Below are 55240 nucleotides of genomic sequence, written 5' to 3'. Positions count from 1 at the left end.
CCATTATAATGAAGGGTGTATTTTTTAAATCGTTTTATTTCATGTTGTTTTAAGAATTCATCTCGGCCAATTTTTTTATATTCTTCGATGGCTTTTAAAACGAATTCTTTTGAAGATAACGCCTCTATTGCAGTTGCCAAAACCACTCCCTCACATTGCCGAGTTGGCTCTGGGCAATGTGCTTGCTGACGAGAGCAGTATGCATCAATACCCAGCAGTTAACTCATCGATTTACCGAATGCGTTAACTATGCCAGGTAGGGGAGGAAATGCCTACCTTGATGAATGTTTTTGTTGTGATATGTCAGTCAGATCTATTGGAAAAGCGTGGTTGGGAAGGGCGATGGGCATCGCCCTGATTACCATTTACGTTAGTCGCAGGCTTCCATCTCCTGCAGTGCCCGCCCATAAAGATTACACAACACAGGAACCAGATGCGCCGTTGCGTTGAGATAGTGATTCAGCTGCTCCCAGCCTTCAGCGTCCAGCTGTGGGTGCTTTTGCAGCAAGTGGCCGAACAGCATCAGCCCATGGCAAAGGTCTTCCGCCTGCTCGGCAGAGAGTGCGGCGAGGTCTAAGAGTTCTGAGGGATTGTAAACGCTGAGATCGAGGTGGTTAAACAGTTGGCGATAAAGGGTAAGGGTGTTGGGGATGGTTTCAGAAGCGTTGGGTAAGTAAGTGTTTTCCATATCGGCTATTTCCATTGGGAGATAAATACCGCTACCAGAAGAGACGCTAAACTCGGGTGGTAGCTCGAACGGCGTTAGCGTACCGGCCCCAACGGATACCGGCCTTCCCGGAGGAAGCACCGCCCGAGCCACCATTGTTTTGGTGCGCACCGGCATGTTCGAATTTATACCATATTCGAACAGGGTTGGGGGATTCGGAACGCTAACTCCGGCTGCGGATTTTGCCGCAGCGGAAAAACTATAGCGTTATCAGTAAAAGGAAAAAATAAGCTGTATAGAATTACAGTTTATTTGCTTTTAGGATTGGAATTCAGCTCGCAGTTATTTATGGTGGCCTTTTATATTTGTAATGTCGCCTATATATAGCGAATATAATTCATATCATTCCATTCCCTAAATGAATGTTATTCACAGTAATCCTAAATTTGCGCTGCGAAGCGTTAACCGTTCCAGTATTTATCCTTTCTAGAGCTTATGTTAATCATACGGCTTTGCTCATTCACGGATGAACGAACATGGCGAATGAAGATGAGTTGCGCATTGCCCTGTCGCCGGTGCAACTTGCGGCGGTGCTTTCTGATGAAAGCGTCACTGAAGGTGAAACGCTCAGTAACCGTCTGCTTGGCGGTTTGGGGCTTGCCGGTGGAGTCGTTGAACTGATGGGGGCTGGAGTGTTGTGCTATGCGCCAGATCCGACGTTTATCACCAAAGTTGGGTGTGTGGTGGTGGGAACGCATAGCCTGGACAGCATCAAAGCCGCTTCCAATCAGATGATTACCGGGCACCCAACAACGACCGATACTTATCAGTCTGCCGTTTTATTGGCGCAAGCATTGGGTGCCGATAGGGAAACGGCCTATAACGTCGGTTTAACGGTCGATATTGCTGTGCCTTTTGTCTTTGCCGGAGCGGTTGGCGCTGCCAGAGTCGCATCCGTGCGTATGGGGCGGGTAAAGCTGATTGAGCATGAGTCCGTTAGCGGTAAATATCCGGGCGGGCACACATTGGCTCGGCATATCAACATAGCTCCGGAAGCGCTTATTGCCAGGCTAGCCAGGCGTCCGAAACTGATCGCGGCAAGTACCTTCAGATCGGTAAAAGAGGCCGAGAAATATGTTTCTGTCACGGTAAAAGCGAACCGCGCAGATATTGTGAATTGGATGAAGTACGCGTCTCCCGGCAGCCGTTTGAGTGTGTATCACAATTTCACAGAATCAGTGGGTTATGGGGTATTACGCGGCAGTACTGACGTCTATCAATGTCATCGGGTTGGCGTCGTGATTGAGTTTACCCGCTATAATGGCAAACCTTACTTTATCCTTAGCGCCTTCCCTGCGAGATAAGCCGATGAAAACCAGCGAACTTGATAACCTGATCGTCGTTTATTTTGGTCAAGATTATGACCTGATAAATGCAGAAGGCGATATTACTGCGCTGATCGCAGAGTACATTCGTCTGGCGACTCATCAGCAGCGCGAGGCTTTGGTCAATGAGATCGATGAGCTACTGGCGCAGGATAATGTGGAGTCCTTATTCAACCAACGTTTCGGCTTTACCTTCAGCCCGGAGCTATGGGGAACCACAGTTCCTGCATTCCTGCAACAGGCCAGAAGCGCTGCGGTGAAAGCGCTTTGAGCACCATCATGATTCGCAATCACTTTAGCGAGCTCAGTAGCTTATTCAGTATTTACTTCGGTCAGGATTATGATCTGTTTACTGATGCCGAAACGGCCGAGGGGGTGATTGACGGCTTCCTTGAGCAAAACGGTAGCCAGGTCATCCGCGATATCCTCGAGGAAGCCAAAAAATTTCAGGCCACCTATGCGGGGCGTATAAACGAGGGCATGGCGGAGCATTTTTCAGATGAGTTTGTGCCGGAGAGCTGGGGCACTACAGCGGTAGGGGTCTTTGCCATATTGCAACGAAAAACAGAGCAAAAGCTGGAGCAGCTTAAACGAATTTAAGCCCCCCAACCCCACCGCCCAAACCTACCCCAAATCCCCCCCATTGCTGGCGATCACTTTCTTATACCACCAGAACGATTTCTTGCGGGTGCGGGCGAGGGTGCCGTTGCCCTGGTCGTCGCGGTCGACGTAGACAAAGCCGTAGCGCTTGCTCATTTCGCCGGTTGAGGCGGCCACCAGGTCGATGCAACCCCAGGTGGTGTAACCCAGCACCGGCACGCCGTCAGCGATGGCGTCGGCCATGGCGCGGATGTGTTCGCGCAGGTAGCTGATGCGGTAGCCGTCTTCAATCTCGCCGTTGGCGGTGATCTCGTCTTGTGCGCCCAGGCCGTTTTCCACCAGGAACAGCGGCTTTTGGTAGCGGTCATACATCATGTTCATGGTGATGCGCAGCCCCAGCCGTGCGGGTTCGCCAGCGATTTCACCTCGTTGGCGGCGCTGTTGTTGCTGTCGTTCATGTCGGCGTCTTTCGGCTTGCTGGACCACGGGTAGGCGTTGCCGTCGGCCAGCATGCAGCCCACCTGGTTGGCGGGGGTTACTTCGTGGGCAGTAGCATCGCCCTGATTGCCATTTACGTTAGCCGCAGGCTTCCAGCCCCCGCAGCGCACGTTCATAAAGGTTACACAACGCAGGAACCCGATGTGCCGTGAGGGAGTGATTCATATGCTCCCAGCCTTCGGCATCCGGCTGCGGGTGCTTGTGCAGCAAATGGCCAAACAGCATCAGCCCGTGGCATAGCCTTTCCGACTGTTCGGCAGAGAGTGCGGCCAGGTCTATGAGTTTTGAGGAGTTAAAATCGCTGAGATCGAGGTGGTTAAAACAGCCGGCCATTCAGTTATTTTATACAGAATTTTAATGATGGCTATCAGTTTTGCTATATAGCCGACAAGAGTAACTCGTCGTAGTCTCTGGAATGTCATCCCGAATACCGAATGCGAGGTATAACTCATGAAAGGTAAAATTGCATTAGAAGAACATGTCTCTACCCAGGAAAATAATCGTTTGTGGGATTCAAAAAGCGAAGCATTGCGAAATGGCCGTAATTATATGGATAATGTTGAAAAACGCCTTTTGGAAACCGAACTGCGCTTAAAGGATATGGATGCTTGTGGCATCCGTCATGCTATTTTGTCACTGACATCGCCGGGGGCGCAGTCGATTCTTGATGTTGCTGCAGCAACTCATTTCGTAACCTGCACCAACGACTATATTGCCGAATATTTTGTTCAGCCTCATCCCGATCGTTTCAGTGCTTTTGCAACAGTGGCGCTACAAAATCCTCAGGCGGCAGCGGATGAACTGGAAAGGGCGGTGAAAAAGCTGGGTATGAAGGGGGCATTGATCAACGGTTATACCAATATGAGCGGCACCGAGGAAGGGCGCTATTTGGATGATCCTGCGGTAGAAGTATTTTGGCAGAAAGTGAGTGAACTGAATGTGCCTGTCTATCTGCACCCCAGAGAGCCACTCCCTGCCGCCTGTGGAATTTATCGCGGCTATGAAAGCTTGGTAGGTTCAGCCTGGGGTTTTGCAACGGAAACCGCAGTACACGCTATTCGTCTGATGATGAGTGGGTTATTCGACCGCTATCCGAATATTACCATTATCCTTGGGCATCTTGGGGAGGGGCTGACATTTATGTTACCGCGCACTGCCCATCGTCTGGAAAAACAGTTTGAGGGCATCGGTCTGGGGGGCAACCAGCAGCCCTTAACGGATTACCTGACGAATAATTTCTACGTCACGACGAGTGGTCACTTCACAACCAGTGCCCTCCATAATGCCATTGAAGTGATGGGAAAGGATCGGGTCATGTTTTCTGTTGATTACCCTTATGAGGATATGTGCCAGGCGGCTGATTGGTTCGATCCATTAGTCCTGGACGCCGACGTTAAACAAAGTATTGCGTACGGTAATGCTCGTCGAGTCTTCAGCCTGCCTGAGTGAGTTGAGCTAATTGTTGGCGTAGCCAGATCAGACCCGGGTCGTGATGATATCTCTGGTGCCATACCTGGCGAATAGTGAAAGAGGGGCAGGGCATGGGTAATGGCCAGGCAACACATGGAAATGCGGCCGCACACCAGGCGGCAACTTGTCCGGGAACCGTGGCCAGCAACTCAGTACTGGCTACAATGTTCCCTACGCCCAAGAAGCTAGGGAGCAACATTTTGGTTCGCAGTTGAATACCGCTGCGTGCCAGGTAGCGTTCCATCTCTGCATGCCCGGTACCGTCCCACTGCACCATGACCTGTTGTTCTTTAAGCCATGATGCCAGTGTTGGTGCTTGTCTGATACGCGGATGCGTCGTGCTGCTTAGACAAACATAGTGTTCATCAAACAGCCTCTGTTGATAAAAACTTTCCGGAATATCGGTTAGATAACCGATTACAAGGTTTACGTCGCCGGACTCTAGCGCAGAGTAAATTTTGTCATCAATATGCCTGATGGCAAACTTAATTTGGGTGGCTCCCTGGCGTTTACATATATCAAGCAGGCGGGGAACCAGAGCAATTTGGCTTATATCAGCCATTGCGATAGTAAAGCTTCGCTGACTGGTGCGGGGATCGAAAGACAATGAGCTAACGAGCTGATTATCCAGCAGATCTAAAATCGTTGATATGGTGGTAAATGCTTGCTGCGCGCACGGTGTGGGGGCCATCTTTTGTCCGACCCTGACAAACAGCGTGTCGTTAAACTCTTCCCGCAAGCGCTTAAGCAGCAGGCTACCCGAAGGTTGGCTCAGATCTAACTGATCGGCAGCCAAAGAGACATTGCCGTTCAGATAGAGAGCACGAAAGAAATAGAGCATTTTTAAATCCAGTTCTTTACGCATGGTTTATTTATTCACCTTATTTATTCGTGAAAATAACGGCATGTTGTCTCAAGCGGTAGTTGCCAAAAAATTATTTATTAATTGAAATGGGTGGTCTGTGTTTGCTGGGTGTATTAGCGTAATGCGTCACTATCGCCGCCGTTTTCTTTCACTTTTTAAGTAATGGGATAATGTTATTTTCTGAGCCTTATAAGAGCTTTCCTTATTTCAGGATATACGGTCGGATTTCGTTCTATTACACCTGATTTTTATTTTAGCATCTTAAGAAGCAAAGTATGACTTGCATAGGGGGGGACTACTGGTTGCGTGAAGAATAGGATGATGTAGCATCATTTCAAAATTATTATCTATTTTAAAATAGATAATGACTGGTATCGGCGCGTTCTTCAGTACTATTAGCTATCAGGCGAATAAATAATCACCGAAGGGGGCGGAAATTTTTATACGTGGTGCTTGTCGTGGCCAGCTAAAACTGGCCACCGCTTTAGTGTTTTTTGCTATGTGGCAACGAAAGCAGAGCAAAAGCGGGAACGGCTCAAACGTAGGCAAGTCGTTGGAGCCCACCCACAGGCTCCCATATCCAAACCCCGCTTACCCCAACCCCCCAATCCTTCCACGAATCTCCTCCTCCGGCAGATCCACACCAATAAATACCAAAGTGCTCCGACATTCCTCACCAGGCAGCCACTCCCGATCCCAGTCGGCGTTATACAGCCGCTGCACGCCCTGGAACAGCAGGCGGCGCGGCTCGTCTTCGATAGACAGAATGCCTTTGTAGCGCAGCAGGTTGTCGGCGTATTCCAGCAGCAGGCCTTCCATCACGTCGGAGATTTGCATCAGCGGCAGCGGCCGCTCCAGCGTCACCACGATCGAGCGGATGTCGCTCTGCGGCTGCGGGATGCGGCGGAACAGCGGGGCGGATGGCGTCAGGTTGAGCTTGTCGTTCAGCGTAAAGCCTTCGATGTCGAACAGCAGGCTCAGATCGATATCGCCGTGCGTCACCTTGTAGACCGGCGCGCGGGCGTTCATCCGCTGCAGCCGCTGGATCAGCGCCTCGCAGTCCGGCGCCACGTCGGTTTTGGTCAGCAGGAGGCGGTCGGCGTAGCCCACCTGCGCCTGGGCGATGCTGAACTGGCTCAGCTGCTGCTCGGCGTGCGCCGCGTCCACCAGGGTGATGATGCCGTCCAGCAGGAAGCGCTCGCACAGGATCTCGTGCGAGAAAAAGGTCTGGGTAATCGGGCCGGGATCGGCCATGCCGGTGCATTCGATGATCAGCCGATCGAACGCCAGCTGGCCGCTGTCGACGCCGTCCAACAGATCCAGCAGTGCGTCTGCCAGTTCGTTGGACTTGCTGCAGCAGATGCAGCCGTTGCTCAACGTGGTGATGCGGCTGGCGCGATCGCCGATCAGCGCGTCGTCGATCGGCACTTCGCCGAACTCGTTCTCGATGACCGCGATTTTATAGCCGTGTTCGGCGTTCAGGATGTGGCGCAGCAGGGTGGTTTTGCCGGCGCCCAAAAAGCCGGTCAGGATGGTGACTGCGATGGGTTTCATACGGGTCCTTGTGACTGCGGGTTAACAGCAGCGCATGCCGCCTTTGCCGTCGCCGCCGTAGCGCGCTTGCTGGCGCTCGCGGAAAAATTCTTTATAGGTCATCACCGGCTTGTCCGGGTGGTTGTCTTTCATGTGCTGGACGTAAGTATCGTAGTCAGGCACGCCCACCAACATGCGCGCCGCCTGCCCGAGATATTTCCCCGCCTGGCCGAGATTTCCGAACATAAGCCTTCTCCAACTTTACCCTGCATCACTACAGCGCTTGCTTAAGCCTGATATTAGGGGAAGCCGGGGGATGGGGTTCCCGCAGGGATGCCCCACCTCCGGGTCGCCCCGGGTATCTCGATTGCATCGCGCCGCACGCCTGGCATCTTGCGATACGCAGGCCGTGCGGCTTTGGGTACTACTTACGTTATTATGCAGGGTATCCGTTAAATCACATCAATGCTGGGTCGAAACTTTGACCTCCCCCTCAGTTACGCCGTCGGCGGGCGCGGCCTGCGGCACCGGCACGTAAGGCGTTTCCTGGTCGGTGCGTTTCGGGTTCTTGTGCGCCGCCATCGCGGTTTTCACCCCGTAGAAGATGATGCTGTACACCACCAGTAGGAACAGAATACTCAGCCCGGCGTTGGTGTAGTTGTTCACCACGATGTGGTTCATGTTGGCGATCTGCTGGGCGCTCAGCTCGGCGCCGCCTTCGGCGATCTTGCGCTTGTACTCGCCGGCCAGGAAGAAGAAGCCTTCCAACTGCGGGTTGTCGCTGAACAGCTTCAGCCCCAGCGCGTAGGTGGTGCAGATCAGCAGCCACACCGCCGGCAGCACGGTCACCCAGATGTATTGGGTGCGCTTCATCTTAATCAGCACCACGGTGCCCAGCACCAGCGCCACGGCAGCCAGCATCTGGTTGGAGATGCCGAACAGCGGCCACAGGCTCTTCACGCCGCCGAGCGGATCCACCACGCCCTGATACAGCAGGTAGCCCCACAGCCCGACGCAGCCGGCGGTGCCGACGATGCCGGCCACCAGCGAGTCGGTTTTCTTCAGGAACGGCACGAAGTTGCCCAGCAGATCCTGCAGCATAAAGCGCCCGGAGCGGGTGCCGGCGTCCAGCGCGGTCAGGATGAACAGCGCCTCGAACAGAATGCCGAAGTGGTACCAGAAGCCCATGTTGGCGCCCGGAATGATCTGATGGAACACGTGGGCGATGCCCACCGCCAGCGTTGGCGCGCCGCCGGCGCGGTTCAGCACTGAAGGTTCGCCGATGTCGGTGGCGGTCTGCAGGATCTGTTCCGGGCTGATGACGAAGCCCCAGGAACTGACCGCCGCCGCCGCGTGCACGGTGACGTCCTTCAGCGAAGCCATGATCATCGGCGCGTCTTCGGTGCCTAAGCGGTGCAGATCCGGCATGGTGATGCCCAGCGCCGCCGGCGGGGTGTTCATGGCGAAGTACAGGCCCGGCTCGATGATAGAAGCCGCCACCAGCGCCATGATGGCGACGAAGGACTCCATCAGCATCGCGCCGTAGCCGATAAAGCGCGCGTCGGTCTCATTGGCCAACAGCTTCGGCGTGGTGCCGGAGGCGATCAACGCATGGAAGCCGGAGACCGCGCCGCAGGCGATGGTGATGAACAGGAACGGGAACAGGGTACCTTTCCACACCGGGCCGGTGCCGTCGACGAACTGGGTGACCGCCGGCATTTTCAGCTCAGGGTTGAGGATCACGATGCCGATCGCCAGCCCGACGATCACGCCGATTTTCAGGAAGGTGGCCAGGTAGTCGCGCGGCGCCAGGATCAGCCACACCGGCAGCAGGGCGGAGACAAAGGCGTAGCCTATCAGCGTGAAGGTGATGGTGGTGTCTTTAAAGGTCAACGCCGGGCCCCAGTACGGGTCGTGCGCCACCACGCCGCCGAACCAGATGGCGGCCACCAGCAGCACAATGCCGATGATTGACACTTCACCCACGCGGCCGGGGCGCAGATAGCGCATATAGATGCCCATAAACAGCGCGATCGGCACGGTGGAGCAGACGGTGAATACCCCCCACGGGCTCTCCGCCAGCGCTTTCACCACGATCAGCGCCAGCACCGCCAGGATGATGATCATGATCAGGAAGCAGCCGAACAGCGCGATGGTGCCCGGTATCGGCCCCATCTCTTTTTTGATGATCTCACCGAGCGAGGCGCCGTTGCGGCGCGAGGAGATGAACAGCACCATAAAGTCCTGCACCGCCCCCGCCAGCACCACGCCGCCCAGCAGCCACAGCGTGCCGGGCAGGTAGCCGACCTGCGCGGCCAGCACCGGCCCCACCAGCGGCCCGGCGCCGGCGATGGCGGCGAAGTGGTGGCCGAACAGCACGTTCTTGTTGGTCGGCACGTAGTTCAGGCCGTCGTTGTTGACCACCGCCGGGGTGGCGCGGCCGGCGTCCAGCTTCATCACCTTGGTGGCGATGTACAGGCTGTAGTAGCGGTAGGCCACCAGATACACCGCCACCGAAGCGACGACGATCCACAGCGCGCTGATGTGTTCGCCGCGGCGCAGCGCCACCACGCCGAGGCAGGCTGCGCCGAGTATCCCCAGCAGCATCCACGGAATGTGCTTTAAAATCCCCTCTCGTTTCATGAGGTATCCTTAATTCCAGTCTGCAAAATATGAATGAACTCATCCGCTTGTATGAGATGTCAGAGTGGCGCGGCGAGCCGTAGCGTCTTTCCCGAGGTAAGGCGGGTTTAGGAACAGCTCATCATCGCCGGGGGTAAGGGGGGAAGACAGGCGTATTTCGGTCAGCGGTCAGATCCGCCGGGTGAACGGTTGGATTGGCGGGGTAAGCGGTTGGCGGCCTGGAGAAGAGATTCGGCCGCCGGCGGGCGACGGCCTGTCTCCTCAAGCCGTCTGCATGGCCTGCAGCAGGTGGATAAACGCGGCGCTGAGCGGCGGCGTCGCCGGCTCATGGCGGGTAAAGACGTAAAAGCGCGCGCTGATGTCGATCGCCTGCGTCGGGATTTTCTGCAGGTGCAGCTGCGGGGCGTAGTGCGCGACCACCCGATCGCTCAGCAGCGCGATATAGCCCTGCTGCCTGACCAGGCACCAGGTCGCCAGAAAGGAGTCGGTCTCGACGATCTGGCCGTGCGGCGTGTAGCGTTCGGCGATCTCGCGGATGGCGGCATGCCCCACCGAGCAGGAGCGCGGCACCACCCATTTGGCCTCGGCCGGCGGTTGCCCGGCTGCGGTTAGATCGCCTCCCTGATAGAGCGAGAAGCGCTCGCTTTTCAGCGCCTGCATGGCCAGATCGGCGCCGCCCGCCGCGCCGTTCAGGCTGCTGACCGCCAAATCCAGCTCGCAGTTTCGCAGCCGGGCCAGCAGGCCTTCCGGGCCGTCCTCCACCACCGTCACCCGGGTATGCGGGTAGCGGCGGTTGAAGCCTTCGAGCACCTGAGGCAGATAGCAAAGCAGCGGATCGACGCTCATCCCCACCCGCAGTCGCTTCTCGCCGTCAGCGCTCAGGCCGCGCAGTTCGTCAAACGCGTTGAGCAACTGATTGGTGGCGGCGTCTATTCGCCGGTAAAACAGCTCACCGACCGCCGTCAGGCGCACGCCGCGGTTGCTGCGCTCCAGCAGCCGCGCGCCGATGGTCATTTCCAGCTCTTTCAGCACCCGGCTGAGCGTCGGCTGCGAGATGGCCAGCTTTTTCGCGGCCTCGTGCAAGCTTCCACAGTGGACAATGTCCTTGAACATCGTCAGATGAGCCAGCTTTGGCATGGTTTTCATGGTTGATCTCCCTGGAAGTGAAAGGCATCAGCCGGAGCCGGCGATGCGGCTGTAATAGGCCTGTTTCATCATGCTGTCGTTCAGCAATTTATTGATGGTCTGGTCGAGCACCGGCGTGGTGACGGAGGCCGGCATCAGCGTGGCGGTGATCTCCACGTCGTCGTCGCCGAAGGGTTCGATATCCAGATGCGAGATAAAGCAGTTTTCCCCTTGCAGCACCTGTTTGAATTTGGCCAGCGCCTCACGCTGCTCATGCTCGAAGGCAATGACGCAAATCTGGTAGGTAGACTCGCCGTTAACGTCATTGAAGGGCTGCTTGTTGACCATATTGACCAGCGGGCGCAACAGGGTGTTGGCGGCGAGCACGAACAGCGTGGCGGCCAGCGCATCGCCGTACAGGCCGCAGCCGGCGCAGGCGCCGACCGCCGCGGAGCCCCAGAGCGTGGCGGCGGTGTTCAGGCCGCGGATGTTCATCCCTTCTTTCATGATGGCCCCGGCGCCGAGAAAGCCGACGCCGGAGACCACGTAGGAAATGACGCGCACCGCGCCGCCGCTGCCGTCGATGGTCATGGCCAGATGGACGAAGATCGCCGCGCTGGTGGCCACCAGCGTGTTGGTGCGCAGCCCGGCGGTGCGCTGGCGGAACTGTCTTTCGTAGCCGATGGTGGCGCCCAGGACGGACGCGGTCAGCAGCGTCAGCAGTGTATGAATGAAATGCATGATAATAACTCGATGTATTATCCGCTTATCATGAGCCACCCGTGGCGGGGTAACTCTTGATAAACAGGTAGTTAAGTTGGCGGGGTTCCGTCCCGCCAGGCCAGGGCGGCGCTCAGTGCGCGGCGGCGATCTGCCGGCTGAGCGTCTCGCTGATTTTGTCCGTCAGCGGCTGCATCCCCTCGCGGGTGCGCGCCTCGCGGCGCTGCGTGATGTGATAGCAGCTGTCGAGGGTGCCGGCGCCCAGCAGGAGGACGCGGTCAGACATCATCACCGCCTCCTCTACGCTGTGGGTGACCAGCACGATGGAGCGGGTTTTGATCTGGCGCGTGCTCCAGATACGCAGCAGATCGCTGCGCAGGTGTTCGCCGGTATAGACGTCCAGCGCGGAAAACGGCTCGTCCAGCAACAGCAGCATCGGTTCTACCGCCAGCGCGCGCGCGAAGCCGACCCGCTGGCGCATGCCGCCGGAAAGCTCGCGCGGGTAGGCGTCGCGGTAGGGCGTGAGCCCGACCAGATCGAGCATTTTCAGCGTCTGGGCTTCGACCACCTGCGGCGGCAGATCCTGCGCCTGCAGCCCGAAGGCGATATTTTGGTAGACGTTCAGCCACGGGAAAATGGCGAAGGTCTGGAACACCATGTTGATCTGCGGATTCGGCCCCGAGACTTTTTTATCCCCCAGCATCACGGTGCCCAGATCCGGCGCGATCAGGCCGGAAAGCATGCGCAGCAGGGTGGATTTACCCGAGCCGGACTGCCCCAAAATGCTGACGACCTCGTTGTCGTAAAGGCGCAAATTGATTTCATTCAGCAACAGACGTTTTTCTTTACCGGTAGGCTGAACGCTTTTGCTGACGTTATTGACCGTCAGCAGCGTGGTTTTTTTTACCAACATGATCTGTCTCCACCCAATTAAAAACATGAGCATGGAAAAAGGGCCGATATTTATCGCCGGACAGGCGTAAAATAAATGCGGGTGCAAATAAGCCTGACCGTTATCGGACTGTTAATACGCTTATGCTGGAGGGGTTAGCCCATCGGGCGTGCCGGTGCGGCATGCGCGCAGGCCAGAGGCTGAAGGGTAAAGCGAAGGGATGCTATAACTGACTCATATCCTGACACTTTCAGGATGCAATGGGATGACTATTGCTCCTGTGACCTCAGCGATTCCAACAATAAAATAAACAACCAACTGTCGCCGTCCATATCATTCTCCCGTTATTTTTCGTGTGGCCATAATACGCGTGCCATAGCCTGTTATTCAATGTGGTTACGCCGAATTATGGCGGCAAAATGTAATTTAATATGAATGCGGGAAAGATTTTCTTTATTCATTAAACGGGGCGTAAACGGAAGGCGCGAGAATGAATATAGGCATCATTTTATGGAAATATAAACCTGAATTAAACGAGAGAATAAGAGGCCAGCGGAAAGTCACATAATAAACCGGCCGGAGAGCGCCCTCCGGCCGGGATGAGGATCAGAACTGATACATGATGCCGGTTTCGACGATGTCGTCGGCGCCGGCGCCGACGGCGTTCTGCCGTTGCAGCAGGTTGAGTTTGTACTCTACGTAGGTCGACATGTTGGCGTTGAAGCTGTAATTCAGCGCCAGATCCAGGTATTTGACCAGATCGGCGTTGCCAATGCCGGGCAGGTTGCGGCCGCGCGTTTGCAGGTAGGCCACCGAGGGCGTGACGCCGGAATCGAAGTGATACTGCGCGACCGCCTCAATAGCGTCCGCGCGGGGGGCGAAGCCGGCGTAGCGATCGCCGTCGACGTAGGTCATGTTCTCGGTGCGCGCGTAGCTTGCCGCCAGGTAGAGGTTGTCCTGGTCGTATTTCAGCCCCAGCGTCCAGGCCCGGGCGCGATCGCCGTCAGCCAGGCCGAAGCGCTGTTGCGCCAGCGTGCGCGCAGAGTTGGCGTAGGCGGCGCCAACGTTGAGCCCCACGCCGGTGTCGTAGGTGGCGGAAAAGGCGTAGCCATCGCCGTTTTGCGTCTGGATATCCTTCGCCCGTTGAGCGTCGTCTCCCCGATTCTTCCCCTGATATTGCAGGCCGAGATCCAGGCCGTCGACCAGACCACCCAGGCTGCGGCTGTGGTAGGTCAGCAGGCCGTTGGCGCGGCCGGTCATAAAGTTGTCGGCCGCTTCGTAGCTGTCGTTGCCGAATTCAGGCAGCACGTCCGTCCAGCCGGCCACGTCATACAGCAGGCCGTAGTTGCGGCCGTAATCCAGGCTGCCCCAGTGGCCGAACGTCAATCCGGCAAAGCCCAGGCGGGTATAGCTGTCGCCCGGCCCGGCGCTCTCCGGCTGATCGAGCCCTGCCTGATATTCCCATTGGCCATACCCCGTCAGCGCGTCGCCGATCTGCGTCTCGCCTTTGAAGCCGAAGCGGGTATAGGAGCGGTCGCCGTTATTGTCGGCGTCGCTGCTGAAGTAATGCACGCCGTTCAGTTGGCCGTACAGATCCAGTTTATTGCCGCCTTTATTGACGATTTCCGCGCCGGTGGCGGCCGCCGGCAGCAGGATGACCAGCGTCATCAGCACGCTTTTATGGTTCATTTCAGTTCCCCAAGTGAATGAAAACAGGGCCGTTAACCGGCCGATTGCGCTTGCGCGATTTTTTTGTACAGGCAGCTGCGGATCCGATCGGTGAGGTGCCGCAGGCTGTCCCGGTTGCGCGCCGCACGCGGGATATTGACGCTGAATTCGTCGTCGATCCGTTTGCTGGTCGCGTCCAGGATCAGCACCCGATCGGACATCAGCACCGCTTCTTCGACGTCGTGCGTCACCATCACCATGGCGCGCGTGCGCAGCCGGTTGTCTCCCCACAGCGCCAGCAGGTCGCCCCGCAGTTTTTGCGCGGTAAAGATATCGAGGGCGGAGAAGGGTTCATCCAGCAGCAAGAGGTCGGGCTCTACCGCCAACGCCCGGGCGAAGCCCACCCGTTGACGCATGCCGCCCGAGAGCTCGCGCGGCCAGGCGTGCTCATAGCCGGTCAGGCCCACCAGGCGCAGCAGCGCTCCCAGCCGCTCGGCGATCGTCTGCGGCGGCAGCCGTTGCGCCAGCAGGCCGAAGGCGATGTTGTCGTACACCGTCAGCCAGGGATAGAGCGCGTAGGACTGAAACACCATGCCGACGTTGGCGCTCGGGCCGTCGACCGGTTTGCCCGCCAGCGTGAGCGTGCCGCTGTCCGGTGGGATCAGCCCGGCCAGCATGCGCAGCAGCGTGGACTTGCCCGAGCCGGATTGCCCCAGAATGGTGACGAACTCGCCGGCGTGCGCGGTCAGCGTCACGTCGCGCAGCACGGGTTTGGGGCGCTTGTTTTCGCCGATAAACGTCTTGTTCAGCCGGCTGGCGCTGATAATTACCTCTTGAGTCACCATGTTGTTCCCCCTTGATCAGTCATATTTGAATTTGGTTTCCGCGATGCGATACAGCGGTTGCCAGACGAAGATGATGCACAGCGCCACCAGCGCGCACATGGCGGCGCAGCCCAGCGCGGACTCCGGGTTCTTGCCGGCGTCGGTGACCACGGAAATGAACGCGCCCAGCCCGGTGGCGCTGAGGGTGGTGCTGCCCCACTGGATCACCTCGGCGGCGATGGCGCTGTTCCAGGCGCCACCGGCGGCGGAGATGATGCCCGTCACGATGTAGGGGAAAATCGCCGGCAGCATGTAGTAGCGCCACCAGCGGAAGCGGCGCAGCCCGAAGGTTTCGCTGACCTCGGTGATCTGCGTTGGAATGGCGGATACGCCGGCGATCACGTTAAACAACACGTACCACTGGGTGCCCAGCATGATCATCGGGATGGCCCACCAGCCGAGATCCTGATGATAAATGGCGATGAAGGCGGCGATCAGCGGGTAGAAAATGTTGGGCGGAATGGCCGCCAGGATCTGGATGATCGGCTGGAAGATCTTCACCAGCCGCGGATTCATGCCGATCCACACCCCCAGCGGCGTGAAGATCGCCACGCTGAGCAGCATGGCTGCGGCCACGCGCGCGGTGGTGAGCAGCATCCATTCCGGCAGCATGGCGAAGTACTGTTTGGGGAAGTATTCCCACAGCCGGTAACCGAACCAGACGCAGGCCAGCACCACGCCGAGATACCACAGGCTGCGCCACAGCCAGTTTCCCTTGGCGGCGAGCCTGAACAGGCGGTGCAGGCCGAGGGCGTACCACAGCCGCGGCAGCTTGAACAGCCACAGGTCAGCCAGCGCGCGCAGCGTGTGGCCCAGTGCCGCACCGACGTGCGAAAAGGCCAGACTGTTGTAGAACCACGGATTGCCGAGCGGCCGGCTGGCGGTGACGTCTTCGTATTTGAAGCGCGCGGTGTAGCGCACCAGCGGGCGGAAAACCAGCTGATCGAGCAGCACGATGTTGGCGGCCAGCGCGACGATCGCATACAGGATCGCCGGCACGTTCTGCTGCGCCAGCGCTTCGGCGATATAGGAGCCGACGCCGGGCAGTTCGACCGAGCGATCGCCGACCGGAATGGCCTCGGAGGCCACCAGGGCGAACCAGGCGGCGGATTGCGACACCATGGCGTTCCACAGCAGGCCCGGCACCGAATAGATGAACTCCAGCCGCCAGAAGCGTTGCCACGGGTTGTAATTGAAGCTGCGGGCGGCTTCATCCAGCTCCTTGGGCACGATGCGCAGCGTCTGATACAGCGTCAGCATCATGTTCCAGGCCTGGCCGGTAAACACCGCGAAGATGGCGGTGCACTCCAGCCCCATCACGCTGTGCGGGTAGAGGTTGAGAAAATACACGGTCGTGAAGGTCAGGAACCCCACCAGCGGCACCGACTCCATAAAGTTGACGAAGGGCAGGATCACCCGGCGCAGTGGCGTATAGCGTGCGGCCAGCACGGCGAATACCACAGAAAACAGCAGCGACCAGGCCATGCCGAGGAGAAAGCGCATGCTGGTTCTGAGCGAATAATAAAGCAGGTTCCAGGCATCAAGACTAATGGCAGAGACGTTTTGTTCATTGAAGTCACCGTGCATGTCACCCCAGGCACGAATAAAAAAGGCAATGAAAAAAACACCGATGGCGATAACGATAAAGTCATTTAAATAAGACTTTCTGAAAACAGATGTACCCCGGTTATTTTGCATAACGCAATACCTTATTTTTCCCATAAGAAATCCGTCGGCGCTCGGGGAATATGCCCGGCGACACCAGATAAATACCGCCGTAGCGGCTGAGACAGACGTTGTTTTCGCAGCGAGGCGATGGGTGGGCCGGCAGAGTGGGAAAGGCCGTCAGAAGGGGAACGGTTGCCGCATTCCGTGTCTTTCAGAATGCAACGCGGATGGCATTACTGAAAGACGCCCAATAGCATTAGCGTAAAACTAAAACTTTCATCGCCCATGGGGCCCTCCTCGGTTTAAATATGGCAGGGAAAGGGTAATGTTTTTCGCCAATAAAAAGCAATTGGCGCCGCGCGGTTTTTACGGTTGATGTGTAACAGGATAAATATTCATTTTTTAATCGCTATATCCGGAAAATAAAATAACGCATTGTGGTGGCGATAAAGACGGGAAAAATAAATCGCGGCGAAATAAAACGGCGCGCCTGAAGGGTGCGCGCCGCCGTAAATCAATAAACCTGCCTGCCGTTGATGCCGGCGGGGAAAATGCCGGTGGCGAAAATATGCCCGTTGGCCTGGATCTGGTCGTCGGGCAGCATCTCCAGCGGGAACTCGGCGGCCAGGCAGCTGAGAAAGGCATTGCGATCGTCGGTGGTGGTAAAGCCAATCAGATCGTAGAACAGCAGCGACGCGATCAGCTGGCGATGTTCCGGGATGCGCCGCAGCAGCGCCGCCGACGGGAACGGCAGGTGGAAGAAGAACGCGCAGGCGTTCAGCAGCCCTTGCTCCTTCAGCGCCTGGGCGCAGGGCAGCAGCTGGTAGTCATCGATGCAGACGGTGTCGCCGGGGCACAGGTGCTCGCCGGCGATATCGGCAAACCGGCGGTTCAGCTGCCGGTAGGCGCGGTAGTTTTCCGGCGTGAAGTGCGCTTTCTCCGGCTGGTTGTGGAACACCGGCCACAGGCCATCGTGGTAATAGCCCTGATAGTGGCGGCGAAACTCCTCGATCGACAGCGGAAAGGTCACCTGATCGTAACCGGCGCGTTGGCGGCAGCTGATCGGGCGCTGCGCGAAATTCTGCACGTCGCCGTTCCAGCCGAGCCACAGCCCCGGTTCGGCGTCGGCCGCCAACGTCTGGCCGGCGCAGGCCAGATCCTTACCGTCGCACTGCTTGTTGGAAATCAGCACCAAACGAGACATGGGGGTCTCCTCATCAGTGAAGGGCGCGCAGGGCGTGTGCCGAACCATCGGCGCGCCAGGGTGCTTGCAGGGCGGGCAGCGTGACGCGCAGGCCGCGCAAGGCCGGATGCGCCAGGCAGCAGCGCGTCAGCCAGCTTCCCAACCCGACGCCGCGGTATTCGGCGCTGACGAACAGTTCGCTCACCAAGGCGAAGGTGGCGTAATCGGTCACCATGCGGGCGAAGCCGAGCAGGTGGCGCTTGCGGTACAGGCCAAAGCACAGGCCGTGGTGCACCAGGCGCTCGGCCGCCGCCCGATCCGGCAAGCTGAGAAAAAGTTGGATCGCATCGATATCCAACAACTGCCGATCGGTGCTGATATGAAAAACGCCTTTGCGCCAGCAGAGCAGCGGCTGCACGGGCGCCCGTTGCGGTTGCATATTCATGATTATCCTCAGGTTAATGAACCGGGGGTTACAGCATCCAGCCGAGTTCGGCGGCGGTGACCTGTTCCTCGAAGCGGCGCAGTTCGGCGCTTTTGCAGGTGTGCCACAGGGTGCAGAACGCCGGGCCGAGCAGCTCACGCAGCGGATCGCTGTGGCGGAACAGCGCCAGCGCCTCCTGCTGGCCGAGCGGCAAGGGCGCGGCGTTGTCGCTCTCGCAGCCGTTGGCGGCGGGCGGCAGCGGCAGCGGGTGTTCCAGCCCGTGCAGCAGGCCGCCGAGCATCACCGCCAGCGCCAGATAAGGGTTGGCGTCGGCGCCGGCCAGGCGGTATTCGATGCGCTGGTTGGCGCTGTCGGCGCAGGGCAGGCGCAGCGCCACCGTGCGGTTGTTGTGGCCCCAGGAGGCGCGCAGCGGCACGTGCATGCCGGGGCGGAAGCGGCGAAACGCGTTGATGTTGGGCGCCAGGATCGCCATCGACGCCGGCATCAGCGCCAGCATGCCCGCCATCGCCTGCTGCATGTTGTCGCTCAGTTCGCCCGGCGCGCCGGTCAGCAGGTTCTCGCCGTGCTCGTTCTGCAAACTGATGTGGAAATGCAGCCCGCTGCCGGCGGCGTGGGCGCAGGGCTTGGCCATAAAGCAGGCGTGCTGGTGATGTTGCTCGGCAATTTGCCGCGTCAGGCGTTTCAGCGCCATGATCTGGTCGCAGGCTTCCAGCACGCGCCGGCTGTGATGCAGGTTCAGCTCGTATTGGCCGGAGGCGGCTTCGGCCACCACGCCGGTCAACGGCAGGTTTTGCAGGCGGGCGTGCCGTTCGATGTCGCTCAGCAGTGCATGGTGGCGCTCCGGCGCATCCACCGCGAAGCTCTGCGTCGGGCAGGTTTCCGCCGCGGCGGGGTGCTGCGGATCCTGCAGGTAGAACTCCAGTTCGGCCGCCACCACCGGGAAGCAGTTGCGCTCGTGCAGGCGCTTCAGCACCCGTTGCAGCACCACGCGCGGCTCCAGCTCGCAGGCGCCGCCGTCGGCGTTTTGCATCGTCAGCAGCAGCTGGGCGTGGCGTTCGGGATCGCGCGCGCAGGGGCGCAGCGTGCCGGGCACCGGCAGGCACAGACGGTCCGGCTCGCCCGCCCGTTGCCCCAGCCCGCTTTCTTCAATCACCCGGCCGTGCAGATCCAGGGCGTAGATCGACAGCGGGAAGTAGCAGCCTTTCTCCAGCCCAAAGGCTTCGGCGATCGGCAGCCGCTTGCCGCGCAGCTGGCCGTTCAGATCGTGCAGATAAATATCCAGCTGTTCGGTCTGCGGATAGCGCTGCAGGTAGTGTTCCAGCTCTTTGTGGAAGGCGCGCGTTGGCGAAACGGGCAGCTCCGCCAGCAGCGGATTGAAGCCGATGATATTAGCATGCATGGCGTGCTCCAGAACGGCGACCGGTCACGGCCAGAGGCAGGGATAAACGCATGGGACAACTCTCTTGTGGGGCCATAGTGGCGATGTGAAAAGGGTATCTGCGGCGGCAAAAACTGTCTGTAAAAACGCCGTAACGTTAACGGGGCGCGGAATAAAAATGCCGTAAAGAGCGCGGCGGCGTTGGCGGGTTGGCCGCGCCGGCACGGTCTATACTGGCGAGACGGGCCGTTGAAGGAGAGATAACGATGAAGAAAATAGGGCTGCTTATCGCCGCGCTGGCCGCGTTCAACGCCACCGCGTCTTCCCCACAGGCGTGGGCTAAGAGCGAAAGGGCGATGCGCGTCGCCTGCCTGAAAGCCAGCGGGCTAAAAAACGCCAGGGTGGAAGGGGCGATCGTTCACTACGGTGATGACGTCGGCTATTCGGCGCTGTTTATCGGCGGGCGCTACCCGCAGCCGTTTATGAAAAACAAGCCGGGCAGGGAGCTGTGCTTATATCAGCGCGCCACGCAGAAGGCGGCGGTGCAGGCGGTGGAGGGGAGCAACGCTTCTGCTCAACCTTGATGCTTGATGAGGTAAATAAAAATACAGCCCACGGTGGTAATAATGGCCTCTACGAGTAAAAGTATAAAATCCATCGCCAGCCATTTCTGTAGCTCAGGAGAGGCGGTTTTTTGCACGAAATCATAGGTTTTCGCATCGAGCCAAACCTGACCCCTAATCTTGATTTTTTTCCTCTTCAGGATCCAAAGAAACCACTGTGCTTTCAATGAGGTTCCAAGCATGCCGAGGCTATCGGCAAAGGCGACGTAGGGCGGAATAAAATGTCCGCTGCCGGCGTAACGTTGATAGAAAGCATCAAACTCTTTTTTATAGCGACGGTAACCAATGAATTGGATGCAGGCGCTTAAAACCAGCAGCGTTAAGCATAATATGACAAGGGTTTTCATTGAGCAGCCTGAATCACGACATTCTCGCTATTATCATAAAGATCAATGCCATGATGAAGAGCACGCCTTCCAGCGCCAAAAGCGTGCCGTTATTTTTCATCCAGGTCTGCAAGCGTTCAGATGATGAAAGACGAACAAATTCATAGGTCTTGGCGGGAAGATATTGGTTTTTCTTTACCTTGATTTTCTTCCCGCAAAGGATCCATCTGAACCATTGGGCTTTGATGGAAGTACCTAAAGAGCCAAGGCCATCGGCAATCGCGACGTGAGCAGGGACAAAGTGGCCCTGTTGGGTATAGCGTTGATAAAAAACATCGAACTCGCGTTTATAGCGACGAGAGTAAATATATTGAACAAGCCAACAAAGTAAGAGCAGCGCGGCTGCAATAAGTGATGCTGTTTTCATAAGCCACCGGCTAAGGTTCAAGGGGCGTTATGCCTTGCTCAAAAAAGCAAAGATACACATCAACGCCAAACGCCCCATTTTCAGCACGCTTAAGATGAAGTCTTTTCGAAGCCAGTTTTTGAGACGTTGAGATGTGTTTTCATTCACGAATTCGTAGGTTTTTGGGCTCAGAAAAGCGTTTTTCCCTATCTTTATTTTTCTGCCATTCAATATCCAACGGAACCATTGCGCTTTGATAGACACACCGAGCAAACCAAGGTTATCCGCGAAGATGACAAATGGAGGCAAGGGATGGGCGCTTTGTACATAACGTTGATAGAATTCAGAAAATTCTTTTTTATAGCGCCGATAGTAAAGGTACTGAACCAGGGCGCTAATCAATGTCAGAGTGAAGAACAGGACGATAGCGATTTTCATTATTCACCAAAAATGAAACCAGTAATGCTGTCGGCGGCTACACCGCCACCCCAACTGCCAGCTGCGCCACCCAGAGCAGCGCCTGCTATACCGCAAGCTAAAATACCGGTACCAAACGTGGAGGCGCCTAAGACGATACTACAAGCTGTCATTGCTAACATCGCACCACCTTCACCCCCCAAAATCCCCGCCGCAGTACTTGCCGCAAAATGACGGTATCCCTTCACCGCGATCTTGGCGCACTCCTGGTCGCGGCCGAAGTATCATCTGAAAATACAAGATGGGTTGCTTAATGATCGCTATGTAATTGCGTCTTTCCATTACGTTCGATGCTTAAAGTAAAGGTTCTCATGTACTTACGCCTTTCCGTATCGTTATTCATCGAGACGCCGAGCAAGACTGAGTATTCTCCCGCAGCCCAGTTTACTTGCGGATAAGTGACACATTGCCCTGGTTTCAGGTCAGGCAACGAAGTGACTTCAGGTGAGGTCCAGACGATATGCCATTGTTGTTGTTCCTGCCGTGAGACAATCACCCCCCGGTTTTGCAGGCTGTCGCCGCTACGAACGCTGTTGATAGGCACGGCAAAGCAAGGTTGGTTGTCTTTGAGCGAGACATCCAACGGATGGTACCAGGGCTGAGTGGATTGACAGCCGTTCAGTAGCAGTACGCACAGCAAAGAGAGATAAAGTCTTGTCATAACAAGGTGTTCCGATTCTTTGGATTTTTCAAGAAAGCTCGCAATACCCATTCATAGCGTTTTTTGATGTCTGGCCCAATAATGCCGCTGTAGTTGGTGATTATTTGAAAGCCATTGCGTCCGAATTTAGTTAGGTAAAAATAGTCTGCAATGATACTTGCCTGCGCCTCCATTCCATAATCGGATAGAAGATGATAATTGGGCAAGGAATACTGATAGGAAACTGCCCAACTAGCCAACCCGCGCAGGCGTACGTTCATGCCTAATTGATATTGCCAGACATGCGCCATTTCATGGATAAACCAATGCTGATCGTAGGCGTTTGCCGTGGCAAAGTCTTCTTTGAAGTGTTTGGGCATAAAATAGAGCGTGCCATTTGGTGTTACGGCCGTATCTTCATGCTGTAAGCCGAAGGGGAAATAGCTGCCGTTATGGACGCGAACACGGGTGTAATCGACAGCATCTTTGTAGAGCAGTCTGGCCAATGTGATTTCACCGGCCGTAAGTTTCCGTGAATTTCCGTGAGTTGTGGCCATGGTTTTAATCCGTTAAAACATGAAAAAAACACCATAGCGAAAGTTCAGACACCATTAACCCACTTTGTCACAATCTTTTGCGTTCGCTCACAAGACGGAAAGGTAAAAGAGTTTCGGATGCAATCCATTGATTGATATAGAGAATGATTTTGTTGTTTTTATATTCATTCATTAATAAAAAGCCGGGTTACGTGCTTTATTACCTCGCCAAATCCGCATGTTTTCTTCTCTGTCCGATGCTGATGTCGCTGCTCACGTATCTCGTTGCATCCCATGTTCAAGTCGCAAGACGATAACCACCTTCTTTTGCCAGCTGCCAGGCAAAAACGCCAACGGCGGTGTGGAGAAAATTATATATTCCAGTCTATCGTCTTGCCATAGATTGTACTCTATAATCAGGAGATGCCATGTGGACGGTAATGACAACGAAAGAGTTTAAAAGGAGTAACCCATGAGCACCTTAAAGCAACTGCTGGCCTCCCGCACCCCGGAGAGCCGCCGGCGCATCGAGGAAATGGCCGAAGAGATGCTGTTTGAAGCGCACCTGCACCAGCTGCGGGAAGCGCTGAATATTTCCCAACAGGAACTGGCGAAAACGCTGGGCATTTCCCAGCCTTCGGTCGCGGCCATCGAAGGGCGCGGCAACGAGCTGAAGATTTCGACCCTGAAACGCTACGTGGAAGCGATGGGCGGCACGCTGCGCCTGGACGTTGAGCTGCCGGGCGGCAAGCACGTCGGGTTTACGGTCTAAGCGCGGGCTGCGCGCCACTCCCCGCCATTTCCCGTTCGATCACGGTCGCCAGCGCCTGCGCGGCGGAAGAGAGTTGGTGCTGCGCCAGGCGGATCAGGCCCACGCGCCGTTCGATGATCGGGCCGATCAGCGGCACGCAGACCGCCCCCAGCTCATCCATCTGTTGCTCGCACAGCGCCGGCACCGCGCTGGCGCCGAGGCCGTTGGCCACCATGCGCCCGACCGTCACCAGCTGGTGGCTTTCAAACGCCACCTCCAGCGTTCGCCCGCTGCGGGCCAGTTCCTGCTCCAGCAGCAGCCGCACCGCCGATGGCCGCTGCAGGGTGATGAAATCCAGCGTCAGCAGCTCCTTCCAGCTTACCTGCGCCTTGCGCGCCAGCGCCGAATCCTTCGGCACCACCGCCAGAAAGCGATCGCGGCACAGCGGGGTGAAGTGCAGGGTGTCGCTCGGCTCCGGCTCGAAGGCGATGCCCATCTCCACCCGCCCTTCGCGGATCATTTCAAATACCTGCTCGTTGATGACGTCGTGCACCGCCACGTTGATGCCGGCGTAACGATCGCGAAACGCCTTGAGGATCGGCGGCAGCGGGTTGCCGGCGAACGACGGCATGGCGGCGATCGCCACCTTGCCCATCTGCAGGGTGAAGCGCTGGCGCATTGCCTCTTCTGCGTTGTCCCAGTCCGCCAGCAGCTGGCGCGCCATCGGAAAGAAGGTTTCCCCCTCCGGCGTCAGCGTCACCCGGCGGGTGGTGCGCAGCAGCAGCGGCCCGCCCAGCGCGTCTTCCAGCCCACGGATCGCTAGGCTGAGCGCCGGCTGAGAAATATTCAGCCGCTCGCTGGCCTGGGCGAAGTTCAGAGTGTGAGCTACCGCTAAAAACGCGCGTAACTGTTTGATGCTCATTTTCATTTTGGTTGGCGTTAACTCTTTGTTAATTGTCGGTTAACGTGTGATTAATAAAAATTCTAAATGAATGTGGCATAAAAACAAAATTAACAAATCATTTTTGTGACCTGAAGATGCCCTCACGCAAGCCAGGGCATTTCGCCCTGCGCCGCAACATGCAGGGGCAACGATATGGCAGGGCTCGACAAACGCGTCGGCAGCTACCAGGAAGCGCTGGCAGGCCTGACGGACAACATGACGGTGCTGGCGGGCGGCTTTGGCCTGTGCGGCATCCCGGAAAATCTGATCGAAGAGATCCGCCGGCGCGGCGTGCGCGGATTGACGGTGGTCTCCAACAACTGCGGCGTCGATGGGTTCGGCCTCGGGCGGCTGCTGGAAACCCATCAGATCCGCAAGGTGGTGGGATCTTACGTCGGCGAAAACGCGCTGTTCGAGCAGCAGGCGCTCAGCGGCGAGCTGGAGGTGGATCTCACGCCGCAGGGCACGCTGGCGGAGAAGATCCGCGCCGGCGGCGCCGGTATCCCGGCGTTCTTCACCGCCACCGGTTACGGCACGCCGATCGCCGAAGGCAAAGAGGTGCGCGAGTTCAACGGCCGCCCTTACATCATGGAAACCGCCATCACCGGCGATTTCGCCATCGTTAAAGGCTGGAAGGCCGATTACTTCGGCAACGTCATCTACCGCCACACCGCACAGAACTTCAATCCGCTGATGGCGACCGCCGGGCGTATCACGGTGGTGGAAGTGGAAGAGATCGTGGCGCCGGGCGAGCTGGATCCGGCGGCGATCCACACCCCCGGCATCTACGTCGATCGGCTGATCCAGGGCACCTTCGAGAAGCGTATCGAACAACGCACCCTGCGGGCATAAGGAGAATTCGCATGCTTACCCGTGAACAAATGGCGCAGCGCGTGGCGCAAGAGCTGAGGGACGGTTACTACGTCAACCTGGGCATCGGCATCCCGACGCTGGTGGCCAACTACGTGCCGGCGGGCATGGACGTGATGCTGCAGTCGGAAAACGGCCTGCTGGGGATGGGCGAATTCCCGACCGAGCAGCAGCTGGACGCCGACATGATCAACGCCGGCAAACAGACGGTCACCGCGCGCCTCGGCGCGTCGATCTTCGATTCGGCGCAGTCGTTCGCCATGATCCGCGGCGGCCACGTCGATCTGACCGTGCTGGGGGCGTTTGAAGTGGACGTCGAGGGCAGCATCGCCTCGTGGATGATCCCCGGCAAGATGGTCAAGGGCATGGGCGGCGCGATGGATCTGGTGGCGGGGGCGGAGAACATCATCGTGGTGATGACCCACGCCTCGAAGGGCGGCGAGTCCAAGCTGCTGCCGCGCTGCACGCTGCCGCTGACCGGCGCCCGCTGCATCCGCAAGGTATTGACCGATCTGGCCTACCTGGAAATTGAAGACGGCGCCTTCGTGCTGCGCGAACGCGCGCCCGGCGTCAGCGTGGCGGAGATTGTCGCCAAAACCGCCGGCCGGCTGATCGTGCCGGATCAAGTGCCGGAAATGCGTTTCTGAGACGGAGGTGAATGTGCAACAACGTGAAGTGGTGATCGTGGCGGCGACGCGCACGCCGGTCGGCAGTTTTCACGGCGCGCTGGCGCCGTTGACGGCGGTGGAACTGGGCACGGCGGCGGTGCAAGGGCTGCTGGCGCAAAGCGGGGTGGCGCCGCAGCAAATTGATGAAGTGATCCTCGGCCAGGTGCTGACCGCCGGCTGCGGGCAGAATCCGGCGCGCCAGACCGCGCTGAATGCCGGGCTGCCCGTTACGACGCCGGCGCTGACCATCAATAAGGTGTGCGGCTCTGGTTTGAAGGCGGTGCATCTGGCGGTGCAGGCGATCCGCAGCGGCGACGCCGACGCGGTGATCGCCGGCGGCCAGGAGAGCATGAGCCAGTCGCCTTACCTGATGGCCGGCGCGCGCGCCGGTCTGCGCCTCGGCCACGCGCAGATGGTGGACAGCGTGATCCACGATGGCCTGTGGGACGCGTTCAACGACTACCACATGGGCATCACCGCCGAGAACCTGGCGGAGAAATACGCCATCAGCCGCGCCGAGCAGGATAGCTTTGCGCTGCGCTCGCAGCAGAAGGCGCAGGCGGCGCAGCAGGCCGGGCGTTTCGCGCAGGAGATCACGCCGGTGACGGTGCCGAAGCCAAAGGGCGAGGCGCTGCTTGTTAAGCACGACGAGCAGCCGCGCGACACTAGCCTGGAGGCGCTGACGCGGCTGCGCCCGGCGTTTCGCAAGGAGGGCACGGTGACCGCCGGCAACGCCTCTTCGCTCAACGACGGCGCCGCCGTGGTGTTGCTGATGAGCGCGGAAAAAGCCGCTGAATTGCGTTTGCCGGTGCTGGCGCGCATCGCCGGTTACGCCTCGTCGGGCGTCGATCCGGCGATCATGGGCATCGGCCCGGCGCCGGCCGCGCGCTGCTGCCTGGAGAAAGCCGGCTGGCGGCTGGAGGAGGTCGATCTGATCGAAGCCAACGAAGCCTTCGCCGCGCAGGCGCTGGCGGTGGGCAAAGAACTGGGCTGGGAGGCGGAGCGGGTCAACGTCAACGGCGGGGCGATCGCGCTGGGGCATCCGATCGGCGCGTCCGGCTGCCGCATTTTGGTGTCGCTGCTGTACGAAATGCAGCGCCGCGGGGTGAACAAGGGGCTGGCGATGCTGTGCATCGGCGGCGGGCAGGGCGTGGCGCTGGCGGTAGAGCGCCCGTAAACAACCGAGGAGGGCACGATGCAGTCATCTGACTATGCGGTACTGGGCGCCGGATTGATGGGGGTGGGCATCGCCACCCACTTTATTCGCCACGGCCATGAGGTGCTGCTGTATGACCCGGATCCGCAGCGCCTGGCGGAAGCGACGGCGGTGGCGAGCGGCATTCTGGCCGAGCTGAGCGACGTCGGGCAGTTTGATAACGATGAGCGCGACGCGGCGCTGGCGCGGCTGCGCGTGACCGGCGATCTGAACGACGTGGCGCGCGCCCGGCTGCTTATCGAGGCGATCCCGGAACGGCTCGAGCTGAAACACGCGCTGTATGAGCAGTTGGAAGGGCTGATCGCCGACGACGCGGTGATTGCCAGCAACACCAGCGGCCTGCCGCCGGACGAGCTGGCGGCGCGCATGACCCACCCGCAGCGCCTGCTGATCGCCCACTTCTGGCACCCGCCGCACCTGATCCCGCTGGTGGAGATCGTACCCGGCCGCGCCACCGATCCGCGCCATCTGGCGGCGGTGCAGGTGCTGCTCGTCGGGATGGCGCTGGAGGCGGTGCTGCTGGAGCGCGCCGCGCCGGGGTTTGTCGGCAACCGGCTGCAGTTTGCGGTGCTGCGCGAGGCGCTGCACATCGTCCACAGCGGCATCGCCAGCGCCGAGGTGGTGGATCAGGTGATGCGCGCCTCGCTGGGGCGGCGCTACGCCATGGTCGGCCCGCTGGAGGCCGCCGACATGACCGGGCTGCCGACGGTGGCGGACATCGCCCGCCACCTGTTCCCGGAGCTGGCGACCGGCGACGAGATGATGGCGCTGGTGGAACAGCGGCTGCAGCGCGGCGATACCGGCCAGCGCAGCGGTCGGGGATTTTATCTTTGGGATGACGCACGCAGGGAACGCATTCAACGGCGACGGGCGCATCAGCTGCGCTTTGCGCTGAAACCGTAATTTCGCACTCCGTACCTGACAATAACAACGATACTGAGGTGACCGATGAGCGTTTTGATTGCCCTGGCAGCACTGGGATTACTGATGCTGGCCGCCTACCGCGGCTACAGCGTGATTTTGTTCGCCCCGATCGCCGCGCTGGGCGCGGTGCTGTTGACCGATCCCGGCGCGGTGGCGCCGACCTTCACCGGGCTGTTTATGGAGAAGATGGTCGGCTTCGTGAAGCTCTACTTCCCGGTGTTCCTGCTGGGGGCGGTGTTCGGCAAGCTGATCGAGCTGTCCGGCTTCTCCCGTTCGATCGTCGCGGCGGCGATCCGCATTCTCGGCCGGCGTCACGCCATTCCGGTGATCGTGCTGGTGTGCGCGCTGCTGACCTACGGCGGGGTGTCGCTGTTCGTGGTGGCGTTCGCGGTCTATCCGTTCGCCGCCGAGCTGTTCCGCCAGAGCGGTATCCCCAAGCGGCTGATCCCGGCCACCGTGGCGCTCGGCGCTTTCTCCTTCACCATGGACGCCCTGCCGGGCACGCCGCAGATCCAAAACATCATCCCGACCAGCTTCTTCGGCACCAATGCCTGGGCCGCGCCCTGGCTGGGGCTGATCGGCTCGCTGTTCATCATCGCGGTCGGTCTGCTGTATCTTGAACGCCAGCGGCGCAAGGCGCAGCTGAAGGGAGAAGGGTACGGCACCGATCTGCTGAACGAGCCGGAAACCCCGGACGACATCAACCTGCCGAACCCGCTGATCGCCATCCTGCCGCTGATTTTGGTCGGGGTATTCAACCTTGGCTTCACCCATTGGATCCCGCAGTGGTACGGCGCCAGCCACGAGCTGACGCTGCCGGGGCTGGCCAAGCCGATCGCCACCGACGTGGCGAAGATCACCGCCATCTGGGCGGTGGAAGCGGCGCTGGTGTCGGGTATTCTGCTGGTGGTGGTGTTCGGTTTTCGCAATATTCGTGGCCGGCTGGCGGAAGGCAGCAAGACGGCGGTCGGCGGGGCGATTCTGGCGGCGATGAACACCGCCTCCGAATACGGCTTCGGCGCGGTGATCGCCGCGCTGCCGGGCTTTTTGGTGCTGTCGCAGGCGCTGTCGGCGATCCCCAATCCGCTGCTGAACGAAGCGATCAGCGTCACCCTGCTGGCCGGCATCACCGGATCGGCCTCCGGCGGCATGAGCATCGCGCTGGCGGCGATGGCCGATAATTTCGTGGCCGCCGCCCACGCCGCGCATATCCCGCTGGAAGTGCTGCACCGCGTGGCCTCGATGGCCAGCGGCGGCATGGACACCTTGCCGCACAACGGCGCGGTGATCACCCTACTGGCGATCACCGGCCTCAGCCACCGGCAGGCCTATGGCGGCATCTTCGCCATCACCCTGATCAAGAGCGCCGCGGTGCTGTTCGTGATCGGCGTGTTCTACCTGACCGGCATTGTTTAAAGGAGCGATACCATGAGTGTACAAGGCAAAACCGCGCTGGTGACCGGCTCGACCAGCGGCATCGGCCTCGGGATAGCGTCCGTGTTGGCCGCCGCCGGCGCGCGCGTGATCCTCAACGGCTTCGGCGACGTGGCGCAGGCGCAAGCGCAGGTCGCGCAGCTGGGCGCCGCGCCGGGCTATCACGGCGCCGATCTCGGCGATGCGGCCCAGATAGCGGACATGATGCAGTATGCCGAAAGCGAGTTCGGCGGCGTGGACATTCTGGTGAACAACGCCGGCATTCAGCACGTGGCGCCGCTGGATCAGTTCCCGGTGGAGAAATGGAACGCCATCCTCGCCATCAACCTGTCGGCGGTGTTCCACACCTGCCGATTGGCGCTGCCGGGGATGCGCGAGCGCAACTGGGGGCGCATCATCAACGTGGCGTCGGTGCACGGGCTGGTGGCGTCGAAAGACAAGTCGGCCTATGTGGCGGCCAAGCACGGCGTGGTGGGGCTGACCAAGACGCTGGCGCTGGAGACCGCGCGCACGCCCGTCACCTGCAACGCCATTTGCCCCGGCTGGGTGCTGACGCCGCTGGTGCAACAGCAGATCGACAAGCGCATTGCCGCCGGCACCGATCCACAGCGGGCGCGCGATGAGCTGTTGGCGGAGAAGCAGCCGTCGCAAGAGTTCGTCACGCCAGAGCAGCTCGGCGAGCTGGCGCTGTTCCTGTGCAGCGATGCGGCGGCGCAGGTGCGCGGCGCCGCCTGGAACATGGACGGCGGCTGGCTGGCGCAGTAGTGAATTCTCTTTCCCGGAGCGCGCAACGCGCTCCGTCGTTATTTCCCACCTTCAGTTAATTCCCCTGCGTGATGGTTTACCTGCGGCAATAATATTTATTTGTTATTTGCTATCTTTATTCCCAGATAATCACGCAGGTTTATTTTGGGTGAAACGTGCGGATTGGTTTATTTCGTGCTGCAGTTATTACATTATTTTTCTCTGCGTTACAGATGAACACGTTTTTGCTGAAATTAAATCCAACCTGAAATAATGGCAGGTTATGGCGTGAATTTTTATATCTTGCGTGCGCTGTTCACATCGGGTAATTATTTCCGCGTGGCTTAAGACCACCGTGTTTATAACAATAATTTTTTTCGGGCAGGGGTAATAATGAGAAAAAATACAACGCCAATATTCATTGGCGGCGTCTTGCTGTCGGCGTTATCCGCCGGCGCACAGGCCGAGATCACCATTCTGGATAAAAACCCGCAGAGCAATGTGTTGCTGGCACCGCTCAGTTTAAAGGTGGGCGGCAGCATTCGCCCCGAGTGGATCTTCAATAACGGCCCGGAGCCGGGCTATGACAAAAACGGCCACGACGGCGGCACGCGTTTTCGCTTCAGCGGCGACTATGCGCTGACGCAGGACACCTCGATCATCGGCTATTACGAGTGGGGCGTCGATCTGGCGCACGCGCTCAGCTGGGACGGGCACTATAACGAAGACGGCAAGCGCGACTATCAGCGCCAGCTGTACGCCGGTTTCAAAGACGATCGTTACGGCACCCTGACCTACGGCCATCAATACGGCATCTATTATTCGGTGGTCGGCATCAAAAGCGACGTCTGGGATAACGATGGCCACGCGGGCGGCACCGGCATAGGTATTTCCGGCGACTACGACGGCGGCAATAAACCGAAAAACAGCATCAAGTACACCAATGATTTCGGGCCGGTAACGCTGTACGCCAACTATTTATTGCCGGAAGACGATCTGCACACCGCGGATAACCTGATTTATCGCCGCAAGGGCGGGGGCGGGCTGGGCTTCGATTACAAGGTGACGAAGGATTTCACCTTCAGCGCGGCCTACAGTTATACCGACGCGAAGATCAAAGACAATCTGTACAACGAAAAGGATTATCACCAGCAGCTGTCCGGCACCGCGTTGACCTGGCAGCCGAACAACTGGTACATCGTCGGCACCGCCAGCTACTACAAAGACTATGTGCCGAGCACCCGCCAGCGCACGCTGTCGCACTTCTTCGCCGGTGACGGCTACGGGTTGGAAGGCTTCGTCGGTTACACCTTCAATATCGACAAGCCGTTCCTCAAATCGATCCAGCCTTACGTGGCGGCGGACTCGTTGCGGCTGAAGGGGGACGAGGCGTATCACGCCAACCACGTTTACCTCGGCGCGGGCACCACCATCGGTTACGGTCTGTCGGTGTATGTGGAGCGCACGCTGGCCAACAGCAGCGACAACGAGCCGGACTCCACCTGGATTACGGTGTTCTACGACTTCTGATTTTCACCTGCTCCAAGCCGGCGCCTGCGCCGGCTTTTTCACATGGTAATTGCGCCGCCCAGGGTTTCTCCAGAGGCGTTGCGCTCCGCCAGGTAGCGCGCCGGCGGTTTGCCTACCGCCTTTCTGAACATGGTGACGAAGCCGCTGGCGCTCTCGTAGCCCAGATCCAGCGCCACCGTCTGTACGCTCTCGCCCTGCGTCAGGCGCTGCAGCGCCAGCATCACGTGCAGTTGGCGCCGCCAGTGGCCGAAGCTCATGCCCATCTGCTGTTGCAAGGTGCGGCTGAGGGAACGCTCGCTCATGCCGATGCGCTGCGCCCACTGCCCTAGCGTGGATTTGTCCGCCGGGCTGCTCAGCATGCCTTCGGTCAACTGCCGAATGCGCGCGTCGTCGGACACCGGCAAGTGCAGATTCTCGATCGGCGCGGCCGCCAGCTGGTCCAGCAGTACCGCCGTCAGGCGCCCCTCGGCGCCCTGTTCATCGTAGAGCGGCTCGAAGGTGCTGGCCTGCAGCAGCAGCTCGCGCAGCAGCGGCGAGACCGACAGCGTGCAGCAGTTTTGCGGCAGACCGGCGGCGGCATGTTGATCGACGAACAGGCAGTAGGCTTCGGTGGAGCCGGCGCCCTGGGCGTTGTGCAACACGTTGCCCGGCATCCACAGCGCGCACTGCGGCGGCACCAGCCACAGCCCGTTTTCCACTTCGCAGCGGATCATGCCGCGCACGGTGTAAATCAGCTGCGCCTTCTGGTGGCGGTGCGGCTCGACTTCCCAATCCTGCTCGAGGGTTGAACCTTGCAGGGCAAACAGCGGGCGCGGCACCTGATCGATATCCAGACAGCGGCGGGGGATCTGTACTTTCATGAGAACAATTCTCAATTTGGCGGAATTGAAAAGTATTATGTCCTGATTGCGCAATGTGGTCTAGCGCCGGTGCCGATAAAGTAAGCGCCAGTCCTAAACCATTTCCTGAGGAAACTGATTATGTCATTGGATACCGCCGATTTTCCGCTGGTATGGATGCGCCAAAGCGGGCGCGATACCCAGGCCGAGCTGGCCGAATTCAGCGCGCTGCTGGCACGCGCCGAACCCTTTGTCCTGATGACCGACCGCAGCGTCGGCGATGAAGAACAAGAACATGACCGCGATGCCCGCACCCAGGTGGCGCTATGGAAACGCGATAACCGCGAGGCGCTGAAGCTGTGGGTGAAAGGCATGATCATGCTGGAGCCGGACGACGCCAAACGCGCGGCGGCGGAAGAGTTCGCCGAATACGGCGCCAAATTTTGGGGCTACCCGGTGCTGGTGGCCGCCGATGAAGCCGCAGGCCGGGTATTGGCGCAGACGTTATTGTTAAAATAAGGGGAATACCATGCACCAGCAACAGGTGATTGAACAGCTGCTGGCCTGGATCGAGCAGAGCCTGGATCAGCCGCTGACGCTGGACGACATTGCCGCCAAGTCCGGCTACTCCAAGTGGCATTTGCAGCGGATGTTCAAGCAGCATACCGGCCATATTCTCGGCACGTACGCGCGCCGCAGAAGGCTGACCGCCGCCGCGCGCGAACTGCGCCTGACCGGCACCAGCGTGGCCTGCATCGCCGACACTTACCAGTTCGATTCGCAGCAGACCTTCACCCGTTGCTTCCGCAAGCAGTTCGGTCTGCCGCCGGCCAGCTATCGCCGCAGCCAGGATTGGTCGAGCTATGGCCTGCAGCCGCCGCTGCGGCTGACCGAAACACCGTTGCCGCAGGCCGATATCGTGACGCTGCCCGCCATGCAGCTGGTGGGCCATACCCAGCGCCGCAGCTTTACGCTGGGGCAGTTGGCGGCCTCCAAGTGCGAGCTGCGCCGCCACGCCTGGCGGCAGCTGCTGCCGCCGCAGGCGCTGCCGGAGGTGGTATACGGCCTCACCAGCCTGGAGGTCGATCGGCAACGCCGGGGTAACCCGCGCATGGCCTACACCGCCGCTTTGCCGGACGAAGGGGCGATGGGGGAGCGGGTGACTATCGAACAGGGTGAGTATGCCCGCTTCACCTATCAAGGGCAGGAGGAAGGGTTACAAAACTTTATCGTCCGATTGTATGACACCGCGATGCCGCAGATGAACGCCATCCGTCGGCCGGGGCAGGATATCGAGCTTTTCTACCCGGCGCAGGAGGGCCGCTGCCCGCTTGGCGGCGCGGCGATCCGCTGCGAATATCTGATCCCGATCCGGCGGGTAGAAGCGTTGGCCGCCGCCGGTTAGGCGGCGGTTCTCGCAAAAAATCGCCTTCGTGGCGCTTCAGGTTACAAAAAATTGCGATATTACATCGGTAATGGTTCACACTTTGATTGATGTGCACATATAATGCGCATCCGGTCAAATCCCCCCCCTGTATTTCAGGCCGCAGCGCTTGGCTGCCGGCTGAAACCCATCGGGGTCAAAGTGGCCGTAGAAACCGATCCTCCTAATCGCCAGTGGCCTTGACCAACACGAAGATGAAAATGAGCATTCGCGCGTTATTAACCCTGTTTACGGCACTGGTTGCATTCAGCCAGGCTGCCTTCGCCGTCGTTTACCCGCTGCCGCCAAAAGACAGCCGTTTGGTGGGCGAAAATATCCAAATCACCGTACCGGAAGACAGCAAACTGCCGCTGGAAAGCTTCGCCGCCCAGTATCAGATGGGGCTGAGCAACATGCTGGAGGCCAACCCGGGCGTGGATCCGTTCCTGCCGAAGGCCGGCAGCACCCTGACCATCCCGCAGCAGCTGATCCTGCCGGACGCGCCGCGTGAAGGCATCATCATCAACAGCGCCGAAATGCGTCTGTACTACTACCCGAAAGGCTCCAACACCGTGGTGGTGCTGCCGATCGGTATCGGCCAGCTGGGTAAAGACACCCCGCTGAACTGGACCACCACCGTGCAGCGCAAGAAAGACGGCCCGACCTGGACGCCGACCGCCAAGATGCGCGCCGAGTACGCGGCCGACGGCGAGATCCTGCCTGCGGTGTTCCCGGCCGGCCCGGACAACCCGATGGGGCTGTATGCGCTGTATGTCGGCCGCCTGTACGCCATCCACGGCACCAACGCCAACTTCGGCATCGGCCTGCGCGTGAGCCACGGCTGCGTGCGTCTGCGCGCCGACGACATCAAGTACCTGTTCGAGAACGTGCCGGTCGGCACCCGCGTGCAGTTCATCAACGAACCGATGAAAGCCACCGTCGAACCGGACGGCTCGCGCTACGTGGAAGTGCACAACCCGCTGTCGGCCAACGAAGAGCAGCTGCAATCCAAAGATCCGGTGCCGCTGACCATCTCCGCGCCGGTCGGCAAAGTGCTGATGGACGCCGGCGTCAACCAGAGCGAAGTGGACGCGGCGATCAAGGCCCGTTCCGGTATGCCGGTGAAAGTGAACTGATCGCCTTCCGGCCTCAGTGAAAATGCCAAGAAGACGCCTACGGGCGTCTTTTTTTATGCCCGTAAAACATGCTGTTGCGTGTGCGTGCGCAATGATGCCCTCAACGTTGCACTGAAAGAAGTCATTATGCGCGTCATCATGCAAATCGGGTTTCTCATGGTGGTCGTCATCAATGTTTAAAGCGATGCTGGCGGGGAGGAATGCACTGGAAAAGTGTCTCACTAAGTGCTACGTTTTTACGGGAAGCCCATCGCAATGCGTACATTTAAAACTTGTTGGTTTAGCAGGAAAGCTCGTGCTCACGGCATCACCGATAAGGCGTTGTGTCGGGCAGTAAAAGACGTGCAACGGGGTTTGGCTGCAGATTTAGGCGGTGGCGTATTTAAAAAACGTCTTAATCATAATCGCGACCGCGCGTTGGTATTAGCGAAAAATGGTCGGCACTGGGTGTTTGTTTTTTTGTTTGCCAAGCAGGCCCAGACCAATATTACAGGGGCAGAATTACACGCTTTTCGCAAGTTAGCCATGCAGTTTGGCGCGTTGAGCGACGACCAGGTCGAGTCCCTGGTTGTGAAAAAAGAATGGATGGAGATTTGCCATGAAGCAGGAAAAAACGTTTCGGAGTCAGGCCTTTGAGGCGATTCACAGCGCCGCTGAAGGATTGCATCGTGCTGGCGCCATTTCTCTGGAAACCCTACGCAGTTTTGATGAGTCTTGCCTTGCGCCGGTCGAGATGTTGCAGCCCCAGGAGATCAAAGCGTTGCGCGAGCAGTTACGTTTAAGCCAACCGGTTTTTGCCCGTTATCTGAATACCAGCGTGTCGACCATACAGAAATGGGAGACGGGGGTGAAACGGCCGGGCGGCGTGTCGCTTAAGCTGCTTTCGATCGTACGCAAGCACGGGCTTGAGGTCTTGTTGTAGTGACCGTCTGGGCTGTCACTATTATCACATTATCCCCTCTGGCTTTGGTTCTCTGAAATGCCCACCTCGCAATTATTCCAATAAAAACTATAGCTAATTAATAAGTTATATCTCTCTCGTTATCCCATGCCATTGAAAAAATTCTCGCAAAAAATCCACACTGTGAAAATAAGATCACACAAGCGTAACAAAAGGTAAACAAACCCCTCCTATATTGGCTGCTTCGCTTTTGGGAGGGAGTGTCATGCGTAACTGGAACGAACCGAAAAAGAACAAAGCGCACATCGAACTGATCCCGATGATCGACGTGATGATGTTTTTATTGGTGTTTTTCGTCTTGATTAGCCTGAACGTCATTCCTGCGCTCGGGCTGAAAACGCAGCTGCCGTCCGCCGGCAGCGCGCAGCAGCTGAAACCGCAGAAGAAAGCGATCATCACGCTGGGGGCCGACGAACAGCTGCAGCTGGATGGCCAGCCGATCGCGCTCGACGCGCTGGTCAACACGCTGAAGCAACAGCAGCAGGCCAACCAGACCACCACCATCATCGTCAACAGCGACAAGGGCGTGGCGGTCGAGCGGCTGGTGGCGGTGATGGACAACCTGCGCCAGGGCGGTTTCTTCTCCGTCTCCATCGCGACACGGAAGCTGTGACATGTATCTGCTCTATCGCTCACGTCATCTTTTCAGCTGGTTGCCGGCGCTGATTGTCGCCGGTTGCCTGCTGTTCGCCAGCCAGCAGGCGGCGCTGAAGATTCAGCCGCGTTACGACGAAACCGCCATCGAACTGGCGCTGGTGGAGCCTGAACCGGCGCCTGAACCTCAACCGGAAACGCCGCCGGAGCCCCAGCCAGAACCGCCGCCGCCCGAGCCGGAGCCGATCCCCGAACCGGTAGTGCCGGCGCCGGAACCGATCGTGGAAGCCAAGCCGGTGCCGAAACCGCAGCCGAAGCCCAAACCCAAACCGGTGAAAGAGAAAGCCAAACCGGTAGAGAAGCCTAAACCGACGCCGGCGCCCGCCGCCCCGCGCGCGCTGGTCAGCAAACCGGCGGCGCAGCCCGCCCCGGCCGCCCCGGCCGCGCCGAAGGTGAACGCGCAGGCGATTGAAAACGGCTATCTGCTGGCCTTGCGCCGCGAGCTGGAACAGCGCAAGCGCTACCCAAGCGGGCGCCAGGCCTCGCTCGAGCGCCCGCAGGGCAACGTCGAAGTGTGGCTGGAGGTCGATCGCAGCGGGCGGGTGCTCTCTTCCGGCATCGCCAACAAAGCCGCCAGCATGCTGCTGAACCGCGCGGCGATGAGCAGCCTGCAAAGCATCAGTTCAGTAAAGCCGTTCCCGAGCGAGGCGTTCGCCGGGCAAACAACCAAAAGATTTACCGCGACGTTCAATTATCAGGCGCCTTAGCGCAAGGGTTAATCGTTTGATTTTTATGGGATGCACACAATGAAATCGTTTAATCGTTCTGGGATCTATCTGGCGGTGATGTCGGCGATGCTGCCGGGCGCCGCGCTGGCGGCCGACGCCACCGATGTCGGCACCATCAGCGTCAAGGGGCAGTCGCTCGGCGGCGGCATGATGGTGCAGGATGACAGCGCCAAGGCGCGCTCCACCGTCACCAAAGAAGCGATGGATAAAATGCCGTCGGCGGCCAACGCCATCGATAAACTGAAATACACGCCGGGCCTGAACGTCAACAGCAACGACGCCAGCGGCCTGAGCGGCGTGGACTACACCATGCGCGGCATGAACTCGGATCAGATCGGCCTGTCGATGGACGGCATCCCGATCAACGACTCCGGCAACTACGCGGTATACCCGAACCTGCTGGGCGATGCGGAGAACCTGGAAGAGGTGTTCGTCACCCAGGGCTCCTCCGAAGCGGACGGCCCGCACATCGGCTCGAGCGGCGGCAACATCGGCCTGGTGACGCGCCGCCCGGCGAAAGACTTCGGCGGTTTCCTCAAACAGACGCTGGGCAGCAATAACCTGAGCAAAACCTTCGCCCGTCTGGAGACCGGCGAATACAACGGTTTCAGCAACTGGATATCTTATTCGCACACCGAGGCGAAGAAGTGGCGCGGCGAAGGGCGCCTGTACTCCGACAAGTTCGAGATGAACTCGCTGTATGAAGACGGCAACGGCAACAGCAGCAATCTGGTGATGAAGTACAACCGCCAGAACAACACCAACTACAACACCCTGAGCAAGGCGCAGTTCCAAAACGATGGGCGTGGTACCGATTACGCCACCACGCCGGAGTACAACAGCAAAGGGCAGTTGAACAAGTATTACAAGATCGAACGCAACCCGTTCGAGAACTTCACGCTATCGTTCACCCAGAAACTGCAGCTGCGCGACGACCTGTCGCTGACCCTGCAGCCGTATTACTACTGGGGCAACGGCGGCAGTTTCAACGGCCAGACGGCCTCGGTATTGTCCAGCACGTCGGACAGAGCCGGGCAGTATGACCTCAGCAACCTGCAGTCCAACACCTATTACCGCCCGTCGTGGACCCAAACCTGGCGGCCGGGCATCACCACCAAGCTGAAGTGGGACATCAACGAGCAGCACAGCCTGGATATCGGCTACTGGTATGAGCGTGCGCGCCAGCTGCAAACCCAGCCGTTCATCAGCATCAAGGACGACGGCAACCCGGCGCAGATTTGGGGAAAACCTGGCGGCTCCGATCAGGTGAAGGACGCCAACGGCAATACGGTGCAGGGGCGCAACCAGTACACCATCACCCCGGCGCAGAAGGTGTGGCTGCAGGATACCTGGTTCGCCACGCCGGACTGGACCTTCGTCGGTGGCCTGGCCTATCAGTATGTGGAGCGCAAAGGGGACAACCGCGGTAGCCTGTACAACGTGCCGGAGAAGCGCAAAGCCACCTATCATGAATTCCTGCCGAACTTCAGCGCCAGCTATAAGGTGAATCAGGAAAACCAAGTGTTCTACAACCTGACGCGCAACATGCGCACGCCGCCCAACTACGTGCTGTACAACGTCGGCGACTCGCTCAGCACCAAGCCTGAGCTAAGCTGGAACCACGAATTGGGCTGGCGTTTCCAACAAGAGGACATGCTGCTGAGCGCCACGCTGTTCTACATGCGCTACAGCGATCGCCAAATCTCCACCACCAACGCGGCCGGCGACTACGAGATGATGAACATCGGTAACGTGGAGAACAAAGGGCTGGAGCTGGAGTGGAGCGGCCAGTTGCCGCATAACTTCAACTACTACACCTCGTATACCTACACCGAATCGAAGCAGAAGAACGACATCGTCAGCAACGGCGGGCTGCCGCTGCCGACTTCCGGCAAAGAGGTGCCGAACGTGCCGAAAAACCTGCTGAACATGACGCTGGGTTATGACGACGGGCTGTATTACGGCAGCGTCAGCGGCAAGTACGTCAGTGCGTTCTACGGCGATCTGACCAACGACGAGAAGATCGGTGGCCGCACGGTGTTCGATCTGGCGGCGGGCGTGCATCTGCCGGTGGACAAGAAAATCGTCAAAAGCGCCGCGCTGCGCTTTGGCATCAGCAACCTGTTTGACAAGGAATACCTGACCTCGGTGCGCACCACCACCTTCAACGCGGCGCCTTACGGCGGCGTGAGGGCCAGCACGCCGTATTACAACGTCGGCGAAGAACGCACCTTCAGCGTCTCGCTGGAAGCCACCTTTTAACTGAATGCCCCGCCGCCTGCCGGGCGGCGGGGAAGAGGAGCCCTGTATGGACGCCAATCTGTTGCACGACATTATTTTCTACGTGATGTACGCCGCGCTGGCGATTGCGCTGGTGATCATCATCGAACGCACGCTGTACTTCGCCTATACCCAGCGCCAGGCGCGCCGGCTGGAGCAGGCGCTAACGCCGGACGTGCGCCGCGCCGCCGATCTGCCGGACGAGCTGACCCAGCGCAACAGCCTGCCGATGACGGTGATCGCGCCGGTATTGGCGCAGAAACACCGCGCCGGCGACCGCGAGGCGATCGGCGATCTGATCGACGCCCAGTACCTGCTGAGCAAGCCGCCGATGGCGCGCGGCCTGTGGCTGCTGGAAACCGTGGTCACCGCCGCGCCGCTGCTGGGGCTGCTGGGCACGGTGATGGGGATCATCGAAACCTTCAAGGCGCTGGCCGCCTCGGGGGTGTCCGAGCCGAGCCTGGTGTCGGCCGGGATGGGCACCGCGCTGTACGCCACTGGCCTCGGCATCGCCATCGCGCTGCTGTGCCTGGTGGCCAACAACTTCCTGCAGAGCCGCATGGAGCGCATCAACGAACTGCTGAAGGTGCTGCTGATCCGCGCCGGCCAACCGGCCAGCCGCCCGGAGAGCGGCAGCAGCGAACAATGGGTTGACAGCGGGGCGCCGCGCTATGCCTAATGGCCATCCAGTACGGCGGCCGCTCGGCCGCCTTTATACGGCATTGTGGGGCGGTTGTTTGTTGATGTTGAGCCAGAGCGCCGCGGCGCGTTTTGCTATTCCCGGCTATGAGCTGGTGTACACCGCACCGGTGGAAACCGCGCTGCAGGCCGACGACCTGCGCAACACCGCCGAGGTGTGGCGCGAGATGTTCGACGCGGCGAAAACCCGCATCGATCTGGGGCAGTTCTACGTGGCGAATCAGGACGGTTCGCTGCTGGACGGCGTGCTGCAGTACCTGAAGGCGGCCGGCGAACGCGGGGTGAAAATCCGCTTTTTGCTGGAAGATAAGGGCATTCGCATTTCTACCGCCGAGACGCTGGAACAGCTGAAGGCGATCCCAAATCTGGAGCTGCGCATCATTCCTTACCAGAAGCTGAGCGGCGGCATTCTGCACGCCAAATATCTGCTGGTGGACGGCGAGCAGGCGTTCGTCGGCAGCCAGAACTTCGACTGGCGTGCGCTGGAACACATTCACGAAACCGGGCTGCGCATCAGCGACGCCAAGGTGGTGGGGCAGATCCAGGCGATCTTCGAACAGGACTGGCAGGCGCAGGCGCTGTTGGCGCAGGATAAGCCGGTGCCGGCGCTGCCCGATTCGCCGCCGACGGCGCAGCCGCAGGGCAACTATCTGGCGGCCAGCCCGCGCGCCTACAACCCGGCGGGGGTGATTGATTCGCAGGCCGAGCTGCCGCGCCTGCTGGCCGGCGCCAAGCGGCGGGTGCGGGTGCAGGTGATGGATTACGCGCCGCTGTCGTTCGGCCCGGAACGCAGCCGCCCCTTCTATGCGGTGATCGACAACGCGCTGCGCAGCGCGGCGGCGCGTGGGGTGCAGATCGAGCTGATGGTGGCCAACTGGAACACCAAAAAGCCGGATATTGCCTGGCTGAAGAGCCTGGCGCTGGTGCCGAATGTGCAGATCAAGGTGGTGACCATTCCGCCGGCCAGCAGCGGCTTCATTCCGTTCGCCCGCGTCATCCACAGCAAGCTGATGACCATCGACGATGAGATTGCCTGGGTGGGCACCAGCAACTGGACCGGCGGCTATCTGGACAACTCGCGCAATCTGGAGCTGGTGATGCACAGCGCGGCGATGAGCGGGCGGTTGGACAAGCTGTACCAACAGCTGTGGAACAGCGTCTACGCCGAACCGTTGCGGCTGGATTACGACTACCCGCCGCCCAAGCCGGGCGGAGAATCCTGATGAGCAGGGCGCGGTTCACCTCCGCGCCCTGTGTTTTTTAGCGCCGCCAGCCGGCCTTCTCCAGCGCCGTCACCAGCTGCTCGGCGCTCAACCCTTCCGCCCGGTGGCCGTTGCCGCTGACGGTATTGGCCGCCAGCAACGCATTCACGATCGCTTCTTCCACCGCTTCCGCCGCGGCGGCGAACAGCGCCGAAATATAGTCGTTGTTCACCATGCGCAGCGGCGTGGTGAAGGCGCCTTTATTGGCGTAGTCGGCGGGCGGCAGGCCGTCGTTGCCGGTGGCGAAGGCGATGAAAATGTCGCCGCTCGAATCCTCGGTGCCGCCGCCGGTGCGGGCGATGCCGATGCTGGCGCGCTGCGCCAGCCGCGCACACTGGTGCGGCAGCAGCGGCGCGTCGGTCGCCAGCGCCACCACGATGGAGCCCATGCCGGGATGCGGCAACTGCGGCGTGAACGGCGAGGGGAGATGTCCCAGATGCCGGCCTACCGGGTAACCGCCGACCAGCAGCGACTCGCGCTTGCCGTGGTTGGCCTGCACGATGGCGCCCACCGTCCAGCCGCCCTGATCGGCGGGCAAGCGGCGCGACGCGGTGCCGCTGCCGCCTTTGAATTCATGGCAGATCATGCCGCTGCCGCCGCCGACCGCGCCCTCCTGCGGCAAGCCGCCCCGGGCCGCCTGCTGCGCCTGGCGCACGTGCTCGGCCTTGACGTGAAAGCCGTTGATGTCGTTGAGCAGGCCGTCGAAGGTTTCCATCACCACCGGCATATTCCAATACACCGCGTTGTCGCCCGCGGGCAGCGTTTCACGCTCCAGCGCGATCAGCGCATCGCGCACCACGCCCACGCTGTGGGTGTTGGTGAAGGCGATCGGGCTGGTCAGCAGGCCCGCTTCGCGCACCCATTCCAGGCCGGTGGCGTCGCCGTTGCCGTTCAGCACGTGCACCCCGGCAAAGCAGGGGGCGTGGCGGGCGGAACCGGGGCGCGGTTCGATCACCGTCACGCCGGTGTGCACGCTGCGTCCGTCCGCCAAATCGGCATGGATGCTGGCATGGCCGACGCGCACGCCGGGCACGTCGGTGATGGCGTTCAGCGGGCCGGGCGTGCCCTGTCCGATGATAATGCCCAGATCCTGAGCGCGCTGCGTCATGGTTATTCTCCTTCTATTGAGGGGGCGGCGAGGGGCGCCGGTTGGCGGCCGCGCAGATGGTTCAGCGCCAGCCCGAAGCCGATGATGCCGGCAATGATAATAAAGTCTTTCAGGCTGCTGGCGATCAAAATCGTCCACAGCACGTACAGGCAGCACAGCAGCGCCACCACCACCGGCAGCGGCCACAGCGGCATCAGGTACGGGTGGTGGAAGTGGCGGCGACGGCGGCTGATCAGCGCCGCCACCGCCATGATGATGTACACCAGCAGCAGCAGGATCACGGTGAACGAGGTCAGCGATTCGAGATCGGAGCAAAACGCCAGCAGCGCCGACGGCACGCCGAACAGCAGGGTGGCGATCCAGGGGGTGCCGAAGCGCGGGTGGATGATTTTCAGCGCCCGGTTAAACGCCGGCAGCCAGAAACCGTCACGCCCGCTGGCAAACATCATGCGGCTGAACTGCGCCACGATGGCGATGATGGCGTTGAACACCGACAGATAAATCGCGCCGCTTACCACCCGCGCCAGCGTCGGGCCGCCGAGCTGGGTGACCACATAGCCGACCGGATCGGCCTGTTTGGCCATCTCCGTCAACGACGGCGAGCCGATCAGCAGGGCGGTGAACGGCACCAGCTCCACCAGCACCACGATGAACAGCGTCAGCATGATCGCGATCGCCATCGGTCTGCCCTGTTCGCGCATGTCTTCCGCCATGTACACCGCCGCGCCGTAGCCGTTGTAGGAGAACAGCGCGACCCCGACCATGGCGACGATCAGCGGCAGCGACACCGGCGCCAGGCTGCCCTGCGCGTCCAGCATCACCGGCGCGGTGAGGATCTCCGTGCTCTGATGCGGGTGGCTGAAGCCGAGCCAGGCGATCAGCGCCAGCACCGCCACTTCCACCACCAGAAAGGCGCCGGTCAGCAGGGCGTTGGCCTTGATGTTGAAAATGGCGCAGATGCCGCCGACCAGCACGGTGAGCATGCCGGCGGTCGAGGCGTCGAACTGGGTGCCCAGCGCGGTGTTCAGGTAGGGCACCGCGCCGGTGGCCAGCACCGCCGGCACGAACAGCGAGGCGCTGAGGATAAACAGATAGGTCTGCAACCCGCACAGGGTGCCGAACAGGCGCTTGATGATGCTGTATTCGCCGCCTGCGCTGGGGTGTGCGGCGCCGAGTTCGGCATAGCACAGCGCGATGGCGGCGGCGACGCAGGCGGCGATCAGAAACGACAGAAAGGCGCCGCTGCCGGCGTTGGCGATCGCCAGCGGGGCGATGACGAAGATCGAACTGGCCGGCGTCACGCCGGACGCGGTGATCATCACCACGTCGAGGACGCTGAGATTGCCTTTGAAGGTGTGTTCAGGGGCGGACTCTTTCATGGGATAACGACTCCATTAACGTGTGAGTGAATTATTGTTTTGCTGCACAGGCTGTACGCAGGAATCAAATGGAGCGCGCGGAAAATCCCCTGCGCCTTTCAAGCCGCAGCGTTGTTGGCCGCAGATCATTCGCACCAGTCACTTACTTAAGTAAGCTCCTAGAGACGAATGACTTTGCCGCCTGGCTGCAACTTGAAATTCGTTGGGGATAAGTTTGTTATTTTTATCCCGACGGGAAGCTGAAGCTGGCTCGCCGGGCATCGCCGGAGGACGGCCAGCGCTGGGTCACGGTCTTGCGTTTGGTGTAGAACCTGACGGCGTCCGGGCCGTAGGCGTGCAGATCGCCGAACAGCGAGCGCTTCCAGCCGCCGAACGAGTGGTAGGCCACCGGCACCGGCAGCGCCACGTTGATCCCCACCATGCCGACCTGAATGCGGCTGGAGAAGTAGCGCGCCGCCTCGCCGTCGCGGGTGAACAGACAGGTGCCGTTGCCGTATTCGTGGGCGTCGATCAAGGCCATCGCCTCCGGCAGCGACGCCGCGCGCACCACGCCGAGCACCGGGCCGAAGATCTCCTCCTGATAGATGCGCATGCCGGGCGTCACGCGATCGAACAGCGTCGGGCCGAGGAAATAGCCCTGGCTGGGGCGGCCGTCGGCGCCGGTCACGCTCAGTTCGCGGCCGTCCACCAGCAGCTCGGCGCCTTCGGCTACGCCCTGATCGATATAGCCTTTCACCTTCTGATAATGCTGTTGGGTCACCAGCGGCCCCATGTCGTTGCGGTTGTCGCTGCCGGGGCCGACGCGCATGGCGGCCATCTGTTGCCGCAGCCCGGCGATCAGCGCTTCGGCGGTGCCGTCGCCCACCGCCACCACCAGCGGGATGGCCATGCAACGCTGGCCGCAGGAGCCGAAGGCCGCGCCCATCAGCGCGCCGACCGCACCGGGGATATCGGCGTCCGGCAGCACCACCGCGTGGTTCTTGGCGCCGCCCAGCGCCTGCACCCGTTTGTTCTGCGCGCAGCCGGTGTGATAGATGTGCTCCGCCACCGGCGTCGAACCGACGAAACTGATCGCCTTCACGCGCCCGTCATGCAGCAGCGTCTCCACCGCTTCGCGATCGCCGTTAACCACGTTGAGCACCCCCGGCGGCAGCCCGGCCTCCGTCGCCAGCCTCGCGATATACAGCGCGGCGGAAGGCACGCGCTCGGAAGGCTTCAGCACGAAGGTGTTGCCGCAGGCGACCGCCATCGGCCACATCCACAGCGGCACCATCGCCGGGAAGTTGAACGGCGTGATGCCCGCCACCACCCCCAGCGGCTGAAACTCGCTCCAGCTGTCGATGCCCGGGCCGGCCTCTTTGCTGTGTTCGCCCTTCAGCAGTTCCGGCACATAGCCGGCGTATTCGATATTCTCGATGCCGCGCTGCAGTTCGCCCAGGGCGTCGCTGAGCACCTTGCCGTGCTGGGCGGTGATCAGTTGGCAGATGGCGTCGGCGTGCTGCTCCAGCAGATCCTTGAGCTTCATCATGATGCGCGCGCGCTTCAGCGGCGGGGTGTCGCGCCAGGCGGGATAGGCCTGTTCGGCGGCGGCGATGGCGCGCTCCACCGTGGCGCGGTCGGCCAGCTGCACCTCCTGCGCCGATTGGCCGGCGGCCGGGTCGTAAACCGGCTGGCTGCGTTCGCCGCCGGCGGCGGGCTCGCCGTTGATCCAATGGGTAATGGTCATGGTTCTCTCCTTATTCGGTGGCGTTGAGGGCGTCGCCGACGGCGTTAATCAGCGCATCGATCTGCGCTTCGCTGCTGATGAACGGCGGCGCCAGCTGCAGGGTGTCGCCGCCGTAGCGCACGTAAAATCCGCTTTCCCAGCAGCGCATCGCCGCCTCGAAGGGGCGCCGCGCCGGTTCGCCCGGCCGTGCCGCCAGCGTAATGCCGGCCGCCAGGCCGATGTTGCGAATGTCGGCGACGTGTTTGGCTCCCTGCAGGCTGTGCACCGCGCGCTCGAAATAGGGCGCCAGCGCCTGTACGCGCTCCACCATCTGTTCGCGCTGCAGGATGTCCAGCGTCGCCAGCGCGACCGCGCAGCTGACTGGGTGGGCGGAGTAGGTGTAGCCGTGCGGGAATTCGAGCTGGTAGTCCGGCTCGCCGCCGTTCATGAAGGTTTGGTAGATCTCCGGCCGCACCACCACTGCGCCCATCGGCTGCGCGCCGTTGGTCACCTGTTTGGCGATGTTCATGATGTCCGGCGTGACGCCGAACGCCTCGGCGCCGGTCATCGCGCCGCAGCGGCCGAAGGCGGTGATCACTTCGTCGAAGATCAACAGGATGTCATGCTGGGTGCAGATTTCGCGCAGGCGCTGCAGGTAGCCGACCGGCGGCACGATCACCCCGGCGGAGCCGGAGAAGGGTTCGACGATCACCGCGGCGATCGTTGAGGCGTCGCGCAGCGCGATGATGCGGTTGAGCTCTTCCGCCAGCTCCGCCCCCTGTTGCGGCATGCCGCGCGAAAAGGCGTTGCTGGCCAGCAGGGTATGCGGCAGGTGGTCCGCCTCGGCGCCGGCGCCGAACGTTTTGCGGTTGCCGGCGATGCCGCCGACCGAGATGCCGCCGAAGTTAACGCCGTGATAGCCCTTTTCCCGGCCGATAAAGCAGGTTTTGCCCGCCTGGCCTTTGGCGCGCCAGTAAGCGCGCGCCATTTTCAGCGAGGTGTCCGCCGCTTCCGAGCCGGAGCCGGTGAAGAACACGTAATCCAGCCCTGCCGGCGTCAGTGCCTTGATCTTGTTGGCCAGTTCGAACGACAGCGGGTGGCCGAACTGAAACGCCGGCGAGTAATCCAGCGTCGCCAGCTGGCGCTGGGCGGCATCGGTGATTTCCTGCCGGCCGTGCCCCAATCCGCAGCACCATAATCCGGACAGGCCGTCGAAAATCTTTCTGCCGTCATGGCTGGTGTAATACGCCCCCGCGGCCTGAGTAATGATGCGCGGCTGCGCTTTAAAATTACGGTTGCCGGTAAAAGGCATCCAATGGGCCTCTAACCCTTCGGCATCGAGACTATTTAGCGGGTGATTTTCAGCGGCCATGTTTTCCTCCGAACAGGAAAATAAGAGCGATTAATGAAATAAACCGAGTTGTTAACGAATTGTTGTGCGAAATTGACTATGTACCGCTTGTTCTCTACTGTGAATAATCATATGTCGAAACTTACTTAAGGTTTTATGCAAGTAAAAAAGCGCGCGCTGTTAGGGCAATTGTCGGATATGGATCTGCGTTTGCTGCGGGTATTCAAGGCCGTGGTCGACTGCGGCGGCATGAGCGCCGCCGAGCTGGAGCTGAACATCAGCCTGTCGACCATCAGCAAGCACATCAAGGATCTGGAGCAGCGGCTGGGCCTGACGCTGTGCCAGCGCGGGCGCGAGGGCTTTGCGGTCACCGACGAGGGGCTGTTGATCTACCAGGAAACGGTCAACCTGCTGGCGGCCACCGAGGCGTTCCGGCGCGGGGTGGACGAGGTACACCAGCGCCTGGGCGGGCAGCTGCACGTGGCGATATTCGACCATACGGTCAGCAATCCGCAGGCGCAGATCGGCCGAGCCATCGCGTTATTCAGCGAGCGCGCGCCGGAGGTTTCTTTGCAAATGTACGTGGAGCCGATTAATACCATTGAACGCGGCGTAATTGACGGGCAATTTCAGGTTGGCGTTATTCCCATGCACCGCAGCGCGGAAAGTTTATCTTATCATTCGTTATTCAGTGAGAGGATGTTCTTATATTGCGGCGCGCAGCATGAATTATTTTCCGCCCCCCATGAAACATTAAATTGGGATCTGCTGCACAATTATGCCTTCGCTGGATTAGGCTACCATTCGCCGAATATGGAACTGAGCCTGCAGCAACATTTGCATCGCAAGGCGACGGGGTTCGCGCAGGAGTCGATCGCCACGCTGATCCTCTCCGGCAAATACGTCGGCTTTTTGCCGGATCACTACGCGGCGTTTTTCGTGGCGCAGAACCTGATGCGGGCGATCAAACCGGCGCTGTTCCGCTATCACTGCGAATACTCCAGCGTGCTGCGCCGCTCGCCGGTGCCGCAGCGGGTGGTGAAGCTGTTCCATGAGTGCCTGCTGGCGGCCCACGGAACAGCGTGACGCTTACTGCTCTTTCTTCTTGCCGAAGATTTTGATCAGCGCGCCGACCAGGATGCCGACCGCGATGCCGGCGAAGATCCAGCCGATGATGCCCATTTCCTTAACTCCTGCTAGTGCGTTGATCTGATTATACCCGTCATACTTGAAACTGCATCTGTGTTGGCTGCGAGTGCGTACGCCAGTCACTGACTTGAGTAAGCTCCTGGCGAGCCGCCTCTTGCCGCCGGGATGCAGCTCCAACTATTTAGAGTAGAAATAGTCATTCGACGCGAAATGCCTCTTCGATCATCCGTTGCCGCTGCGCCGGCGCATAGTCGATCCAGGAATTCTTGCTGTTGGATTTCTCCAGCGCCACCGCCAGTTCCTGGCCGGAAATCGGCAAATCGTCCTGCCAGAACGGCGCGATGGCGTGGCGGGTGATGAAATCGGTCAGGTAGCTCTCCGGGCTGCCCTGCCAGTGCGGGTACAGGCGCGCGGCCAGCTCGGCCATCAGCGCGCGTTGCTGCGGCTGTTCGCTGCTTTCCAACAGGGCAAGGAACGGCAGCAGCAGGCGGCCGCAGACCTGGCCGTGGTGGTAGTCGCGCAGCGCGCCGATCTCGCCGGCGATGCCGTGGATCACCCCCAGCCCGGCGGCGCTCAGCGTCAGCCCCCCAAGGTACGAAGCTTGCATAATCGCTTCGCGCGCCGCGTTGCTGCGGTTGAGCGCCGGCCATGCCGCAAGGAAGTGGCGGATGCCGCTCAGCGACATGTCGCGCGTCATGGTGCCGGCGGTTTTCGACAGATAGGCCTCGAACAGGTGGGTGAAGGCGTCGATGGCGCAGTAGGCCAGCACCTTGTCCGGCGCGCCGGCCAGCAGCTGCGGATCGAGAATGGCGGTGTGCGGCACGAAGTTATTGTGGCGCAGCGAGGCCTTCACTTTGCTGACCTGGGTGTCGGTGATCACCGCGTTCTGCGTCACCTCGCTGCCGGTGCCGGCGGTGGTGGGAATGGCGATCAGCGGCAGGGTGGCGCCGCTGATTTTGCTGTCGCCCACTTTTTCCATATAGCGCAGCGTCGGCAGCGGATGCTCCACCAGCGCGGAGAACGCCTTGGCGGCATCCAGCACGCTGCCGCCGCCGATGGCCACCACGCGCCGCGCCTGGCCGCGCCAGCGCGCCACCCAGGCGTCAATTTCCTGCGGTGACGCCTCGTGGCTGACGATCTCGGTGCCGATGAACAGTGGCGCCAGCGATTCGCGCAGGCCGGCGTACACCGGGCCGTTGAGAAAAGATCGGCAGCTGAACAGCAGCGTTGGCTGCGGATCGGCAAGCAGCAGCGGCGGCAGTTGCCGGATGCTGTCGTGGCCGAACCAGGTCTGGCGGTTGGCGATGATGTAGCTGACGGACATGAGGTCTCCTTGACGGCGTTGCAGGGCGCGATGCCACAGCATAAGCCAGCGGGCGCAGAGCGGCCACCGCTTTCCCCGCTGCGGCAACTTGTGAGTTGTTTAACATGTAAACGATCGCGTTCTTGCATTTCGGCGCGCCTGATGCTTTTTTTAACAGTACCGGCCGTCATGCGGCCAACCCCATCCGAAATCGGTAGATTGTTAATGTATTAATAATGGCGAGGCGGGTATGGATATTCAGGTTGAACGCTTGTCTGCGGTGATCGATGCGGTGGCCAGCCCGCGCTTTTATCCCAGCCTGTTGAACTGGCTGGAAGGGTTTTTCGCCTTCGACAACGCCATTGTCTATGCCTTCGAACGCGGCCGGCCGCCGCGCTGCCTGATCAAAACCGAGCGGGAAAACAGCGATGCGGTCAACCAGCTCTACCAACAGGGCGCCTATCTGCAGGATCCGTTTTACCGCGCGCTGAACGACGGCGGCGCAGGCGAGGTGCTCACGCTGCGCCAGCTGGCGCCCTGCGGGTTTTATCACAGCGACTATTACCGTAATTTTTATCGCAAGACCGGCTGGCACGACGAGGCCGGCGTGCTGCTGCAGCTGACGCCGGAGCGCGGGCTGGGGGTGTTCTTCGGCTCGGCGCGCCGCACGGTGGCGGTGCGCTACCCGCAGCGGGCGGATCTGCGCAGCGCGCTGACGCTGGTGAAAAGCGTGGCGCGGCTGCACGGCGAAGTGGTGGCGGCGCCGGCCGAGGCCGCCACGGGGAACGACGATGGCGCGCAGGCGCGCTATCTGCTGACGCCGCGCGAGCGCGAGATTGTCGATCTGATCCTCGCCGGCTGCGGTTCGCAGCAGATTGCCGACCGGCTGTTCATCAGCCTCGGCACGGTAAAAAATCACCGCAAGAACATCTACGGCAAGCTGAACATCGGCTCGCAGGCCGAACTGTTCAGCCTGCTGCTGACCGCCCCGCAGCGCCGCAGCGCGTGAATGTATCGATCTATCCCCTATAGCTTTCAAGCTACAGCTAGGCGGCCAGGACGAGCGTCCCCAGGAGCTTACTTAGGTAAGTGACTGGGGTGAACGTCAGCAGCCAACAACGCTGTAGTTTGAAAGATGAAGGGGGACGAATGTCCCTAAGGGGACATAGCGGCACGGCTGCCGCCTCCCGATAATCCGATGTCATGGCATAGGCAATCGGGAGTGCGGCAGTGAACAACGAAATCGAGTCCTTAACCTACTACGCGGCGACCAAAAAATACGATCTGCGCTTCCCGACGCTGGAAGAGGATCTGGACGTCGACGTGGTGATCATCGGCGGCGGCTTCTCCGGCATCAACACCGCGCTGGAGCTGGCGGAGAAGGGCATCACCAACATCGCCATTCTCGAAGGCCGCTATCTGGGCTACGGCGGCACCGGGCGCAACGGCGGCCAGGTGATGGCCGGCATCGGCCACGATCTGGAGAAGATCAAGCGCCACGTTGGCCCGGCCGGGCTGGAAACCATCTTCAAAATCAGCAACCTCGGCGCCGGCATTATCCGCGAGCGCATCAAGAAATATGATATCGACGCCGACTTCTGCTTCGGCTACGGCTATCTCGGCAGCAACGCGCGCCAGGAGAAGACCCTGCGCGGCTGGCTGAAGGAGTTCAAGGCGGTAGCGCCGCAGGAGGAGATTGAGCTCTACACCGGGGCGGAGGTGAAGCAGGTGGTGGGCTCCGACGCTTACACCTGCGCGCTGAAACACATGGGCGGCGGCCACGTGCATTCGCTCAACCTGCTGCTGGGCGAGGCCAAGGCGTTGAGCGGCTACGGGGTGAAAATCTTCGAGAACAGCAGCGTGCTCAACGTGGAGTATGGCCCGCGCATCACGGTGCGCACCGCCATGGGCTCGGTGCGCGCCAACAAGATGCTGTGGGCCTGCAACGGCTTCCTCAACGGCATGGAGCCGCAGATCTACCGCAAGACCATCAATACCTACGCCTTCCAGTTGGCCACCGAGCCGCTGTCTGACGATCTGATCCGCCAGATCAGCCCGATCCGCGGCGCCTACAGCGACATCCGCCCGGTGATCGACTATTACCGGGTGACCAACGAAAACCGGCTGCTGTTCGGCAGCGCCACCCGCTTGATCGAATATTTCCCGTCGGATCTCAAGGCCTGGAACCGCAACCTGATGCTGAAGGTGTTCCCGTACCTGAAAGACGTGAAGATCGATCTGGCCTGGGGTGGCCCGCTGTGCTGCAGCGCCAACCTGTTCCCGCAGATCGGCACGCTGCCGGATCGCGACAACGTGTTTTACGTGCAGGGCTACTCCGGCTTCGGCGTGACGCCGAGCCACATCGTGTGCAAGGTGCTGGCGGAGGGCATGAGCGAAGGATCCGATCGTTACGATCTGATGAGCTCGATCCCGCACGTCAACATCTTCGGCAAGGACAAGCTGCGGCGGGTGATGACCACCGCCGGTAAGGTTTGGCACCAGACATCCGGCTACTGGAAAGGCCGCCGTTAACCCTCAGAGGAGAATCTCATGAAACCGTTACTGCTTAAACAACCGCTGCCGGAACTGCTGGAGATCGGCAGCGTCAGCAACCTGGGCGCCACGGTGATCGCCGGCACGCCGACCGTCGGCGTGGCCAGCATCTTCGGCGAACCGACCGACAACCTGAACTGCGGCGTGTTCAGCTGCACCCGCGGCAGCTTCGTGATGGAGTATCCGTTCGCCGAGCACGCCACGGTGTGGGAAGGCAGCGCGACCCTGACCAACGAACGCACCGGCGAATCGGTGCAGTATCAGGCCGGCGATTCCTGGTTCGTCGAGAAGGGCACCCCGGTGCGCTGGGACATCACCTCGGATCGCTTCGTCAAACACTACCTCGCCATCGTCGAGGGCTGACGCCGTCATGCCCCCCTCGGCCCGCTGAGGGGGAGCGCCTTAGCCTAACGCCCGCGCAATAAAATCGGTCACCCGCTTGAGGATCCGATCCTTATTGGTTTCGTTAAAGCTCTCGTGCCGCCCGCCCGCATTGATCATCCGTTCGAAATCGTCGCCGCGCAGACGATCGAGCGCGGTTTGCGTTTCGCTCATCAGCACCAGCCGATCGTCGTCGCCGTGGATCCACAGCGTGGGCAGCGCGCCGAAGCCCGGCCCGGCGTTGATGGCGGCGAGGATCCGCTGCATGGCGCGCAGGGTGGGGCGCTTGAACGGCCCGTGCCACACCAGCGGATCTTCCTGATACGCCGCGCCAACCGCCGGATCGCGCGCCAGGGTAGCGGTATCCAGCGGCGCGTCGGGGATCGTCGGCAGTTCGGCCAGATCGGAGATCGCCGTTCTGTCGCCAAGCAGCGGGCCGGACAGCACCAGCGCACGCACCTCCTCGCCGTAGCGCTGCACGTAGCGGGTGGCGATCATGCCGCCCATCGAGTGGCCGATCACCACCAGCGGCAAGGTGGGGTATTGCTGCCGGAAATGGCTGACCACGCGCTGCACGTCGTCGACCGCGGCGTCATAATCCTCGATCAGCACGCGTTCGCCCTGCGACAGGCCGTGGCCGAGATGGTCGGGGCCGAACACCCGCGCGCCCTGTGCCTGCAGCGTGCGCGCCACGTATTGGTAACGGCCGAGATGCTCGCCGTAGCCGTGTATCAGCAGCGCCAGATAGCGCGGCTGGTCATTTCCCCAATCATGCACGGCGATGTCGCCGTGACGGCCTTTGATAAAGCTGACGGTTTGTTCGGGCATCTTATTGTTCTCATGGTGGTAGGGTTGCCCTTCAGCGTAGCGGCTGGCGGCGAGGTTGTCAGGGGCGCCGGGTGCGGCGCCCGCAGAGAGGGGGTTACAGGCCGAACTGGCGCGCCAGCTCGTCGAGCGCTTCGCGCTGGAAGCGGTTGAAGGCGTCGCGCGGCTGCTGTTGCTGGATAAACGCCAGCAGCGGATCCTGCACTTCAGTGCGCACGCCGCTCAGCTGTTCCATCACCGCCAGCCCGCAGAACGGCACGTAGGATTCGGCATAGCCGCCTTCGTGCACCATCACCAGCTTGCCGCCGCACAGCCGGTCGGCGGCGTCCTGCACCAGCGCGGTCATGGCGCGGAAGCTGTCGCTGTGCAGCTGCATGCGCGCCAGCGGATCGAGGGCGTTGGCATCGTAGCCGCAGGCGACGATGATCAGCTCCGGCTCGAATTTTTCCAGCGCCGGGATGATGATGCGCCGCATGGCGTGCAGGTAGCCGTCGTCGCCGGCGCCGGCCAGCATCGGCACGTTAACATTGCAGCCCGCCCCGTCGCCTTCGCCGCGATCCCGTTCGCCGGAGTAGCCCGCCGGGAAGCAGCCGTCCTGATGCAGCGACAGCGTCAGCACGTCGCCGCGTTGCCAATAGATGTGCTGGGTGCCGTTGCCGTGGTGCACGTCCCAGTCGAGCACCGCCACCTTGCCGAGGCCATGGCGAGCCTTGGCGCGCTCGATGGCGATGGGAATATTGGCCAGGAAGCAGAAGCCCATCGATTGATCCGGCAGGCAGTGGTGGCCCGGCGGGCGCGACAGCGCATAGGCGTTATCCAGCTCGCCCTGCAGCACCGCCTCCACCGCCGCGCAGGCCAGCCCGGCGGAGAGCTTGGCGATTTCATAGCTGCCCGGCCCCAGCGGCGCTTCCTCTCCCAGCAGGCCGCCGCCGCTGTCGCTCACCTGTTTGAAACGCTGCAGGTAGTGGGCGGGGTGAATGCGCAGCAGGTCTTCTTCCGTCGCCGGTTCGGCGCTCAGCAGGGTGAGCTGGCGCGACAGCCCGGACACGTCCATCAGGTTCTTCATGCGCCGTTTGGTTTCCGGCGACTCGGCGTGGCCGGCGCCTGAAGGCGGTTGCACCCAGCCGCCGACCGGCAGGGTAGTGGCGTGCAGGCCGGTGCTGTGCCAGAAACAGCGTTCATCAAACAAGAAACCGGTTGTTCTTTTCACCTTTCTCCTCCTGTTATACGGCGCGGTGCGCGCGGTGAAGCCAGCGAAATCAACAGCAGCGACAGCAGCGCGCAGCCCAGCGCGCCGAACAGCAAGGCGTTGAAACCGCCGGAAGATTCGATCAGAGAGCCGGCCAGCGTCGGGCCGATGGCCATGCCGCCGCCGATCACCAGGTTGATGCCGTTCATCAGCTTGCCGTCGTTATCCAACCCGGCGACGCGCGCCAGAATGAACGGCAGCACGAAGGTCCAGGTGAACTTGAACAGCAGGGCCGCCAGGGCGAAGCGCAGCAGCAGGGGCTGGCTCGTCAGCAGCGCCACGCTGGCCAGCAGCAGGGCGTACCCCAGTACGATCGGGCGTCCGCCGCCGAAGCGCGCGCCGATCAGCGCCGCGGCCCCCGCGCCGACGATGCCGAGCAAGGTGGCGACGGCCAGCACCTGGCCGCTGTGGGCCGGCGACAGCCCGGTGCCGGCGGCGATGCCGCCGATAAAGGTCCAGACCGCGCTCAGGCTGATGTAAAAGGTCAGCACCGCCAGCACGGCGCACAGCTTGCGCGCCAGCGAGGCGGCGGGGCCGCTGCGG

Annotated in this window: 59 protein-coding genes (2 of these 59 only partly in view); 27 read left to right on the top strand and 32 right to left on the bottom strand. The window is 60.5% G+C overall.

Annotated elements, in window-relative coordinates; genetic code table 11:
• Together ACSBQQ_RS16040 and ACSBQQ_RS16035 are read right to left on the bottom strand one after the other, a co-directional pair.
• Positions 1 to 140: the 5' end (the start) of an HNH endonuclease gene (locus ACSBQQ_RS16040; protein ID WP_060428732.1), read on the bottom strand. 979 nt of this gene lie to the left of the window's left edge; 140 of the gene's 1119 nt are visible here — the first part of the coding sequence; the start codon lies at positions 138 to 140; its stop codon lies off the left edge, out of view.
• A 230-nt stretch (positions 141 to 370) separates the two neighbouring features.
• Complete coding sequence (locus tag ACSBQQ_RS16035) at positions 371 to 844, bottom strand: ash family protein (protein WP_230200374.1); 474 nt, start codon at positions 842 to 844, stop codon at positions 371 to 373.
• A 359-nt stretch (positions 845 to 1203) separates the two neighbouring features.
• On the opposite strand from ACSBQQ_RS16035, the gene ACSBQQ_RS16030 reads away from it, so the two are divergent.
• Genes ACSBQQ_RS16030 through ACSBQQ_RS16020 form a run of 3 tightly spaced genes read left to right on the top strand, consistent with a single transcriptional unit; the run spans position 1204 to position 2652 of the window.
• Positions 1204 to 2031 carry an RNase A-like domain-containing protein gene (locus ACSBQQ_RS16030; protein ID WP_043148206.1) on the top strand — a complete coding sequence of 276 codons (828 nt, stop codon included), beginning with the start codon at positions 1204 to 1206 and terminating at the stop codon, positions 2029 to 2031.
• Between the two features lie 4 nt (positions 2032 to 2035).
• Positions 2036 to 2323 (top strand): contact-dependent growth inhibition system immunity protein, encoded by a 288-nt coding sequence (locus tag ACSBQQ_RS16025; RefSeq protein WP_043148204.1) that lies wholly within the window; start codon positions 2036 to 2038, stop codon positions 2321 to 2323.
• Positions 2320 to 2652, top strand: a complete 333-nt coding sequence (locus ACSBQQ_RS16020) for a contact-dependent growth inhibition system immunity protein (protein WP_060417705.1) — start codon at positions 2320 to 2322, stop codon at positions 2650 to 2652. The genes ACSBQQ_RS16025 and ACSBQQ_RS16020 overlap by 4 nt, the downstream gene beginning before the upstream one ends.
• 24 nt (positions 2653 to 2676) lie before the next feature.
• On the opposite strand, the gene ACSBQQ_RS16015 is transcribed toward ACSBQQ_RS16020, so the two are convergent.
• Both ACSBQQ_RS16015 and ACSBQQ_RS16010 read right to left on the bottom strand, forming a co-directional pair.
• Entirely contained in the window at positions 2677 to 3138 is a 462-nt protein-coding gene (locus ACSBQQ_RS16015) for a family 1 glycosylhydrolase (RefSeq protein WP_072010286.1), read from the bottom strand.
• Positions 3030 to 3266: a hypothetical protein gene (locus tag ACSBQQ_RS16010; protein ID WP_050498724.1), complete on the bottom strand. Its 237-nt coding sequence runs from the start codon at positions 3264 to 3266 to the stop codon at positions 3030 to 3032. Before ACSBQQ_RS16010 ends, ACSBQQ_RS16015 begins: the two co-directional genes overlap by 109 nt.
• Positions 3267 to 3600: 334 nt before the next feature.
• Between ACSBQQ_RS16010 and ACSBQQ_RS16005 the strand changes: the two genes are divergently transcribed.
• The gene (locus ACSBQQ_RS16005; protein WP_043148202.1) at positions 3601 to 4599 is read left to right on the top strand and encodes an amidohydrolase family protein; all 999 of its coding nucleotides are present in this window, start codon (positions 3601 to 3603) and stop codon (positions 4597 to 4599) included.
• On the opposite strand, the gene ACSBQQ_RS16000 is transcribed toward ACSBQQ_RS16005, so the two are convergent.
• From ACSBQQ_RS16000 to ACSBQQ_RS15940, 13 genes are all read right to left on the bottom strand, one after another.
• Positions 4583 to 5485 (bottom strand): LysR family transcriptional regulator, encoded by a 903-nt coding sequence (locus ACSBQQ_RS16000; protein ID WP_043148201.1) that lies wholly within the window; start codon positions 5483 to 5485, stop codon positions 4583 to 4585. The genes ACSBQQ_RS16005 and ACSBQQ_RS16000 overlap by 17 nt on opposite strands.
• Positions 5486 to 6076: 591 nt before the next feature.
• Positions 6077 to 7039, bottom strand: coding sequence for a GTPase (yjiA, locus tag ACSBQQ_RS15995; RefSeq protein ID WP_043148200.1), 963 nt, complete (start codon positions 7037 to 7039; stop codon positions 6077 to 6079).
• A 21-nt stretch (positions 7040 to 7060) separates the two neighbouring features.
• Positions 7061 to 7264 carry a YbdD/YjiX family protein gene (locus tag ACSBQQ_RS15990; protein WP_004953088.1) on the bottom strand — a complete coding sequence of 68 codons (204 nt, stop codon included), beginning with the start codon at positions 7262 to 7264 and terminating at the stop codon, positions 7061 to 7063.
• Positions 7265 to 7480: 216 nt separating this feature from the next.
• Positions 7481 to 9661 (bottom strand): carbon starvation CstA family protein, encoded by a 2181-nt coding sequence (locus ACSBQQ_RS15985; protein ID WP_033648584.1) that lies wholly within the window; start codon positions 9659 to 9661, stop codon positions 7481 to 7483.
• A 261-nt stretch (positions 9662 to 9922) separates the two neighbouring features.
• The gene (locus ACSBQQ_RS15980; RefSeq protein WP_033648583.1) at positions 9923 to 10807 is read right to left on the bottom strand and encodes a LysR family transcriptional regulator; all 885 of its coding nucleotides are present in this window, start codon (positions 10805 to 10807) and stop codon (positions 9923 to 9925) included.
• A gap of 27 nt (positions 10808 to 10834) precedes the next feature.
• Positions 10835 to 11527, bottom strand: a complete 693-nt coding sequence (locus tag ACSBQQ_RS15975; protein WP_033648582.1) for an MgtC/SapB family protein — start codon at positions 11525 to 11527, stop codon at positions 10835 to 10837.
• A 112-nt stretch (positions 11528 to 11639) separates the two neighbouring features.
• Positions 11640 to 12419 carry an ABC transporter ATP-binding protein gene (locus ACSBQQ_RS15970; protein WP_043148199.1) on the bottom strand — a complete coding sequence of 260 codons (780 nt, stop codon included), beginning with the start codon at positions 12417 to 12419 and terminating at the stop codon, positions 11640 to 11642.
• Between the two features lie 585 nt (positions 12420 to 13004).
• A complete protein-coding gene (locus tag ACSBQQ_RS15965) occupies positions 13005 to 14087 on the bottom strand; it encodes a porin (protein WP_033648579.1) in 1083 nt (360 codons plus the stop codon).
• Between the two features lie 32 nt (positions 14088 to 14119).
• On the bottom strand, positions 14120 to 14911 hold the full coding sequence (locus tag ACSBQQ_RS15960) for an ABC transporter ATP-binding protein (RefSeq protein WP_033648578.1): 792 nt from the start codon (positions 14909 to 14911) through the stop codon (positions 14120 to 14122).
• A 15-nt stretch (positions 14912 to 14926) separates the two neighbouring features.
• Positions 14927 to 16453: an ABC transporter permease subunit gene (locus ACSBQQ_RS15955; protein WP_086556823.1), complete on the bottom strand. Its 1527-nt coding sequence runs from the start codon at positions 16451 to 16453 to the stop codon at positions 14927 to 14929.
• Positions 16454 to 17132: 679 nt separating this feature from the next.
• Positions 17133 to 17822: a trehalose-6-phosphate synthase gene (locus ACSBQQ_RS15950; RefSeq protein WP_039567585.1), complete on the bottom strand. Its 690-nt coding sequence runs from the start codon at positions 17820 to 17822 to the stop codon at positions 17133 to 17135.
• A 13-nt stretch (positions 17823 to 17835) separates the two neighbouring features.
• Positions 17836 to 18246: a GNAT family N-acetyltransferase gene (locus ACSBQQ_RS15945; RefSeq protein WP_039567582.1), complete on the bottom strand. Its 411-nt coding sequence runs from the start codon at positions 18244 to 18246 to the stop codon at positions 17836 to 17838.
• A gap of 28 nt (positions 18247 to 18274) precedes the next feature.
• A complete protein-coding gene (locus ACSBQQ_RS15940; RefSeq protein ID WP_060428723.1) occupies positions 18275 to 19645 on the bottom strand; it encodes a glutamine synthetase family protein in 1371 nt (456 codons plus the stop codon).
• A gap of 245 nt (positions 19646 to 19890) precedes the next feature.
• Here ACSBQQ_RS15940 and ACSBQQ_RS15935 point away from each other — a divergent pair, with 245 nt between their 5' ends.
• Entirely contained in the window at positions 19891 to 20208 is a 318-nt protein-coding gene (locus ACSBQQ_RS15935; RefSeq protein ID WP_060428722.1) for a hypothetical protein, read from the top strand.
• On the opposite strand, the gene ACSBQQ_RS15930 is transcribed toward ACSBQQ_RS15935, so the two are convergent.
• The 5 genes from ACSBQQ_RS15930 to ACSBQQ_RS15910 form a co-directional block, all read right to left on the bottom strand.
• Positions 20199 to 20594: a hypothetical protein gene (locus ACSBQQ_RS15930; RefSeq protein WP_060426415.1), complete on the bottom strand. Its 396-nt coding sequence runs from the start codon at positions 20592 to 20594 to the stop codon at positions 20199 to 20201. The genes ACSBQQ_RS15935 and ACSBQQ_RS15930 overlap by 10 nt on opposite strands.
• Before the next feature lie 13 nt (positions 20595 to 20607).
• Complete coding sequence (locus tag ACSBQQ_RS15925; RefSeq protein WP_041037748.1) at positions 20608 to 21000, bottom strand: hypothetical protein; 393 nt, start codon at positions 20998 to 21000, stop codon at positions 20608 to 20610.
• A 27-nt stretch (positions 21001 to 21027) separates the two neighbouring features.
• Positions 21028 to 21417 carry a hypothetical protein gene (locus ACSBQQ_RS15920; protein WP_060428721.1) on the bottom strand — a complete coding sequence of 130 codons (390 nt, stop codon included), beginning with the start codon at positions 21415 to 21417 and terminating at the stop codon, positions 21028 to 21030.
• Between the two features lie 289 nt (positions 21418 to 21706).
• Positions 21707 to 22117, bottom strand: a complete 411-nt coding sequence (locus ACSBQQ_RS15915; RefSeq protein ID WP_130042623.1) for a putative T6SS immunity periplasmic lipoprotein — start codon at positions 22115 to 22117, stop codon at positions 21707 to 21709.
• Positions 22114 to 22653, bottom strand: coding sequence for a hypothetical protein (locus ACSBQQ_RS15910; protein WP_060388161.1), 540 nt, complete (start codon positions 22651 to 22653; stop codon positions 22114 to 22116). Before ACSBQQ_RS15910 ends, ACSBQQ_RS15915 begins: the two co-directional genes overlap by 4 nt.
• 451 nt (positions 22654 to 23104) lie before the next feature.
• Between ACSBQQ_RS15910 and ACSBQQ_RS15905 the strand changes: the two genes are divergently transcribed.
• On the top strand, positions 23105 to 23404 hold the full coding sequence (locus tag ACSBQQ_RS15905) for a helix-turn-helix domain-containing protein (protein ID WP_019453270.1): 300 nt from the start codon (positions 23105 to 23107) through the stop codon (positions 23402 to 23404).
• Here ACSBQQ_RS15905 and ACSBQQ_RS15900 read toward each other — a convergent pair.
• Complete coding sequence (locus ACSBQQ_RS15900) at positions 23394 to 24311, bottom strand: LysR family transcriptional regulator (protein ID WP_033648568.1); 918 nt, start codon at positions 24309 to 24311, stop codon at positions 23394 to 23396. The two genes, ACSBQQ_RS15905 and ACSBQQ_RS15900, sit on opposite strands and share 11 nt — an antisense overlap.
• Positions 24312 to 24479: 168 nt before the next feature.
• Between ACSBQQ_RS15900 and ACSBQQ_RS15895 the strand changes: the two genes are divergently transcribed.
• The 7 genes from ACSBQQ_RS15895 to ACSBQQ_RS15865 all read left to right on the top strand — a co-directional run bounded on the left by ACSBQQ_RS15895 (position 24480) and on the right by ACSBQQ_RS15865 (position 31712).
• Positions 24480 to 25178, top strand: a complete 699-nt coding sequence (locus ACSBQQ_RS15895; protein ID WP_033648567.1) for a CoA transferase subunit A — start codon at positions 24480 to 24482, stop codon at positions 25176 to 25178.
• An 11-nt stretch (positions 25179 to 25189) separates the two neighbouring features.
• A complete protein-coding gene (locus ACSBQQ_RS15890) occupies positions 25190 to 25843 on the top strand; it encodes a CoA transferase subunit B (protein ID WP_060388160.1) in 654 nt (217 codons plus the stop codon).
• Between the two features lie 13 nt (positions 25844 to 25856).
• Positions 25857 to 27041: an acetyl-CoA C-acetyltransferase gene (locus ACSBQQ_RS15885; RefSeq protein WP_033648565.1), complete on the top strand. Its 1185-nt coding sequence runs from the start codon at positions 25857 to 25859 to the stop codon at positions 27039 to 27041.
• 18 nt (positions 27042 to 27059) lie between these two features.
• Complete coding sequence (locus ACSBQQ_RS15880; protein ID WP_060388159.1) at positions 27060 to 27983, top strand: 3-hydroxyacyl-CoA dehydrogenase family protein; 924 nt, start codon at positions 27060 to 27062, stop codon at positions 27981 to 27983.
• A gap of 45 nt (positions 27984 to 28028) precedes the next feature.
• A complete protein-coding gene (locus tag ACSBQQ_RS15875) occupies positions 28029 to 29420 on the top strand; it encodes a GntP family permease (protein ID WP_033636935.1) in 1392 nt (463 codons plus the stop codon).
• Between the two features lie 12 nt (positions 29421 to 29432).
• Entirely contained in the window at positions 29433 to 30203 is a 771-nt protein-coding gene (locus tag ACSBQQ_RS15870; RefSeq protein ID WP_033648562.1) for a 3-hydroxybutyrate dehydrogenase, read from the top strand.
• A gap of 372 nt (positions 30204 to 30575) precedes the next feature.
• The gene (locus tag ACSBQQ_RS15865) at positions 30576 to 31712 is read left to right on the top strand and encodes a porin (protein ID WP_033636938.1); all 1137 of its coding nucleotides are present in this window, start codon (positions 30576 to 30578) and stop codon (positions 31710 to 31712) included.
• 38 nt (positions 31713 to 31750) lie between these two features.
• On the opposite strand, the gene ACSBQQ_RS15860 is transcribed toward ACSBQQ_RS15865, so the two are convergent.
• Positions 31751 to 32572, bottom strand: coding sequence for an AraC family transcriptional regulator (locus ACSBQQ_RS15860; RefSeq protein WP_060428720.1), 822 nt, complete (start codon positions 32570 to 32572; stop codon positions 31751 to 31753).
• A 120-nt stretch (positions 32573 to 32692) separates the two neighbouring features.
• Between ACSBQQ_RS15860 and ACSBQQ_RS15855 the strand changes: the two genes are divergently transcribed.
• The 10 genes from ACSBQQ_RS15855 to ACSBQQ_RS15810 all read left to right on the top strand — a co-directional run bounded on the left by ACSBQQ_RS15855 (position 32693) and on the right by ACSBQQ_RS15810 (position 41655).
• Positions 32693 to 33070: a hypothetical protein gene (locus tag ACSBQQ_RS15855; protein WP_033648561.1), complete on the top strand. Its 378-nt coding sequence runs from the start codon at positions 32693 to 32695 to the stop codon at positions 33068 to 33070.
• A gap of 10 nt (positions 33071 to 33080) precedes the next feature.
• Positions 33081 to 33956 (top strand): helix-turn-helix domain-containing protein, encoded by an 876-nt coding sequence (locus tag ACSBQQ_RS15850; RefSeq protein ID WP_033648560.1) that lies wholly within the window; start codon positions 33081 to 33083, stop codon positions 33954 to 33956.
• Between the two features lie 233 nt (positions 33957 to 34189).
• Positions 34190 to 35110: a L,D-transpeptidase family protein gene (locus ACSBQQ_RS15845; RefSeq protein WP_025305160.1), complete on the top strand. Its 921-nt coding sequence runs from the start codon at positions 34190 to 34192 to the stop codon at positions 35108 to 35110.
• Between the two features lie 255 nt (positions 35111 to 35365).
• Positions 35366 to 35746, top strand: coding sequence for a type II toxin-antitoxin system RelE/ParE family toxin (locus tag ACSBQQ_RS15840; RefSeq protein ID WP_072269933.1), 381 nt, complete (start codon positions 35366 to 35368; stop codon positions 35744 to 35746).
• Positions 35709 to 36032, top strand: a complete 324-nt coding sequence (locus ACSBQQ_RS15835; protein WP_047569482.1) for a helix-turn-helix domain-containing protein — start codon at positions 35709 to 35711, stop codon at positions 36030 to 36032. Before ACSBQQ_RS15840 ends, ACSBQQ_RS15835 begins: the two co-directional genes overlap by 38 nt.
• Before the next feature lie 244 nt (positions 36033 to 36276).
• Complete coding sequence (locus ACSBQQ_RS15830; protein ID WP_004933244.1) at positions 36277 to 36684, top strand: ExbD/TolR family protein; 408 nt, start codon at positions 36277 to 36279, stop codon at positions 36682 to 36684.
• Between the two features lies 1 nt (position 36685).
• Positions 36686 to 37432 (top strand): energy transducer TonB family protein, encoded by a 747-nt coding sequence (locus tag ACSBQQ_RS15825; protein WP_033636946.1) that lies wholly within the window; start codon positions 36686 to 36688, stop codon positions 37430 to 37432.
• 39 nt (positions 37433 to 37471) lie between these two features.
• Positions 37472 to 39715 (top strand): TonB-dependent receptor family protein, encoded by a 2244-nt coding sequence (locus tag ACSBQQ_RS15820; protein ID WP_033636947.1) that lies wholly within the window; start codon positions 37472 to 37474, stop codon positions 39713 to 39715.
• A gap of 46 nt (positions 39716 to 39761) precedes the next feature.
• Complete coding sequence (locus ACSBQQ_RS15815) at positions 39762 to 40412, top strand: MotA/TolQ/ExbB proton channel family protein (protein ID WP_060428719.1); 651 nt, start codon at positions 39762 to 39764, stop codon at positions 40410 to 40412.
• Entirely contained in the window at positions 40405 to 41655 is a 1251-nt protein-coding gene (locus tag ACSBQQ_RS15810) for a phospholipase D-like domain-containing protein (RefSeq protein ID WP_060428718.1), read from the top strand. The genes ACSBQQ_RS15815 and ACSBQQ_RS15810 overlap by 8 nt, the downstream gene beginning before the upstream one ends.
• Positions 41656 to 41692: 37 nt before the next feature.
• Here the strand turns inward: ACSBQQ_RS15810 and ACSBQQ_RS15805 are convergent, their stop codons facing one another.
• The 4 genes from ACSBQQ_RS15805 to ACSBQQ_RS15790 all read right to left on the bottom strand — a co-directional run bounded on the left by ACSBQQ_RS15805 (position 41693) and on the right by ACSBQQ_RS15790 (position 47258).
• Positions 41693 to 42802, bottom strand: coding sequence for a P1 family peptidase (locus ACSBQQ_RS15805; RefSeq protein ID WP_060422584.1), 1110 nt, complete (start codon positions 42800 to 42802; stop codon positions 41693 to 41695).
• A gap of 2 nt (positions 42803 to 42804) precedes the next feature.
• Positions 42805 to 44181 carry an APC family permease gene (locus ACSBQQ_RS15800; RefSeq protein WP_060422582.1) on the bottom strand — a complete coding sequence of 459 codons (1377 nt, stop codon included), beginning with the start codon at positions 44179 to 44181 and terminating at the stop codon, positions 42805 to 42807.
• 223 nt (positions 44182 to 44404) lie between these two features.
• Positions 44405 to 45907, bottom strand: coding sequence for a CoA-acylating methylmalonate-semialdehyde dehydrogenase (locus tag ACSBQQ_RS15795; RefSeq protein WP_060428717.1), 1503 nt, complete (start codon positions 45905 to 45907; stop codon positions 44405 to 44407).
• Between the two features lie 10 nt (positions 45908 to 45917).
• A complete protein-coding gene (locus ACSBQQ_RS15790) occupies positions 45918 to 47258 on the bottom strand; it encodes an aspartate aminotransferase family protein (protein WP_060428714.1) in 1341 nt (446 codons plus the stop codon).
• Positions 47259 to 47393: 135 nt separating this feature from the next.
• Here ACSBQQ_RS15790 and ACSBQQ_RS15785 point away from each other — a divergent pair, with 135 nt between their 5' ends.
• Entirely contained in the window at positions 47394 to 48323 is a 930-nt protein-coding gene (locus ACSBQQ_RS15785) for a LysR family transcriptional regulator (protein WP_033648549.1), read from the top strand.
• Between the two features lie 259 nt (positions 48324 to 48582).
• Here the strand turns inward: ACSBQQ_RS15785 and ACSBQQ_RS15780 are convergent, their stop codons facing one another.
• Positions 48583 to 49710, bottom strand: coding sequence for an iron-containing alcohol dehydrogenase (locus tag ACSBQQ_RS15780; protein ID WP_060428713.1), 1128 nt, complete (start codon positions 49708 to 49710; stop codon positions 48583 to 48585).
• 229 nt (positions 49711 to 49939) lie between these two features.
• On the opposite strand from ACSBQQ_RS15780, the gene ACSBQQ_RS15775 reads away from it, so the two are divergent.
• The 3 genes from ACSBQQ_RS15775 to ACSBQQ_RS15765 all read left to right on the top strand — a co-directional run bounded on the left by ACSBQQ_RS15775 (position 49940) and on the right by ACSBQQ_RS15765 (position 52605).
• On the top strand, positions 49940 to 50698 hold the full coding sequence (locus tag ACSBQQ_RS15775) for a helix-turn-helix transcriptional regulator (protein WP_033652842.1): 759 nt from the start codon (positions 49940 to 49942) through the stop codon (positions 50696 to 50698).
• Between the two features lie 221 nt (positions 50699 to 50919).
• Positions 50920 to 52221, top strand: a complete 1302-nt coding sequence (locus ACSBQQ_RS15770; protein ID WP_033636959.1) for an NAD(P)/FAD-dependent oxidoreductase — start codon at positions 50920 to 50922, stop codon at positions 52219 to 52221.
• 18 nt (positions 52222 to 52239) lie between these two features.
• The gene (locus ACSBQQ_RS15765) at positions 52240 to 52605 is read left to right on the top strand and encodes a cupin domain-containing protein (protein ID WP_019454941.1); all 366 of its coding nucleotides are present in this window, start codon (positions 52240 to 52242) and stop codon (positions 52603 to 52605) included.
• A 39-nt stretch (positions 52606 to 52644) separates the two neighbouring features.
• Here ACSBQQ_RS15765 and ACSBQQ_RS15760 read toward each other — a convergent pair whose 3' ends face one another.
• The 3 genes from ACSBQQ_RS15760 to ACSBQQ_RS15750 form a co-directional block, all read right to left on the bottom strand.
• Entirely contained in the window at positions 52645 to 53451 is an 807-nt protein-coding gene (locus ACSBQQ_RS15760; RefSeq protein ID WP_060428710.1) for an alpha/beta hydrolase, read from the bottom strand.
• A gap of 94 nt (positions 53452 to 53545) precedes the next feature.
• Positions 53546 to 54658, bottom strand: coding sequence for a class II histone deacetylase (locus tag ACSBQQ_RS15755; RefSeq protein ID WP_060428708.1), 1113 nt, complete (start codon positions 54656 to 54658; stop codon positions 53546 to 53548).
• Positions 54655 to 55240 carry the 3' portion of an MFS transporter gene (locus ACSBQQ_RS15750; protein WP_060428705.1) on the bottom strand. Its footprint extends 602 nt past the window's final position, so only the last 586 of its 1188 coding nucleotides appear in the window; the start codon falls outside the window, past its right edge; it ends in the stop codon at positions 54655 to 54657. The genes ACSBQQ_RS15755 and ACSBQQ_RS15750 overlap by 4 nt, the downstream gene beginning before the upstream one ends.

Origin of the sequence: Serratia sp. G204Y (assembly GCF_051172435.1) — a bacterium.
GTDB lineage: Bacteria > Pseudomonadota > Gammaproteobacteria > Enterobacterales > Enterobacteriaceae > Serratia > Serratia sarumanii.
This window is presented reverse-complemented; position numbering and strand designations above follow the sequence as displayed.

Coding starts and splice junctions, on each gene's coding strand:
- ACSBQQ_RS15835 (WP_047569482.1), top strand. CDS start 35,709: ATGAAGCAGGAAAAAACGTTTCGGAGTCAGGCCTTTGAGGCGATTCAC.
- ACSBQQ_RS15890 (WP_060388160.1), top strand. CDS start 25,190: ATGCTTACCCGTGAACAAATGGCGCAGCGCGTGGCGCAAGAGCTGAGG.
- ACSBQQ_RS15985 (WP_033648584.1), bottom strand. CDS start 9,661: ATGAAACGAGAGGGGATTTTAAAGCACATTCCGTGGATGCTGCTGGGG.
- ACSBQQ_RS16035 (WP_230200374.1), bottom strand. CDS start 844: ATGCCGGTGCGCACCAAAACAATGGTGGCTCGGGCGGTGCTTCCTCCG.
- ACSBQQ_RS15800 (WP_060422582.1), bottom strand. CDS start 44,181: ATGAAAGAGTCCGCCCCTGAACACACCTTCAAAGGCAATCTCAGCGTC.
- ACSBQQ_RS15940 (WP_060428723.1), bottom strand. CDS start 19,645: ATGCATGCTAATATCATCGGCTTCAATCCGCTGCTGGCGGAGCTGCCC.
- ACSBQQ_RS15930 (WP_060426415.1), bottom strand. CDS start 20,594: ATGAAAACCCTTGTCATATTATGCTTAACGCTGCTGGTTTTAAGCGCC.
- ACSBQQ_RS16010 (WP_050498724.1), bottom strand. CDS start 3,266: ATGAACGTGCGCTGCGGGGGCTGGAAGCCTGCGGCTAACGTAAATGGC.
- ACSBQQ_RS15850 (WP_033648560.1), top strand. CDS start 33,081: ATGCACCAGCAACAGGTGATTGAACAGCTGCTGGCCTGGATCGAGCAG.
- ACSBQQ_RS15830 (WP_004933244.1), top strand. CDS start 36,277: ATGCGTAACTGGAACGAACCGAAAAAGAACAAAGCGCACATCGAACTG.
- yjiA (WP_043148200.1), bottom strand. CDS start 7,039: ATGAAACCCATCGCAGTCACCATCCTGACCGGCTTTTTGGGCGCCGGC.
- ACSBQQ_RS16025 (WP_043148204.1), top strand. CDS start 2,036: ATGAAAACCAGCGAACTTGATAACCTGATCGTCGTTTATTTTGGTCAA.
- ACSBQQ_RS15900 (WP_033648568.1), bottom strand. CDS start 24,311: ATGAAAATGAGCATCAAACAGTTACGCGCGTTTTTAGCGGTAGCTCAC.
- ACSBQQ_RS15775 (WP_033652842.1), top strand. CDS start 49,940: ATGGATATTCAGGTTGAACGCTTGTCTGCGGTGATCGATGCGGTGGCC.
- ACSBQQ_RS15855 (WP_033648561.1), top strand. CDS start 32,693: ATGTCATTGGATACCGCCGATTTTCCGCTGGTATGGATGCGCCAAAGC.
- ACSBQQ_RS15760 (WP_060428710.1), bottom strand. CDS start 53,451: ATGCCCGAACAAACCGTCAGCTTTATCAAAGGCCGTCACGGCGACATC.
- ACSBQQ_RS15870 (WP_033648562.1), top strand. CDS start 29,433: ATGAGTGTACAAGGCAAAACCGCGCTGGTGACCGGCTCGACCAGCGGC.
- ACSBQQ_RS15810 (WP_060428718.1), top strand. CDS start 40,405: ATGCCTAATGGCCATCCAGTACGGCGGCCGCTCGGCCGCCTTTATACG.
- ACSBQQ_RS15925 (WP_041037748.1), bottom strand. CDS start 21,000: ATGAAAACAGCATCACTTATTGCAGCCGCGCTGCTCTTACTTTGTTGG.
- ACSBQQ_RS16005 (WP_043148202.1), top strand. CDS start 3,601: ATGAAAGGTAAAATTGCATTAGAAGAACATGTCTCTACCCAGGAAAAT.
- ACSBQQ_RS15920 (WP_060428721.1), bottom strand. CDS start 21,417: ATGAAAATCGCTATCGTCCTGTTCTTCACTCTGACATTGATTAGCGCC.
- ACSBQQ_RS15880 (WP_060388159.1), top strand. CDS start 27,060: ATGCAGTCATCTGACTATGCGGTACTGGGCGCCGGATTGATGGGGGTG.
- ACSBQQ_RS15860 (WP_060428720.1), bottom strand. CDS start 32,572: ATGAAAGTACAGATCCCCCGCCGCTGTCTGGATATCGATCAGGTGCCG.
- ACSBQQ_RS15805 (WP_060422584.1), bottom strand. CDS start 42,802: ATGACGCAGCGCGCTCAGGATCTGGGCATTATCATCGGACAGGGCACG.
- ACSBQQ_RS15990 (WP_004953088.1), bottom strand. CDS start 7,264: ATGTTCGGAAATCTCGGCCAGGCGGGGAAATATCTCGGGCAGGCGGCG.
- ACSBQQ_RS15945 (WP_039567582.1), bottom strand. CDS start 18,246: ATGAATATGCAACCGCAACGGGCGCCCGTGCAGCCGCTGCTCTGCTGG.
- ACSBQQ_RS15820 (WP_033636947.1), top strand. CDS start 37,472: ATGAAATCGTTTAATCGTTCTGGGATCTATCTGGCGGTGATGTCGGCG.
- ACSBQQ_RS15785 (WP_033648549.1), top strand. CDS start 47,394: ATGCAAGTAAAAAAGCGCGCGCTGTTAGGGCAATTGTCGGATATGGAT.
- ACSBQQ_RS15765 (WP_019454941.1), top strand. CDS start 52,240: ATGAAACCGTTACTGCTTAAACAACCGCTGCCGGAACTGCTGGAGATC.
- ACSBQQ_RS15845 (WP_025305160.1), top strand. CDS start 34,190: ATGAAAATGAGCATTCGCGCGTTATTAACCCTGTTTACGGCACTGGTT.
- ACSBQQ_RS15840 (WP_072269933.1), top strand. CDS start 35,366: ATGCGTACATTTAAAACTTGTTGGTTTAGCAGGAAAGCTCGTGCTCAC.
- ACSBQQ_RS15970 (WP_043148199.1), bottom strand. CDS start 12,419: ATGTTGGTAAAAAAAACCACGCTGCTGACGGTCAATAACGTCAGCAAA.
- ACSBQQ_RS15950 (WP_039567585.1), bottom strand. CDS start 17,822: ATGTCTCGTTTGGTGCTGATTTCCAACAAGCAGTGCGACGGTAAGGAT.
- ACSBQQ_RS15910 (WP_060388161.1), bottom strand. CDS start 22,653: ATGGCCACAACTCACGGAAATTCACGGAAACTTACGGCCGGTGAAATC.
- ACSBQQ_RS15980 (WP_033648583.1), bottom strand. CDS start 10,807: ATGAAAACCATGCCAAAGCTGGCTCATCTGACGATGTTCAAGGACATT.
- ACSBQQ_RS15955 (WP_086556823.1), bottom strand. CDS start 16,453: ATGCGCTTTCTCCTCGGCATGGCCTGGTCGCTGCTGTTTTCTGTGGTA.
- ACSBQQ_RS15960 (WP_033648578.1), bottom strand. CDS start 14,911: ATGGTGACTCAAGAGGTAATTATCAGCGCCAGCCGGCTGAACAAGACG.
- ACSBQQ_RS15875 (WP_033636935.1), top strand. CDS start 28,029: ATGAGCGTTTTGATTGCCCTGGCAGCACTGGGATTACTGATGCTGGCC.
- ACSBQQ_RS15815 (WP_060428719.1), top strand. CDS start 39,762: ATGGACGCCAATCTGTTGCACGACATTATTTTCTACGTGATGTACGCC.
- ACSBQQ_RS15965 (WP_033648579.1), bottom strand. CDS start 14,087: ATGAACCATAAAAGCGTGCTGATGACGCTGGTCATCCTGCTGCCGGCG.
- ACSBQQ_RS15895 (WP_033648567.1), top strand. CDS start 24,480: ATGGCAGGGCTCGACAAACGCGTCGGCAGCTACCAGGAAGCGCTGGCA.
- ACSBQQ_RS15865 (WP_033636938.1), top strand. CDS start 30,576: ATGAGAAAAAATACAACGCCAATATTCATTGGCGGCGTCTTGCTGTCG.
- ACSBQQ_RS15935 (WP_060428722.1), top strand. CDS start 19,891: ATGAAGAAAATAGGGCTGCTTATCGCCGCGCTGGCCGCGTTCAACGCC.
- ACSBQQ_RS15790 (WP_060428714.1), bottom strand. CDS start 47,258: ATGGCCGCTGAAAATCACCCGCTAAATAGTCTCGATGCCGAAGGGTTA.
- ACSBQQ_RS15915 (WP_130042623.1), bottom strand. CDS start 22,117: ATGACAAGACTTTATCTCTCTTTGCTGTGCGTACTGCTACTGAACGGC.
- ACSBQQ_RS16030 (WP_043148206.1), top strand. CDS start 1,204: ATGGCGAATGAAGATGAGTTGCGCATTGCCCTGTCGCCGGTGCAACTT.
- ACSBQQ_RS16000 (WP_043148201.1), bottom strand. CDS start 5,485: ATGCGTAAAGAACTGGATTTAAAAATGCTCTATTTCTTTCGTGCTCTC.
- ACSBQQ_RS15780 (WP_060428713.1), bottom strand. CDS start 49,710: ATGTCCGTCAGCTACATCATCGCCAACCGCCAGACCTGGTTCGGCCAC.
- ACSBQQ_RS15905 (WP_019453270.1), top strand. CDS start 23,105: ATGAGCACCTTAAAGCAACTGCTGGCCTCCCGCACCCCGGAGAGCCGC.
- ACSBQQ_RS15975 (WP_033648582.1), bottom strand. CDS start 11,527: ATGCATTTCATTCATACACTGCTGACGCTGCTGACCGCGTCCGTCCTG.
- ACSBQQ_RS15825 (WP_033636946.1), top strand. CDS start 36,686: ATGTATCTGCTCTATCGCTCACGTCATCTTTTCAGCTGGTTGCCGGCG.
- ACSBQQ_RS15795 (WP_060428717.1), bottom strand. CDS start 45,907: ATGACCATTACCCATTGGATCAACGGCGAGCCCGCCGCCGGCGGCGAA.